The 47,740-nt window shown below is 39.5% G+C and carries 64 protein-coding genes; 53 read left to right on the top strand and 11 right to left on the bottom strand.

What is annotated here, in order from left to right; all coding sequences use genetic code 11:
* Positions 1–109: 109 nt before the first annotated feature.
* From HMPREF9075_RS06215 to HMPREF9075_RS06200, 4 genes are all read right to left on the bottom strand, one after another.
* The gene (locus tag HMPREF9075_RS06215; protein ID WP_009415643.1) at positions 110–1,189 is read right to left on the bottom strand and encodes a type I restriction endonuclease; all 1,080 of its coding nucleotides are present in this window, start codon (positions 1,187–1,189) and stop codon (positions 110–112) included.
* A gap of 91 nt (positions 1,190–1,280) precedes the next feature.
* Positions 1,281–2,765: a hypothetical protein gene (locus HMPREF9075_RS06210; RefSeq protein ID WP_009415642.1), complete on the bottom strand. Its 1,485-nt coding sequence runs from the start codon at positions 2,763–2,765 to the stop codon at positions 1,281–1,283.
* Between the two features lie 18 nt (positions 2,766–2,783).
* Entirely contained in the window at positions 2,784–3,704 is a 921-nt protein-coding gene (locus tag HMPREF9075_RS06205; RefSeq protein WP_009415641.1) for an XRE family transcriptional regulator, read from the bottom strand.
* A 253-nt stretch (positions 3,705–3,957) separates the two neighbouring features.
* A complete protein-coding gene (locus tag HMPREF9075_RS06200) occupies positions 3,958–4,344 on the bottom strand; it encodes a hypothetical protein (RefSeq protein ID WP_009415640.1) in 387 nt (128 codons plus the stop codon).
* 151 nt (positions 4,345–4,495) lie between these two features.
* On the opposite strand from HMPREF9075_RS06200, the gene HMPREF9075_RS13195 reads away from it, so the two are divergent.
* The 25 genes from HMPREF9075_RS13195 (at position 4,496) to HMPREF9075_RS13845 (ending at position 19,754) form a co-directional block, all read left to right on the top strand.
* The gene (locus HMPREF9075_RS13195; protein ID WP_009415639.1) at positions 4,496–4,768 is read left to right on the top strand and encodes a hypothetical protein; all 273 of its coding nucleotides are present in this window, start codon (positions 4,496–4,498) and stop codon (positions 4,766–4,768) included.
* Positions 4,740–4,982, top strand: coding sequence for a hypothetical protein (locus HMPREF9075_RS13190; protein ID WP_009415638.1), 243 nt, complete (start codon positions 4,740–4,742; stop codon positions 4,980–4,982). The genes HMPREF9075_RS13195 and HMPREF9075_RS13190 overlap by 29 nt, the downstream gene beginning before the upstream one ends.
* A gap of 80 nt (positions 4,983–5,062) precedes the next feature.
* Complete coding sequence (locus HMPREF9075_RS06190) at positions 5,063–5,656, top strand: hypothetical protein (protein ID WP_009415637.1); 594 nt, start codon at positions 5,063–5,065, stop codon at positions 5,654–5,656.
* Between the two features lie 17 nt (positions 5,657–5,673).
* Positions 5,674–5,961, top strand: a complete 288-nt coding sequence (locus HMPREF9075_RS06185; protein WP_009415636.1) for a hypothetical protein — start codon at positions 5,674–5,676, stop codon at positions 5,959–5,961.
* A 194-nt stretch (positions 5,962–6,155) separates the two neighbouring features.
* Positions 6,156–7,055: a DUF1351 domain-containing protein gene (locus tag HMPREF9075_RS06180; RefSeq protein WP_009415635.1), complete on the top strand. Its 900-nt coding sequence runs from the start codon at positions 6,156–6,158 to the stop codon at positions 7,053–7,055.
* Complete coding sequence (locus tag HMPREF9075_RS06175; RefSeq protein ID WP_009415634.1) at positions 7,052–7,912, top strand: recombinase RecT; 861 nt, start codon at positions 7,052–7,054, stop codon at positions 7,910–7,912. The genes HMPREF9075_RS06180 and HMPREF9075_RS06175 overlap by 4 nt, the downstream gene beginning before the upstream one ends.
* A 2-nt stretch (positions 7,913–7,914) precedes the next feature.
* The gene (locus HMPREF9075_RS06170; RefSeq protein ID WP_009415633.1) at positions 7,915–8,139 is read left to right on the top strand and encodes a hypothetical protein; all 225 of its coding nucleotides are present in this window, start codon (positions 7,915–7,917) and stop codon (positions 8,137–8,139) included.
* A complete protein-coding gene (locus HMPREF9075_RS06165; RefSeq protein ID WP_009415632.1) occupies positions 8,136–8,351 on the top strand; it encodes a hypothetical protein in 216 nt (71 codons plus the stop codon). The genes HMPREF9075_RS06170 and HMPREF9075_RS06165 overlap by 4 nt, the downstream gene beginning before the upstream one ends.
* Entirely contained in the window at positions 8,329–8,964 is a 636-nt protein-coding gene (locus HMPREF9075_RS06160; RefSeq protein WP_009415631.1) for an MBL fold metallo-hydrolase, read from the top strand. Before HMPREF9075_RS06165 ends, HMPREF9075_RS06160 begins: the two co-directional genes overlap by 23 nt.
* 11 nt (positions 8,965–8,975) lie before the next feature.
* The gene (locus tag HMPREF9075_RS06155) at positions 8,976–9,572 is read left to right on the top strand and encodes a hypothetical protein (protein WP_009415630.1); all 597 of its coding nucleotides are present in this window, start codon (positions 8,976–8,978) and stop codon (positions 9,570–9,572) included.
* 2 nt (positions 9,573–9,574) lie between these two features.
* On the top strand, positions 9,575–9,799 hold the full coding sequence (locus HMPREF9075_RS06150; protein ID WP_009415629.1) for a hypothetical protein: 225 nt from the start codon (positions 9,575–9,577) through the stop codon (positions 9,797–9,799).
* Between the two features lie 9 nt (positions 9,800–9,808).
* Positions 9,809–10,273 (top strand): DUF3127 domain-containing protein, encoded by a 465-nt coding sequence (locus tag HMPREF9075_RS06145; RefSeq protein WP_009415628.1) that lies wholly within the window; start codon positions 9,809–9,811, stop codon positions 10,271–10,273.
* 72 nt (positions 10,274–10,345) lie between these two features.
* Positions 10,346–10,771: a hypothetical protein gene (locus HMPREF9075_RS06140; protein ID WP_009415627.1), complete on the top strand. Its 426-nt coding sequence runs from the start codon at positions 10,346–10,348 to the stop codon at positions 10,769–10,771.
* Between the two features lie 100 nt (positions 10,772–10,871).
* Positions 10,872–11,633, top strand: a complete 762-nt coding sequence (locus HMPREF9075_RS06135) for a hypothetical protein (protein ID WP_009415626.1) — start codon at positions 10,872–10,874, stop codon at positions 11,631–11,633.
* 79 nt (positions 11,634–11,712) lie between these two features.
* Entirely contained in the window at positions 11,713–12,330 is a 618-nt protein-coding gene (locus HMPREF9075_RS06130) for a master DNA invertase Mpi family serine-type recombinase (RefSeq protein WP_009415625.1), read from the top strand.
* The gene (locus tag HMPREF9075_RS06125; protein ID WP_009415624.1) at positions 12,314–12,649 is read left to right on the top strand and encodes a hypothetical protein; all 336 of its coding nucleotides are present in this window, start codon (positions 12,314–12,316) and stop codon (positions 12,647–12,649) included. The genes HMPREF9075_RS06130 and HMPREF9075_RS06125 overlap by 17 nt, the downstream gene beginning before the upstream one ends.
* 63 nt (positions 12,650–12,712) lie before the next feature.
* A complete protein-coding gene (locus tag HMPREF9075_RS06120) occupies positions 12,713–14,974 on the top strand; it encodes a DNA methyltransferase (RefSeq protein WP_009415623.1) in 2,262 nt (753 codons plus the stop codon).
* A gap of 108 nt (positions 14,975–15,082) precedes the next feature.
* Complete coding sequence (locus tag HMPREF9075_RS06115) at positions 15,083–15,964, top strand: DUF6291 domain-containing protein (RefSeq protein WP_034557050.1); 882 nt, start codon at positions 15,083–15,085, stop codon at positions 15,962–15,964.
* Complete coding sequence (locus HMPREF9075_RS06110) at positions 15,885–16,754, top strand: hypothetical protein (protein WP_232305072.1); 870 nt, start codon at positions 15,885–15,887, stop codon at positions 16,752–16,754. Before HMPREF9075_RS06115 ends, HMPREF9075_RS06110 begins: the two co-directional genes overlap by 80 nt.
* 119 nt (positions 16,755–16,873) lie before the next feature.
* Positions 16,874–17,185: a hypothetical protein gene (locus HMPREF9075_RS06105; RefSeq protein ID WP_034557060.1), complete on the top strand. Its 312-nt coding sequence runs from the start codon at positions 16,874–16,876 to the stop codon at positions 17,183–17,185.
* The gene (locus HMPREF9075_RS06100) at positions 17,182–17,475 is read left to right on the top strand and encodes an ASCH domain-containing protein (protein WP_009415619.1); all 294 of its coding nucleotides are present in this window, start codon (positions 17,182–17,184) and stop codon (positions 17,473–17,475) included. Before HMPREF9075_RS06105 ends, HMPREF9075_RS06100 begins: the two co-directional genes overlap by 4 nt.
* Positions 17,472–17,996, top strand: a complete 525-nt coding sequence (locus tag HMPREF9075_RS06095; RefSeq protein WP_009415618.1) for a MazG-like family protein — start codon at positions 17,472–17,474, stop codon at positions 17,994–17,996. The genes HMPREF9075_RS06100 and HMPREF9075_RS06095 overlap by 4 nt, the downstream gene beginning before the upstream one ends.
* A gap of 206 nt (positions 17,997–18,202) precedes the next feature.
* Entirely contained in the window at positions 18,203–18,643 is a 441-nt protein-coding gene (locus HMPREF9075_RS06085; protein ID WP_009415616.1) for a hypothetical protein, read from the top strand.
* The gene (locus HMPREF9075_RS06080; protein ID WP_009415615.1) at positions 18,640–18,957 is read left to right on the top strand and encodes a DUF4406 domain-containing protein; all 318 of its coding nucleotides are present in this window, start codon (positions 18,640–18,642) and stop codon (positions 18,955–18,957) included. Before HMPREF9075_RS06085 ends, HMPREF9075_RS06080 begins: the two co-directional genes overlap by 4 nt.
* Before the next feature lie 188 nt (positions 18,958–19,145).
* On the top strand, positions 19,146–19,754 hold the full coding sequence (locus tag HMPREF9075_RS13845) for a VRR-NUC domain-containing protein (protein WP_009415613.1): 609 nt from the start codon (positions 19,146–19,148) through the stop codon (positions 19,752–19,754).
* A 163-nt stretch (positions 19,755–19,917) separates the two neighbouring features.
* On the opposite strand, the gene HMPREF9075_RS06070 is transcribed toward HMPREF9075_RS13845, so the two are convergent.
* Positions 19,918–20,241 carry a helix-turn-helix transcriptional regulator gene (locus tag HMPREF9075_RS06070; RefSeq protein WP_009415612.1) on the bottom strand — a complete coding sequence of 108 codons (324 nt, stop codon included), beginning with the start codon at positions 20,239–20,241 and terminating at the stop codon, positions 19,918–19,920.
* 229 nt (positions 20,242–20,470) lie between these two features.
* On the opposite strand from HMPREF9075_RS06070, the gene HMPREF9075_RS06065 reads away from it, so the two are divergent.
* From HMPREF9075_RS06065 to HMPREF9075_RS05990, 17 genes are all read left to right on the top strand, one after another.
* Positions 20,471–20,746 carry a hypothetical protein gene (locus HMPREF9075_RS06065; RefSeq protein WP_009415611.1) on the top strand — a complete coding sequence of 92 codons (276 nt, stop codon included), beginning with the start codon at positions 20,471–20,473 and terminating at the stop codon, positions 20,744–20,746.
* A 13-nt stretch (positions 20,747–20,759) separates the two neighbouring features.
* Positions 20,760–20,942 carry a hypothetical protein gene (locus HMPREF9075_RS06060; RefSeq protein ID WP_009415610.1) on the top strand — a complete coding sequence of 61 codons (183 nt, stop codon included), beginning with the start codon at positions 20,760–20,762 and terminating at the stop codon, positions 20,940–20,942.
* 73 nt (positions 20,943–21,015) lie between these two features.
* Positions 21,016–21,228 carry a hypothetical protein gene (locus HMPREF9075_RS06055; RefSeq protein WP_009415609.1) on the top strand — a complete coding sequence of 71 codons (213 nt, stop codon included), beginning with the start codon at positions 21,016–21,018 and terminating at the stop codon, positions 21,226–21,228.
* Positions 21,229–21,298: 70 nt separating this feature from the next.
* Entirely contained in the window at positions 21,299–21,610 is a 312-nt protein-coding gene (locus tag HMPREF9075_RS06050) for a hypothetical protein (protein ID WP_009415608.1), read from the top strand.
* Positions 21,611–21,679: 69 nt separating this feature from the next.
* On the top strand, positions 21,680–21,901 hold the full coding sequence (locus tag HMPREF9075_RS06045) for a hypothetical protein (RefSeq protein ID WP_009415607.1): 222 nt from the start codon (positions 21,680–21,682) through the stop codon (positions 21,899–21,901).
* A 15-nt stretch (positions 21,902–21,916) separates the two neighbouring features.
* Positions 21,917–22,234, top strand: a complete 318-nt coding sequence (locus tag HMPREF9075_RS06040; RefSeq protein WP_009415606.1) for an SH3 beta-barrel fold-containing protein — start codon at positions 21,917–21,919, stop codon at positions 22,232–22,234.
* 152 nt (positions 22,235–22,386) lie between these two features.
* Positions 22,387–22,824, top strand: coding sequence for a hypothetical protein (locus HMPREF9075_RS06035; RefSeq protein WP_009415605.1), 438 nt, complete (start codon positions 22,387–22,389; stop codon positions 22,822–22,824).
* Between the two features lie 87 nt (positions 22,825–22,911).
* A complete protein-coding gene (locus HMPREF9075_RS13185; protein ID WP_009415604.1) occupies positions 22,912–23,079 on the top strand; it encodes a hypothetical protein in 168 nt (55 codons plus the stop codon).
* Positions 23,080–23,090: 11 nt separating this feature from the next.
* Positions 23,091–23,768 (top strand): phosphoadenosine phosphosulfate reductase family protein, encoded by a 678-nt coding sequence (locus HMPREF9075_RS06030; protein WP_009415603.1) that lies wholly within the window; start codon positions 23,091–23,093, stop codon positions 23,766–23,768.
* 3 nt (positions 23,769–23,771) lie between these two features.
* Positions 23,772–24,512, top strand: coding sequence for a hypothetical protein (locus HMPREF9075_RS06025; protein ID WP_009415602.1), 741 nt, complete (start codon positions 23,772–23,774; stop codon positions 24,510–24,512).
* 21 nt (positions 24,513–24,533) lie between these two features.
* Positions 24,534–24,974, top strand: coding sequence for a hypothetical protein (locus tag HMPREF9075_RS06020; protein ID WP_009415601.1), 441 nt, complete (start codon positions 24,534–24,536; stop codon positions 24,972–24,974).
* Positions 24,967–26,265, top strand: a complete 1,299-nt coding sequence (locus HMPREF9075_RS06015) for a PBSX family phage terminase large subunit (RefSeq protein WP_009415600.1) — start codon at positions 24,967–24,969, stop codon at positions 26,263–26,265. Before HMPREF9075_RS06020 ends, HMPREF9075_RS06015 begins: the two co-directional genes overlap by 8 nt.
* 44 nt (positions 26,266–26,309) lie before the next feature.
* A complete protein-coding gene (locus tag HMPREF9075_RS06010) occupies positions 26,310–27,668 on the top strand; it encodes a phage portal protein (protein WP_009415599.1) in 1,359 nt (452 codons plus the stop codon).
* Complete coding sequence (locus tag HMPREF9075_RS06005; protein ID WP_009415598.1) at positions 27,668–28,663, top strand: hypothetical protein; 996 nt, start codon at positions 27,668–27,670, stop codon at positions 28,661–28,663. Before HMPREF9075_RS06010 ends, HMPREF9075_RS06005 begins: the two co-directional genes overlap by 1 nt.
* Entirely contained in the window at positions 28,660–29,472 is an 813-nt protein-coding gene (locus HMPREF9075_RS06000) for a hypothetical protein (protein ID WP_009415597.1), read from the top strand. Before HMPREF9075_RS06005 ends, HMPREF9075_RS06000 begins: the two co-directional genes overlap by 4 nt.
* Positions 29,473–29,553: 81 nt before the next feature.
* Positions 29,554–33,672 (top strand): hypothetical protein, encoded by a 4,119-nt coding sequence (locus tag HMPREF9075_RS13840; RefSeq protein WP_232305070.1) that lies wholly within the window; start codon positions 29,554–29,556, stop codon positions 33,670–33,672.
* A gap of 30 nt (positions 33,673–33,702) precedes the next feature.
* Positions 33,703–34,005 (top strand): hypothetical protein, encoded by a 303-nt coding sequence (locus tag HMPREF9075_RS05990; protein WP_009415595.1) that lies wholly within the window; start codon positions 33,703–33,705, stop codon positions 34,003–34,005.
* Positions 34,006–34,076: 71 nt separating this feature from the next.
* Here HMPREF9075_RS05990 and HMPREF9075_RS05985 read toward each other — a convergent pair whose 3' ends face one another.
* Genes HMPREF9075_RS05985 through HMPREF9075_RS05975 form a run of 4 tightly spaced genes read right to left on the bottom strand, consistent with a single transcriptional unit; the run spans position 34,077 to position 35,746 of the window.
* Positions 34,077–34,598, bottom strand: coding sequence for a hypothetical protein (locus HMPREF9075_RS05985; RefSeq protein WP_009415594.1), 522 nt, complete (start codon positions 34,596–34,598; stop codon positions 34,077–34,079).
* A gap of 2 nt (positions 34,599–34,600) precedes the next feature.
* Positions 34,601–34,756 (bottom strand): hypothetical protein, encoded by a 156-nt coding sequence (locus HMPREF9075_RS13500; protein WP_009415593.1) that lies wholly within the window; start codon positions 34,754–34,756, stop codon positions 34,601–34,603.
* Positions 34,740–35,252, bottom strand: coding sequence for a glycoside hydrolase family 73 protein (locus HMPREF9075_RS05980; RefSeq protein WP_009415592.1), 513 nt, complete (start codon positions 35,250–35,252; stop codon positions 34,740–34,742). The genes HMPREF9075_RS13500 and HMPREF9075_RS05980 overlap by 17 nt, the downstream gene beginning before the upstream one ends.
* Entirely contained in the window at positions 35,249–35,746 is a 498-nt protein-coding gene (locus HMPREF9075_RS05975; protein ID WP_009415591.1) for a phage holin family protein, read from the bottom strand. Before HMPREF9075_RS05975 ends, HMPREF9075_RS05980 begins: the two co-directional genes overlap by 4 nt.
* Positions 35,747–35,897: 151 nt before the next feature.
* Between HMPREF9075_RS05975 and HMPREF9075_RS05970 the strand changes: the two genes are divergently transcribed.
* From HMPREF9075_RS05970 to HMPREF9075_RS05925, 11 genes are read left to right on the top strand one after another with little or no spacing between them, the layout of a single operon-like run.
* Entirely contained in the window at positions 35,898–36,569 is a 672-nt protein-coding gene (locus HMPREF9075_RS05970) for a hypothetical protein (RefSeq protein WP_009415590.1), read from the top strand.
* Between the two features lie 6 nt (positions 36,570–36,575).
* Complete coding sequence (locus HMPREF9075_RS05965) at positions 36,576–36,947, top strand: hypothetical protein (protein WP_009415589.1); 372 nt, start codon at positions 36,576–36,578, stop codon at positions 36,945–36,947.
* 21 nt (positions 36,948–36,968) lie between these two features.
* Complete coding sequence (locus tag HMPREF9075_RS05960; protein WP_009415588.1) at positions 36,969–38,048, top strand: major capsid protein; 1,080 nt, start codon at positions 36,969–36,971, stop codon at positions 38,046–38,048.
* A gap of 1 nt (position 38,049) precedes the next feature.
* Positions 38,050–38,376, top strand: a complete 327-nt coding sequence (locus HMPREF9075_RS05955) for a DUF6706 family protein (protein WP_009415587.1) — start codon at positions 38,050–38,052, stop codon at positions 38,374–38,376.
* Between the two features lie 14 nt (positions 38,377–38,390).
* Positions 38,391–38,717, top strand: a complete 327-nt coding sequence (locus tag HMPREF9075_RS05950; RefSeq protein WP_009415586.1) for a hypothetical protein — start codon at positions 38,391–38,393, stop codon at positions 38,715–38,717.
* Positions 38,714–39,148, top strand: coding sequence for a hypothetical protein (locus tag HMPREF9075_RS05945; RefSeq protein WP_009415585.1), 435 nt, complete (start codon positions 38,714–38,716; stop codon positions 39,146–39,148). Before HMPREF9075_RS05950 ends, HMPREF9075_RS05945 begins: the two co-directional genes overlap by 4 nt.
* Positions 39,145–39,561 carry a hypothetical protein gene (locus HMPREF9075_RS05940; protein ID WP_009415584.1) on the top strand — a complete coding sequence of 139 codons (417 nt, stop codon included), beginning with the start codon at positions 39,145–39,147 and terminating at the stop codon, positions 39,559–39,561. The genes HMPREF9075_RS05945 and HMPREF9075_RS05940 overlap by 4 nt, the downstream gene beginning before the upstream one ends.
* A gap of 41 nt (positions 39,562–39,602) precedes the next feature.
* On the top strand, positions 39,603–40,097 hold the full coding sequence (locus HMPREF9075_RS05935) for a hypothetical protein (protein ID WP_009415583.1): 495 nt from the start codon (positions 39,603–39,605) through the stop codon (positions 40,095–40,097).
* A 3-nt stretch (positions 40,098–40,100) separates the two neighbouring features.
* A complete protein-coding gene (locus tag HMPREF9075_RS05930; RefSeq protein WP_009415582.1) occupies positions 40,101–40,586 on the top strand; it encodes a hypothetical protein in 486 nt (161 codons plus the stop codon).
* Between the two features lie 38 nt (positions 40,587–40,624).
* Complete coding sequence (locus HMPREF9075_RS13175) at positions 40,625–40,780, top strand: hypothetical protein (protein WP_009415581.1); 156 nt, start codon at positions 40,625–40,627, stop codon at positions 40,778–40,780.
* A gap of 10 nt (positions 40,781–40,790) precedes the next feature.
* Entirely contained in the window at positions 40,791–45,128 is a 4,338-nt protein-coding gene (locus tag HMPREF9075_RS05925) for a tape measure protein (RefSeq protein WP_009415580.1), read from the top strand.
* A 29-nt stretch (positions 45,129–45,157) separates the two neighbouring features.
* On the opposite strand, the gene HMPREF9075_RS05920 is transcribed toward HMPREF9075_RS05925, so the two are convergent.
* Complete coding sequence (locus tag HMPREF9075_RS05920) at positions 45,158–46,366, bottom strand: Ig-like domain-containing protein (protein WP_009415579.1); 1,209 nt, start codon at positions 46,364–46,366, stop codon at positions 45,158–45,160.
* Between the two features lie 20 nt (positions 46,367–46,386).
* A complete protein-coding gene (locus HMPREF9075_RS05915) occupies positions 46,387–47,577 on the bottom strand; it encodes a site-specific integrase (RefSeq protein ID WP_009415578.1) in 1,191 nt (396 codons plus the stop codon).
* Positions 47,578–47,740: the final 163 nt, after the last annotated feature.

Below are 47,740 nucleotides of genomic sequence, written 5' to 3'. Positions count from 1 at the left end.
TGACAAACTAGCAGAACATCATTTAAAGTTCGGAAGTGTTTGTATTTCAATATTTTACAATTGAAATCAATGCTTTTTGGCTCATTATTGGTTCATTTTTAGTATTCTCCTAATAATTATCAAGTGTGCTTAGTAGCCGTTCTTTATAGGTGTAGATGTTGTCTAAATCATCTATCTGAACGCGCTCGGAACTGTCTTTGCCTTTATCAAAAAACTCTATGTATTTTTTGTTGCCATTGAAATGTAGGCGACAAATAGGCTTGCGATTATTATCGTCTAACAATATACCAAAATAGGATATGGTATCACGATAGGCTATTCGGTGGGCGGGTAGCCTTTCACGCAATATGGCTTTTACTATTTGATAGGCTTCAATCTCTTCTTCGGTGGTTACTATCTTGATTTCTTCGGTTTCTTCTTCTGGACCTTGTGGAGCGGTTTCGGCTGTTGCTGGTTGCTTAGTTTCTTCTATGTTTAAGGCTGTTTTCAAGCGGGCATTGATTGTGTCATTGAAATAGGAGGTCATCGCTCGTTTTAGATAGCCTGTGAATGTTTCGAGGCGATTGGCATTGATTTGCTTTTCAAAGAAACGGCGTGCCAGCAGCTTGATGAAGTCATCGGAGGGCTCTTGTATTTCTTTTTCAAATTCATTGCGAAAGGCGCGCACGTATTTGAGGGCTTCGGCACTTTCTAAGATGTTATCGAGGCTGAATGTGGCTTTGGTGAATTTTACGAGCTCTTTAATGGTGCTGTCTTTTAGGTTGGCTAAATTGACGGTTAGGAATGGATTGTTATCCATTACGTTTGGCTTTTCAAGGTCGGTAAAGAAATTGTATACTATGCCGTTGGTGATGATAGCGAAACGGGTGTCGGTTACGTGGTAGTAGCGGTGGAGTTGTGAGGTGTAGGCTTCTACGTTCTCTTTCCAATGTTTGCATTCTACGATTAGGATAACTTGATCGTCTTTCTTGATTACGTAATCTACTTTTTCGCCTTTTTTGGTCCCGATGTCGGCGACAAATTCGGGTATTACTTCGGTGGGATTGAATACATCGTAACCGAGTATTTGCAGAAATGGCATTATGAAGGCGTTTTTGGTTGCCTCCTCTGTTTTTATCTGGTCTTTAAGACTTTCCACTCGGCTGTAAAGTTGTTCGAGTTTGGTTTTTAGTTCTACTTCTATTTCCATTGTTTTTCTATATTATTGGTTAAACTTGGTCTTCGGTTTGTCTTCGCTTAGTGTTCGCTTAGTGTTCGGTGTAGGTGTATTTTTCCTGTTTTTACTCTTTTAGTATTTCGACTAATTTATTATATACATCAGGGTTTTGTAAGTCGTTCCAATATATTTTTTCGTACTTATATCTATCAAAGGCGTCTTTCTTTTGGTATATGATAAGTCCGTATTTATCGCAAATGATGATGGTTTGGCTTTCTAACAGGTTTGCGTAGGAACGGGCTTGTTTGAATGCTTCTTCTATTTCTTTATTGGTTTTTAGATAGTATTTTGCTTCTATGAGTATTTTCGCTTTTTCGTATCCTTTTTTGTTGTCGTAATGTAGGGCGTAATCGGGATATATTTTGCTTCCTCGTCCTGCTCTTATGGGTAGTTGTCGGATATAGTTTTTGTGCTCGGTGTAGCCGATTTGGTTTAGATAATACTCTAATAGTTTCACTTCTACATCTCGCTCGTTGTGTAATTCAACTCCTTTTGGTGGTTCGGGTGCGTGTGGGGTGGGTAGGTTGGTGGTATCGAAGCCTTTGTTTTGCATTAGGTATAGGAGGCGTGTGTAATCGTCATTTGAGATCGCCCAGCCGTTTACGCCTTGAAATTTTTTGCGTATTAGTGGGTGTTTTGCGAAGTACTCATCGGCTTCTAATTCTTTTAGGGTGATGTGGGGTACTTCTATTTCGTTCCCTATATAGGAATTAGCATAATAATAGAAAAATGGGTCGATAACTCCGTCTGTTTGGGCTCTCCAAATGTGTGTAATGGCACTAATGGGTGAGGTTTCATAATGTACTAAAATGTCGCCTCGTTTAGTTTCGGGGTTTGCTTGCCAAAATTTTTCTTCTTCTATACGTTCTTCTTCGGCGATTAATCCGCCTATAAACCACGCTTGGGTGGGTTGGGGCATTGGTGGGAGTGTTTTATCGATATAGTTGGGGGCAAAGTCGTATAGGAATGCGCACAGCTCGTTGGGTGTTAGGTTATTTTCTACTCTGAATTTATAAAACACTTCGCACAGCTCAATATAATACATACAGCGGGCACGATAGTCGCTCTTTTTAGGCATTTTGGGTAGCTCTATAGAAAAAGTATCTGCTATTTTATTGAGGTCGAAAAATCGGTATGTAAATAGGTATGGGAATGTATAATCATAGGCTATGGCATAGAAATAAAAGGATATTACTATATGAAAGATCAGAAAATACTTATAGTCTTTAGGGTCTATAATATAGCCTTTTTCGTTATTATCAAATATGAAATAAATGCCTTCGTCTAAGCAGGTTTCAAACTCTTTTCTTACTTCTGCAAACGTTTTAAAATCAAAGTTATTAGGATTTCTATCCAGTGAGCTGTCGCCTATTTGTTGCATTATGCTTTCATAGGCTCTTTTTTCAATCCATTTGCCGCAATTGGGGTTATATTTTTTGATTACTTCAACATCGTTCCAAAAAACGCTATAATATTCAAAGAAATCTATAGTATTTTTGCCGTTTTCGGATTGTTTGTATAAATCCCATACGTATTTTGATAGTTTCATATTGTTTTAGTTTTTGGGTTACATTCGTTCTTTATTGAAACTTCCTTTGACGGTAAAGAAGCATCGGATAATACTAAGGGGGTATTCACGGGGTTCGTATTTAGGGTTTTCACTTGCTAATATTACGTGATGTTCATCAGAGCCTTTTTGTACGTACTTAATGTTTGTATCCCCATTATCAAATACAACCACGTAAGGGTGTCCAAATACTATATATGGAAATTCTACGGGCTTTATACCTATCATATCTCCTGATTTGTATTTTGGATACATACTATCACCATAAACGTTTATGAATATTACGTTGCTACCAAAATTGGGGATGAATATAGGAACACGTGTTTCTTCATTGTTGAATGTAGTGAGGTCAAATCCTGCGGAGGCATTGACTTCGGGGTAATAATATCCTGTTATTCTTCCTTTGGGTATTCCGATAGCGTTTTCTTGGAAATATTCTCTTGCTTCTTCTACATACTGGGTAAGGGTATATCTTTGTCTATCGGTTAATTGAGCATCTCCCCATTGAAATTCTTTGAGTACCTTTTGAGGAATACCTGTTTTTTCGTGTATATCAGTAAGGGTAAGGTCGTAGTTTTTACGTTCTTCCCTTAGAAATAGTGCTAATTCATCTTCTTCTTCCTCTTCTTCGTATTCGTCTTCTTCGGGGACTTTTTGTTCCTGCTGAGTGAGCATTGAGCCGTTGTTATTTTTTAACCATTCAGGATTTAAACCAAACTCATAAGCAAACTTTTCAAGGAAGCTATCTGTTAGATATTTTTCAAGTCCTTTTAAAGCTCGTGAAATAGTTTCCTCAGATATTCCCATTTTTTTAGAAATATCCTTTTGTGTCTTTATTATTTGTTCCCCTTTTAAATAAGCAACGGCTCTATCAAGTCTGTTTTTTTTATCAATAATATTGATATTTGGATTATTTTCCATACCTTTGCACTTTAAAATTAAACATTTGTTGTTATGAATTGTAATAAAGAAAAGCAAGCGTTTATACCTATGTCTGATGAATTATGGTCGGAGTTAAATAGTTATCCTCCTATTACCTACAATCCTCCTATTGCATATAGACCTCCTGTTATATATGTAACAAACAATGATGTAAATAACAACAAACAATCTAAAAAAGAAAAAGCGGTATATAGCCATTACAATAAAGGAAACGAACAAAAAAGCTACTGTTCTATATTATTGTTGCCTTCCTTATGCGTTCTTCTATGTATTGCAATTCTTTATTTTTTAAATCTTTTATAGGTTCAGATGATTTTATATTGTAAAAAATATCAAGCAATATAGATTGATTTATTAATTCCTGATATACAACTTTTTGCAAAGTTTCTTCCACCTCCTTTTGTTCCGCTTTAATTTCCGATTTAAATCTACTTGTGTCAATAACAGCCCAAATTTGAAAACCTACCAAAAAGGTAACAATTACCCCCATAACAGCGGTGGTAGCCCCAAAGCTATCCCACGTAAAAGGCTCTAATCTGCACCAAAATAACAGTAATGTAGCTATACTTATCAGTAGTGATAGCAGTGGTAATATATTTTTCTTCAAAAAATCTTTCATTATAATGATTTATTAATCAGTTAATTACAAAAATATAACAAATTAAATATCAAAATAATTGATATAAAACTTGCAATATCAAAAAAGTTGATATATCTTTGCGGCGTGAAAATGAAACGTTACTATTAACGTTGCAAAGATAATAAATAATATGAAATTAACAAGCACAGCAAGAAGTATTATTGTAAGTTGTATAACTGACTTCTCAATAGAGGTGAATAAGAAGCCTATAACTATTAGCCACTGGCTATATATGCGACCTTATATGTTTTTGAAGATAGAAAATTACACCCCTTTAAAAAAATTCGCTAAAACTGACAATATAGATGATTTGTTTGAGTTTGAGAGCGAAAATGAAAAAGAAACACTACTTAATAAGTATAGAACGTTGAATTATGAAGACAAGACAAGTTATACCGCTTAATGTTACTGCCGAAGAGTTTTGCAACGCTCTGGGGCTACCTCGTAGGGCTGACCTTATGATGCAACTTAGAGACTTACAACTTGTGAAGTTCTTTAAGGTGGGTAATAAGCACTTATACCCTCGTACTTATATAGATAAAGTACAAAATATGTTATTAGAGGGTAAGATACAGATACGAACCGATAAAGGCGAATATTACGTAATTATGAAGTAAAAAAGCGGCACTATCCCAGCACCGCTTAATCTAAAAAAAATTAATGTTAAACATGTAATATTACAAATACGTAAATTACAATGGCAAATTTACAACAAATGAATGAAACTGCAAAACAAAGTAGCCAATTTTTTCTTCAAGACGGCTACGTAACGATGAATGGCAAACGCTATGATGAGTGTGTGCCTTTTGAGCAAGAGGCGTTTAACGTGGCTTTGCAGCACTGCAAGGCTGATGAAACGGCTGATGATGAGCTATCGCCTGAATGGGCTGATATGCTGAAACGTGCTACTGCACCGCTAATGGCTGTGTGCAAAAAACCTCAGACTGATATTAGTGATAGCTTGTTTGAGTTGTTGCTGTCAAAACTTCCTGATATGGCTGAGGGCGACCCTGATGGGTGGGTGAGTTTGGCGGTTACTTATGGGGTATATACGCTACAATTATGGTATTGTTATGCTACTGATGTGGTAGAATATGCGTGTTTTTACGAAAGTGCAATTGATGATTATAAAACGCATCATCTTACCCTTACGGCGCATCAGGTTGAGCGTTGTCATACTGTGATTACTGATGCTTACGATAAGCTGCGAAGTGAGTATGCTTATGAAGAGCGTTTGCATCGTGAAGACTTAAAACACTTAGAATATACATATTACAGGCAGGTGCTTTAACTTTAAATCTTACGACTATGAAAGAACAAGTAACAACCTTAGAGGTAGGCAAATGTTATCAGATACACCACGATAACGATGTATTGCACCTTATCAGGGTGAATAAAGAGTTTATACCCTTAGTACCTGATATACCAGTTTATTATGCGGTGGCTGAGGTGTGGGGCAGCAATACGATAAATACGAGCGTATGTCACTCAATAATTGAGGGTAATACTTATACTGAAATAACACAAGAGCAGTTTAAGAACGTATTGAACACTATGATATATAGAATATCTACTTATATCAATGAAATGAATTAAATCCGCTCATTTGTTGAGTGTAGGCTTCGGCTAACTGAAGTAAGAATGTTAGGTGGTTAGCCGAATGTCCTACAAAAACAAGGATAAAGAGCCTCTACCAATCATAAGTGCCGTGCTACCCTTTTAAATCTGGACATATCTAAAACACAATAACGCACGGCACTTTTCTAATTTAGAATTAATAATTAACACAAATGAATGAACAATTAATTACGCTGAAACAAGCCCCTATCATTATCTATGAGAGGATAAAAGCGGTAGGGCAACAAGTTGAGACTAAAATCGCTGAATTGAACCTCGACAACCAGTTGGTAACTGATGAGACTTTGAAGAGTGCGAAAAACACTCGCGCAACGCTTCGCAAAGAACTTGCGGTATTTGAAGAGCAGCGCAAATTCATCAAAGAGCAGGTAAATGCCCCTTATGAAGCGTTTGAAAAGGCGTATAAAGAGCATATCAAGGTGCATTACGATAAGGCTGATAGTACGCTGAAAGCGAAAATTGACGAGGTGCAAAATCGCTTATTAGACGATAAGCGGGGGCGTATCAAAGGCTATTTTACTGAATTATGCCAGTCGCAAGGTATTGACTTCCTCATCTTTGAACGTTTACCGCTGAATATTACGCTTAGTGATAGCGATAAGAAATTTAAAAATGAGGTGGCAAACTTTGTAAGCGAGGTATTAAATGGACTGCAAATTATTGAGAGCCTAAAAGAGCCTGATGAGTTTAAGGCTGAAATACTAACCGACTACAAGCAGACGCTTGATATTACAAGGGCGATACAGGGTGCTCAATACCGTAGGCAACAACGTGAGGCTGAATTGCAGCGTATCGAGGCGCAACGATTAGCAGCCGAGCAAGCAAGGGCAGCAGCAGCGGCGAGGGCGAGAGAAATAGCACCGCTACAAGCACCTGAAGAAGTACCACCTCCAGCAATTCAAGAAGCACCCGCCCCGCATCAAGAAGTACCTGCTCCTGCTCCTCAAGAAGAAATACTACATTACACCCTTGGGGTGAGCGGTACAAGGGCGCAACTTAGAGCATTACGCCAATTCTTAGAAACAAATAACATTAATTACAATATACAATGAGTACAGCAGTAACCACCACAGAAAAGGGCTTAACATTAGGTAATTTCCTTAATCAAAAAGCCACAGCCGATTTCCTAACAAAGACATTAGGTTCAAGAAAATCAGAGTTTGTATCTAACCTCTTAGCCCTTTCAGATAGCAATAAAGAACTGTTACAATGCGATAACACCGAGCTGATGAAGTGTGCATTGAATGCCACCGCTCTAAACCTACCACTTAACAAGAATTTAGGGTATGCGTATGTTATCGCTTACAAGGATTGGAAGACCCAAGAAGTACACCCACAATTTCAAATGGGATATAAGGGTTTTATTCAGTTGGCTATCCGAAGCGGTCAATACAGAACCATTAACACCTGCGAGGTGCGAGAAGGCGAGATTAAGCGTAACAAGTTCACAGGACATACTGAGTTTTTGGGTGAAAACCCAGAGGGCAAAGTCATAGGTTATTTGGCTTATATAGAACTACAAAATGGCTTTCAGCAATCACTATATATGAGCCTTGAGCAGGTGCAGACACACGTAAGTAAGTATTCACAAAGTGGAATGGATAAAAAGACGGGTGAGCTTAGGGGTGTATGGAGAAATGAATTTGACGCCATGGCAAAAAAGACAGTACTTAAGCTCCTACTTAATCGCTACGGGGTGTTATCAGTAGAAATGCAGAACGCTATAGAGAAAGACCAAGCAGATAGCGAAGGGCGTTATATAGATAACCCGCAAGCAGGTAGGTATGTGCAAGACGCTGTTATCATCGAGCAAAGCGAACCTACCGAGATTGTTGCTCAAGAAGAGCCAGTAGCCCCTGCACCTGCCCCTTCAGAAAACCCCAAACAAGTAGATTTTAAAAGCCTATAAGCATGAGAACAAGTTATTTTACCCTTGGACAATCGCACGTATATCGCTTTAATGGACAAACCTTAGACCACGATTGTGTGATTAAGATAACAGCAGAAAATCCAAGAGATGTAATGGTTGAGTATTTTGGATTAGAGTGGGCTTTTGAATATGATGAATGCCCTGAAATGGTTTTCTTTCCACGTGGTGTATATAACCTAACAGAAAGCAAATGGGAGACATTATGAAACACCAGATTATACTTAGAAAGCACTATTCTAAAGACTTTATAATAGAAATAGAAGCTGTAACAGAAGACGAGGCTATATATATATTTAAAAAAAATATAGAAGAGTATAAAGCAAAATCAAAAAAGCAAACAGTACTCTATGGTGAAACCTTATTTGTCAATGGAATAGCTGTAGTAGAATTTGAAAATGATACAAACACAAGTAATTAATTCAGGTAGTGAGGGTAACGCCGTGATATACGACAAGGCAATAATGGTAGATTGCGGCGTTACACTCAAAGCCTTAGAAGCAGTAAAACGTTCTTTGAAAATTGTGCTCCTTACACACCAGCACGGCGACCACCTAAAATTGCGAACCTTGCAGCGATTACAAGCCGAGCGACCTACCTTGCGTATTGCTTGTGCTGACTTCCTCTTGGAGCGGTTGGAGGGGCTAACGAATATTGATGTACTGCAAGTGGGTAAATTGTACGATTATGGGGCGTTTAAAGTGTCGCCTGTGAAGCTGTACCACGATGTACCAAATGTAGGTTGGCGGATATTCCTCAATAATGGGCAAAAGATATTCCACGCTACCGATACAGCACACTTGGAGGGTATCAGTGCCAAAGGTTATGATTTGTACGCTATTGAGCATAATTACTGCGAGGAGTACATACAGCAGGCGATAGAAGAAGCGCACGCAAAGGGCGAATATACGCACGCTTACGGCAATATCAATACACACCTTAGCATACAGCAAGCAAGGGCGTTTATTGAGGCAAACAGAAAGGAAAGCAGTGAAGTATTAGAACTGCATAAAAGTAGAAGTTTTTATAAGTAAAATTGAAGAAAATGGAAACAATATTTAAAGTTGGAATGGAGGTCTATGACTATGTTTTTTTTGGTAAAACACCTCTGAAAATAACAGAAGTTAAAGAAGATATGACTTTGCGTGTTCTATGTGAAGAAGTAATTTATTGTTATACGGGAGATGGCAGATTTATAGGTGAATATATTCCCTCAAATAGAAATAGATGTTTATCGCAAACATCTACACTTTCAACTTCTCCTTACACCTTGCAAGGTTTTGAACAAAAAGCACCTACTCCAACGTATGAGGAAGCCCTCAAAGAAGCACACAGAAAGGACGAATATTACTATTTACCTAACGATTTAGAAGCACCAAGTAAAGAACTTGCTGATGCAACAATGGCACTTTTGAAACTCCTATTTCTTAGAGACTATTACAATGAGGGTTGGCAGCCTGATTTAAAAAACAAAGAGCAAAGGGGTATTTCTGTCATTTTAGATAGTGAAGGGAATTTTTTTGTGTGGGGAGTATTAAAAGAAACAGAAACTCACGCGTTAGTATTTAAAGATGAAAAAGTTGCTAAACGTTTCATCGAAGAACAAAAAGAACTATTAGAAATTGCAAAACCTTTATTATAACTATGGAAAACAAAAACAAAATAATGAGTGCTTTACAAGTAATCAAAATAGCACTTGAAGCAACAAAAGAGAAGGTTCTTATAACAAAAGGATTGTTAATTGAACTGAAAGAAAAATATCAGTGTTTGGATAATTTGGAAGATATAAGAAAAGACCCTGATGTTATTCATTTATCAAATGAAGTTGAACAATTAGCTGAAGAAATCGGATTTATAGTTGAAAATTAAAAAAAAACTATGGAAATACAAGGACGAATTAAAACAATATTCGCTACTGAAACAGTAGGGCAAAATGGTTTTCAGAAGCGTGATTTAGTTATCACCACCGATGGGCAATATCCACAAGATATTATCATTCAATTTGCACAAGGCAATTGCGCTGTATTAGATAGGTTTCAAGTGGGGCAAATGGTTAAGATACACTTTAACCTGCAAGGGCGTGAATGGACAAGTCCGCAAGGTGAGGTTAAGTACTTCAATACGGTTGTAGGTTGGAAGATAGAACTCATTCAAACCACGAATGTAGCGCAACCTCAATACCAGCAGCCTATGCAATATCAGCAAGCCCCACAAGGGTACGTACAGCAGCCGCAATATGCGCAACCTGCCTACCCACCACAAGGGCAACCGCAATATCAGCAGGCGCAAATGTTTAACCAGTACGGGCAAGCACCTTCGCAAGGGGACGGCATACCGTATTAAGGTAAATAAAAGCAAGTATCGATTGGGATAGTAGCAGGTTCGAGTCCTGCCTTGCTTTCAAAGACGATAACAATGAAAAAGATAACCATTCCGAGTAACGTTAAGAACGGCAAATTGGTGCAAAATCGCAATCTGATACAAAAGGCTATAACCTCCTTTGAGGATACAAATATCAATATCACCATTGAGAGGCGAAGCAAGAAACGAAGCGTACAGCAAAATGCTTTCTATTGGGGCGTTTGGATACCTATCATTCAGCAGGCTATGAATGACACTTGGGGCGAGTTTTACCCTCCTAATGAGGTGCATAATGTACTGAAAGCCTTGTGTAATTATGAGGAGCGTCCTAATCCTGCCACAGGTGAGATACAGCGAGTACCTATGAGCAGCACCAAGCTGACCACCTACGAATGGGAGAAGGAGTTTAAACAGCAAGTAAGGCAGATGTGTATGGATAATTTCAATCTTGATTTGCCTGAACCTGATAATGAGGAATAAGCAATTTTCACCCCTCGTTAAGCAAGGATAAAAACAAGTTATAAAGCACTGAATATCAAAGTGAAGATATAAATAAGCAAGTTTTAAAGTAAAATAAGCAATGAAAAAAGAAACCGTAAGCCGATTTAATGAGGAGACATTCACTACCTCAGACCTTACCGCCTTAAAAGGCAAATACCTAACTGAAAATCTTTATCGCCGTTGGGAAGAAAAATTTATTGATGAGGATACAGGCGAGTTAGTCTCTATTGAGCGCAGGGAGATTATCCTTTATCAAGGTGAAGAACTAACTGATGACAACCTGCAAACTATCAAATTCTTTATGGATAGCGGCGAACTAAAAGAAGTATCAGTTAGCAACCTACAACGCTCAGCACGATTGGTAGGAGGTAGTGCTACCATTTGGACGGCTGTGGTAGATGACAATGACAAAAAGCGCACGTTTTATCTATATGCCAATAGTGCTGCCGTAGCACAGCAAATCATTACCGACTATGTGGAGCAGCATTATAAGGGAACGTTTGAAATAAAATCACTCAAAGAGCAGCAGTATTTTACCCTTGTATCATTGGCAAAGAAAAACAGCAATGAGGAGCAAAATAAGTTCTATCAGATAGAGGTAGAGATAACAGTAAATAAAGAGTCTTACCCAATGCGCTTTTTGGTGAAAGCACCTAATGCAGAAGAAGCAAAAGTACTAAGCGAGGCGTTTTATGAAACTTATATGCGTGTGGCTGATAAGGATAAAGAATTACCTCCTTATACAATGACCTTGCTATCGGCAAAAACGCTGAATGTAGAGGCAGTTATAGATCACCAATTTTGCAAGGAATATATAGATAAAAGCAAAGAAACGTTGTAATGTGACCATTGTGCACCCCGATAGGCAAGCACTCACGTTCGAGCCGTGAGCGGGGGCTAAAACAAATGAATTGATTATTATGGTATACGGATATATTAGGGTAAGTTCCGATAAACAAACAGTGGAAAACCAACGCTATGAAATAAAGAACTTCTGTAAAAAGAATAATATGAAAATAGACGGGTGGATTTCAGACGAGGGTATATCAGGCACAAAAGCTCCTGAAAAACGAGAGTTAGGAAAACTATTAGAGAAAGCAAAAGAAGGTGATTATATTCTTTGTTCAGAACTATCACGATTAGGAAGAAGCTTAATGATGATTATGTCTATCTTAAACGAATGCACGAAGAAAAAAGTAAATGTTTGGACAATCAAGGATAACTACCGATTGGATAATGATATAAGTAGTGCTGTAATAGCTTTTGCTTATGGCATTTCTGCTCAAATAGAACGCCAACTTATATCTCAACGAACCAAAGAAGCATTAGCCCGCAAAAAAGCTGAGGGGATGATATTGGGTCGCCCCAAAGGGAGTAAACCTTCCAAAACGAAACTTACGGGGATGGAAAAACAAATTAAGGAGCTTTTAGACAAGAATGTGTCTCATTCGGCTATTGGGCGTATTTTAGGAGTTCATCGTATTACCGTGAGTAGTTTTATTAAGAATAGAATGTGTAACAATGAAAACATTTTATAAATCATTACTAAGTACTGCAGAGGAAGCAGGAATTAAGATGCTTTCTGATGAGCGTTGTTGTCAGCTACTGGCGTGGGTGTTGGAGATAGGAGGTTATACAGAGGAAAGTACTCATAATTTCAAACTTAATCAAGATATTCATATAGCGCAAAAACGCCTGAATATATTAGGAGGAGAAACACCTAATACTGAACTGGTAACTATATTGAAAAAGTATCATTCAGAACTGCTAAACTTTTTAAACAAAAAAACAAAAAAGCCTCAATGGCTAATAGACTTTGAAAATTACTATAAACTGAAACCTTACAAAAATAATTAATAACCGATTTGAAGGAGATTGAGTGCGCATAAATCTTTATCAAATCTCTAATTTCAAATCAAAATGAATGAGTATCAAGAGTTTTTAAAATCAAAAGAACGAAAAGTAGCCGAAGCGGGTTTTGAACTTCCTAACGAAGAGTTAAACCCTAACCTATTCGACTTTCAGCGTTACATCGTGAGCAAGGCACTAAGAATGGGGCGGTATGCCATCTTTGCCGACTGCGGACTTGGAAAGACCCTAATGCAATTGGAATGGGCACACCAAGTAAGCAAGCACACACAGAAGCCTGTAATAATACTTTGCCCGCTGGCAGTAGCAGGACAAACCATACAAGAGGGGCAAAAGTTCGGTATCAAGGTCCAAAAGTATGACAATAGCGAACCATTACAAGGCGTGTATATCAGCAATTACGAGCAGCTGGATAATATCAATACCGCTCATTTCGTAGGGGTAGTGCTTGATGAAAGTTCAATACTGAAGAACTTCACTGGTAAGTACAAAAACGCTCTTATCAAAGAGTTTAAAAACACCCCTTACAAGTTGTGTTGTACAGCTACCCCAAGTCCTAATGACTTGAACGAAATAGGCAACCACTCAGAATTCCTTAACGTATTAGATGCTCAGGATATGCGTGCTAAGTGGTTCGTGCGTGATGAAGGTATGAATAACTACCGATTAAAAGGGCACGCTAAAAACGACTTTTACGGCTGGATTAGTTCGTGGGCTACTATGCTTACCAAACCTTCGGATATAGGCTTTAAGGCTGAAGGCTATGAGCTGCCTAAACTCAATTATATTGAAAAGGAAATACAGACAAAAAAGCGTGATAATGGTATGCTTTTCAACCCTTACTCGGTGAGTGCTACCGAATTCCAAAAGGAATTGCGTAACACGCTTGACCAGCGATTGGAAGCAGTAGCCGAGATTGTAAATAATTCAGAGGAAGCGTTTATCATTTGGGTAAATCAGAATGAGGAGGAAAAGAAAGCCCTTGCGCTTATCCCCGATGCAGTAGCAGTGAATGGTAGCGAAAAAACAGAAGTCAAAGAAAAGAAACTACTCGGATTTGCTAATGGTGAATTTAGGGTGCTGGTAACGAAAAAGAAAATAGCCCAATTCGGTATGAACTTTCAGAATTGCCACAATCAAATATTCGCAAGCCTCGACTTCTCATTCGAGGGTACATACCAAGCAGTTAGGAGGTCTTATCGCTTTGGACAAACAAAAGAAGTAAATATCTATTTCATAACTACAGACACAATGGAAAACGTAAAACAAACTCGTGAGCGCAAAGAACAACAATTTAAGGAAATGCAGTCCCAAATGAATAAATTCATCAATGGCAACGCCTTCGGACTACTCAACTCGTACGAGTTTAAAGAAGTAAAAACGCCTAACTATTGGCTGATGAAAGGTGACAGCTGCATAGAGATAAAGCGCATTCCTGATGACTCTGTCGATTTAATCATCTTCAGCCCCCCATTTAGTTCCTTATTTACCTACTCAAACTATATTCACGATATGGGTAACAACGAAAGCCACGAGGACTTTTTTAAGCAATACACATTCCTTTTGTACGATTTGTACCGTATCCTTAAACCAGGTCGATTAATGGTTTGCCATACCAAAGATTTGGCTGTATATAAGAACTCAAGCGGCTACACAGGGCTGTATGACTTCACAGGCGACCACCATAGAGTTGTAGAGTCCGTAGGATTTAAATACCACTCAAAGGTGAATATATGGACAGACCCAGTATTAGAAATGCAGCGCACCAAAACACAACGCCTGCTATATAAACAGCTTCGCAAGGATAGTAGTTATACAGGCGTGGGGCTGCCCGAATATTGTACCATATTCCGCAAATGGGAGGGTAATGAAGAAGATTGGACACCGATAAACAACAAGAATAAAAACAACTTCCCCTTAGAGGTTTGGCAACATTGGGCGTCCCCTACTTGGAATGTAGAGAAGGGCGATATAGAACACCTTCACAAAATAATGGAAGATTACAAGGTAAATACGTGGTTTGATATTAAGCGTACCGATGTACTCAATGGCAAAAAAGAGGCTACCGATTTAGGCGATGAGAAGCATATTGCCCCGCTACAATTGTCAGTCATTAAGCGTTGTGTGCAGATGTGGAGCAACAAGGGTGAAACTGTATTTACCCCCTTCTTAGGGATAGGCAGCGAAATATACGAAGCCGTTAGTTTAGAACGCTATGGTATAGGGATAGAGCTTAAAGACAAGTACTTTGAAACCGCTGTTAAGAATGTGAATACAATAACCGAAAAACAACGACAATTAACGTTATTCTAAATACATCATTCATTTGTCTCCCCTTGTCTTTGGCGAGCGTTATTATTTGGCGTGCCATTGTCCAGAGAGCAAGTTAAGGGCAAGGGGAGTTTTTTTAACACCTACACTATGGAAAGAGAAACATTTGTTTTTTACAAAGATTGGTTGAATGTTATTCGGGATTTGCCAAGTGAGGTTCAGTTGGAAGTTTATCAGGCTATTACGGAATATGCCATATATGGTAACTTGATTGAACTAAAACCACTTGCAAAAGTAGCATTCGGATTTGTAAAACAAACGATTGATAGGGATACACAAAAGTATATATCAATCAAAGAAAAGAGAAAAGAAGCAGGAGCAAAAGGAGGCAGACCGCTGAAAACCAACGAATTAGAAGAAAGCAAAGATAAGCAAAAAAACCAATTGGTTTTTGAAAAAAGCAAAAAAAGCAAAAGCCCCCTTAATGTAAATGTAAATGATAATGTAAATGATATTTCTTTTTTAGAAAAAAAGAAACAAAAAAGCACGAGTGTAGATTTTGGCGAGGGCGAAAAAAACAATCAGCCCTTAAACGCCCAAAAAGAAACCTCCCCCCCAGTTGCGCCCGCCCCCCCTCCTTTCAATTTCAGAAAGGCAATGCTATCAGAAGGCTTTGCTCCTGAACTTGTAGATGAGTGGCTCAAAATACGCAAAGCCAAAAAAGCCGTCAATACCGAGCGCGCTTTTAAAGCATTCGTAAATCAGGTGCAACAAACAAATCAGGATATGAACAGCGTGCTTGAAATAGTAGTGCAAAAACAATGGAAAGGCTTTGAAGCCGAGTGGCTACACAGCACACAAGCCCCCCTGCACGCCCCTAAAACAATAGACGAAAATGGAAACACAATCACAGAATGGCAACAACAGCCTGCCGCTGGTGAGCCACAACAATATGTCGTTGGCAGACAAACAATCGATAACCTTAAACACAATTCAACAGGTTGGGGAGCTCACACCATTGGCAGTAGCTAAACAACGATACCAATACCCCCGACTTAAAGATTTACCCCCCAAGCAAGTAAGCAGCCTCTTTGGCGTAGTATTCACCCGCATAGTATCGCTGGTAGGAATTAAAGGCGATATAGACCCCTTGCAGAAGGAAGAAATATGGAACGTTGTTTTTAGCCGTTTTTCGTGGCTTTCTTTTCAGGACATATACAAAGCCTTTCAAATGGATAGAAGCAGGGTATTTGGGGCTAAAACCGACCATTATCAGTTCTTTGATGTATCCTACGTGAGTGAAGTATTAGATAGATACCAACAATGGCTGCAAAGCACCCAGCAGGAACATCACATCAAATCGCAGCAATGCCAAGCAAAACAAATCACAATGAGCAAGGAAGACGAAGAAAAAATCATCAAAGAGTGGTTAATCAATCACTTCAAAGAATATCAACAGACCCAGCAAATGCCTATCATATCAGTACCCGTATACGATGCGCTACACAAGCAAGGCGTTCTAAAACCCTATTTTAGTGCCATAACCGAAGAAGATAGAGAAGTAATGAGGATTGAAACCAAAAAACGCCTGCAAATAGAGCAAACACAAGCAAAAGACAGGCAAGGACATACAGCTATAAAAACCATTTTAGAGCAGTTTGTCAAGGGCGAAAGCGACCCTACGGGCAAACTATTGCGTTTGAAGAAAGAAATCACCCTGCAATTCTTCTACGATTGGCTTATAGCACAAGGCAAGGAACTTTCCGAAATGCTATCGCCACAACACACACCGAACACAAGGCGAACACAAGGCGAACACTAACCGAAGACTAATTGCCCCCACATACCCAGCTCCAAGCATTCGCTGGCTTTGGCTCGCACCGAAGACTAATCGCCCGTGCGGCTCGCACCGAAGATAAAACGATTAAAATTTACAACCCTATGAAGAAACAAACATTAAAAGAACAAGAAGTAGTCGAGTTATTCGAGTACGCAGCGCGCAACCTCATCAAGGAGTTTTGCCGCAAGCAAGACCTACAATTTGAATTTGACAATTACGATGTAGGTATGGGCATTATATGCTTATCGGATTACTTCTTCAATATTGAAGATATATACTTCGATATGAAGCACAATCTGCCCAAAGACAAAATACTGCAATGGTATGACTACCGACTAATGCACGACACCAACATCAATTACCGCTCCTACTGTAAGGGGCTTAGAGAAGAATTAAAAAAGAAAGACAAATGAGCACTTTACATTTAACACTAAAAAAGCAATGGTTTGATATGATACTATCGGGCGTAAAGACAGAAGAGTACCGCGACATCAAACCGTATTACAACCTTCGCCTTATCGGAAAAGAGTACGATAGCGTCATATTTCGCAATGGCTATGCTCGTGATGCTCCACGCCTCACCATAGAATTAAAATCTATACGCTTTGGCACAGGCAAACCTGAATGGGGTGCAGAAGCCAATAAAAAGTACTTCGTGCTATACTTAGGGAAGATTATTAACACTAAAAATATCGACAAATGAGAACAATCCAAGAACTCGTGCCCCTTATTCAAGAATGGGCAAAAGAAAGAAAAATCTATGAGCAACTAACGCCTTTTGATGAACTCCTCAAAACCCACGAGGAAGTCGGCGAACTTATCAAAGCGTGTTATGATAACGACAAACCCGCTATTCAGGACGCCATAGGCGATGTAATGGTAACCCTTATTAATTACTGTTATTTCAGAGATGAAAATGTAGAAGCCATTATCAAAAAAGCCTTATCCGAGCCTTTTAGGGCTGATACACATCATGTTCTATCAGCTATTTACGCCAATAAATCAATAATAAACCTATTCTTTGACGAGGCTCTTAATAAGTATTCTACTGTTAAACCATCTCCTTTTTTGAGTGGTTTTAATATACTTAAGCATCTGAATAGTATAGCTCATTCGGCAAACACCACCCTTGAGGAGTGTCTCAATATCGCCTACAACGAAATCAAAAACAGAACAGGAAGAATTATAAACCGTAAATTTGTGAAAGATGAAAAACACAAATAAAACTTATATGTATAGTGCATATACACCTCGCCCTACATTTATTAGAAGAAACAATAATAACAAGTTGCACACAGAAAAAGGCGATTCACAAGGAATATACAACCCTAATGATACTTTACAGGATTATATAACAGTAGGATTAGTAATGTTTAGTGTACCCTTACTAATAATTATATTAGGTGCTATATATAATTTTTTTGTACAAAATGAAAAATAACGACTACCCCACTTGGCTTGTCCCTTTGGATATAGCCCAACAGCTCAAAGCAATAGGCTTTGATGAACCTTGCCATTTCCACTTTCTATACTATCACGGCTGGGAAATGTTAAAGAAAAGAGGCGATGAATACGGATTTATCACCTCCAATAATTGCAGAGCATATGTGGTAGAAAACCACAATGGAATAGGAAAACTTTCTGTACCCACTTGGGAACAAGTATTTCAGTGGTTCAGGAGCAAAGGTTATCACGGCGTTATAGCCGTAGGTGATGAAAGCGGAGAACTAAATGAATATTCCTATTGCATTAACTACCTCAATGAGTTACGATGCGACTTTGAACAGGACAGCCACTTTACCTACGAAGATGCCCGTGAGTACCTCGTAAAAGCCCTTATACGAACCTATAAACAAGAGCAATTAAAATGAAAATCTATATCTCAGGAAAAATTAGCGGTACAGACCTAACCGAAACCCGCAAACGATTTGCAGCCGTAGCAAAAGTAATGAAAAGATTAGGCGTTGAACCCGTGAACCCCTTAGAAAACGGACTATCAGAGCATGACAGCTGGGAAGCGCATATGCTTAAAGATATTGCCGACCTGCTGCAATGCAAGGCTATCTATATGCTACAAGGCTGGCAAGAAAGCAAGGGCGCACGTATAGAGTATTACATCGCTACCAAAAAAAGAATGCCTATAATGTATGAGGTAGAGCAAGCTATGATATCCGAAAATGAGTAATCACAAAAGCAAACATCAAGACGGGTATAAAGCCCGTCTTTTTTATGGCAATATTTACAGTAAAACCTACTGCAATGTAACGTTGCAAAATGATGATAAACAAATAATTATATCAAAAAAGTGTAGGAATACTTCAAAGTTTTTTGTACCTTTGCACCCGAAAACGTAATGTAATAAATCACAACCCTATGAAACACCAAGAAAGCACCCTACAAACCACTTGCGTACGCTGGTTTAGATACCAATACCCGCAGCTCGTTATATACGCCGTCCCTAACGGAGGCAGTCGCAACGTTCGTGAAGCACAACGCCTCAAAGCAGAAGGCGTACTGGCAGGAGTAGCCGACTTGGTAGTGCTACTTCCACAAGGCAAAAGCCTCTATATCGAAATGAAAGTAAAAGGCAATCGCCAAACGCAAAACCAAAAAGACTTTCAGAATAAAGCCATCGCACTGGGGCATACCTACGCCGTATGCTACACCTTCGAGGAGTTTCAGAAAGTAATAGAAAAATCCACTGCCAAGCCCGCAAGAAACATCACCTTAGAACACATAAGGCAATCCGTAGAAATATCCACAGGCGAGCCGCTAAAATCAAGCCCCCAATACCTCAAAGTCTTTTGTGGAATAGCTAAAAAACACTACAATGCCACCAATAAAGAAATAGCCAAATACCTACAAAAGTCATTATCCAGCATCTCCTATTACGTAAAACAAAACAGCCAGCTTACCGATAGCAAAGGCTACAAACTCTTGTTTAAAGATATAGAAAACTCCTTCTTAGAACGTTGCAAATAAGTCTCTTTCTTTTTCATTCTTATTGTTTATTTAGTGTTAGCTGCCGTCCTATAAACTATGTAGGACGGCAGTTTTTTTGTGCAGAAAATTTTCCTCACATTATTCTTTGCCCTATTTGTTTATAGGGTGCAGTTTTTTATAGTGCAGAAAATTTTCCTCACAATTATTCCTCACCATCTTTTGTCTGCTCCTGCTCAAAACGTTCTTTCAGCTGCATACTATCAGCCTCCTGCGAGTATGGGTACTTTCTTACAATCCCCAGCCAGCGGTCCTGTTCATCGTAAAAATGAGTAAACCCCTCAGGAGGCAATAACAATTCAAAAAATGAAACCCCTATAACCTCAGATACTTTTTGAATAGTATCAAGGGAATTGTTTTTAAGGTTCTTGTTTAGCGTCTGATATTGTACCCCCAGCGTGTTTGCTACATCAGCAAGTTTAAACCCTTTGCTTTTAATCTTTTTAGTGATATAGTTATAATCTATCATATATAAGAATAATTACATTAACGCCGCAAAAGTATATAAAATAATTGATATAGCAAAACAATTAAAAAAAAGTATTATTTGCATAAGTGCTTACTATCAATTACTTACAAAATAAATTGCAAAAACATATAAAAAAAAGTATATAAAAATTTGCATATATGTAAAAATAGTTATACCTTTGCACCGTCAAAATGATAGAACAAGTAATAACATTAAATACATTAATAGTATGAAAGCATTAGAATTAAAATACCTCAAAGCAGGTAACATTTACAAAGAAAGTTCTGAAACCACAACAGTTTATGTAGAAGTGCTATCAGAAGGTAGAAAGGGGTATTGCAATTATATAACTATAACTTATGAAGAAGGCGAGGTATCAACCTTTTCAGTGAAAAAAAACCAACTTATATTCACAATTGAACGATACAATGAAAAATACACCCCCTGTACTCAAAAAGAGTTCAAAGCAGCACTAAAAACGATAAAAGACAGTTTAACATTCTAAAAAATAAAGCACAATGGCAACAAAATTACAACAATGGTCTAACAGCCTCAAACGCAAAGCACGCAAAGAGCTAACAGAGATTTACAACTGTTACGAGCCTAAAAAAGTAAAATACGTTAAAAACGTTATTTTCTACCCTGATGGCAGGGCATCAAAAATAGGTTTTGCACACGATTATTCTTTTTGGGCGTGGTAAAACAATCAGACCTAAGCAAGTCTTTAAACTGCTTTTAAACTCAATTTAATAACATTTTAAAATCAATATCAAAATGAAAGCATTAAACAAACAACAAGAGATACAAGTATATTACGAATGGTGCTATAATAATTATGAAGTACGTACCCAGTTAGAACTCAAAGGGCGTGGTATAAAAAAATCAGAATATACTGAAGGCATCTACTTTGTAACCCCAAAAGCACTTGAAAAACTTGAAGAAAAATACATTTGCGCTCGTTACGATGTTCATTCGTTAAACAACTAATCACAACGCCCTGAGCAAGGCTTTAAACTGCTTTCTAAATCTAAAAAAACAACTTAAAAACAATATCAAAATGACAGTAATAAAAAAATCACACCACGAACTTTCAGATACTGAAAAGATTGCACGACTTAAAAACATAGCTAACTACACTAATGAGAGGCTTCATAATTGGTACTTTGCAGCAAAAAGAGATTACAATGTAAATGGCATCGCAAAAGCCTCTTATAAGTTAGAAAATGAGACGATCATCATAACCTACACAGAAGAGGGCATTACAAGAGTTTTTGAGGTTAATTATGTACTTGAGAACTCTACTGAATTAGATTACGCCTTCTATGTATGGGCGGGGTCAGCAAGTGAAGAAGATACAATTTTAGATTAACATCAAAGCCCTGAGCAAGGCGCAAAAAGGCTCAAAATATCAGTAATAACCTTTTAAAACACTATCAAAATGAAAGTAGAAACAAAGTACAATGCAAAGCAAACCGTCTATTTTATGCACGAAAATAAAATTAAGAGCGGTGAAATCGCAGTAATAAACATTGAAGTAGTTGCTAATGATAATAGCATTAACATTACTTACAAAATCTTTAATTATCAGAATGATACGTTTGCTGAAAGTGAAATTTTCAGCAGCAAAAAAGAACTATTAGACTATTTAGCTAACAATTAAAAAACACATACTAAAATGAAAAATACCGACAAAAAGAACGTTTTTACCCTTGCTTGGCAGTTTGCACGCCAAACAGGGTTATCATTTAGCGAATGCCTCAAAAAAGCGTGGGCAAATATCAAACTCAAAAGCAAAATGAGCACCCAGATAGTACGCTTTTACTTTCAGAAAGTAGACGGCTCAACCCGTGAAGCGTGGGGTACATTACGCCCCGATTTGCTACCTCCTACCCAGCATAACCGCAAAAGCAATGACACCGTACAAGTATACTTCGATACCGAATGCCACGAGTATCGCTGTTTTAAGAAGTTCAACCTTGTGAATATCGCATAAAATCACTATATTTGCACCACGCGCAAAAATGTCAAAAAATTGTCAAACTATCAGCATACACCACCCTTGCAAATACCTTATCTTTGCACAAAAGATTTGCAAGGCGGGTAGTATCACAAAAAAGAATAACAACCATTAAAATATTAATCAATATGGCAAAAAAAATACAATACACCCCCGAAATGAAAAAAGTAATTGACGAGTTAGGGCTTAAAGACGAAAATATAATGTACATTAACATTATTCGTGAACCGCTCGAACGTATCCTAAGTGGTGAAAAAACAGTTGAGTTTAGAGACCTTTCAGACTTTTGGCTCAAAAAAGTTGCCAACTTCAATAGCAAAGGCGAGTATGTAAGCGATAAACCTATCACACACATACTATTTCAAAACGGTATGGACAAACCTCCTCACGCCAAACGAGCCCTTGTTGAAATGAAGTACAATATTGACAAAGAAGAAAAGATTGAGAACCCCGACAGCCCTAAAACTCAATACATACTCAAAGAAGCCGAAAAAGAAGGCTTCGCCCCTGATGATACCTATTTAGCTATCGTACTCGGCAAAGTAGTTTTCAGAGAAAATATATAACTTTTTTCATCTCATACCATAAGCACCGCAAGTCTTCAGTAAGGTTTGCGGTGCTTTTTATTTAGTAACCCATAAAATAATTATATTATGCCAAGAGGTAACATTGTACAACGAAGTGCCGTTTCAACAGCTATCAAAGCTGAAAATAAAGCTATAGCCAATCGCCCCGCTAATTGGACGGCAAGAGAAGCGCAGCGAGCCCACAGACGAGGCAACGCCAAAGCATTAGGGCGTGCAGGTCGTTCAAAAGTTTAAATCATTTGCTTATGTACTACGCCCTGCAGTCCATAAAAGAGCTCGCAACACATACTAACGAGGTGATACTATTCCACTCCGCTACTGGTAAAGATAGCATCGCCTTGTTAGATTTGTGTTACCCACACTTTGCACACATCACCTGCGTATATATGTATATGGTCAAAGACCTCGAACATATCAATAAATACATTCTATACGCAAAGCACAAGTACCCAAACATCACATTCCTGCAAGTACCACATTACGCCCTTTCTCAATATCGCCGAGATGGCATACTCGGTTGTCGCAAAGACCCCACCCAGCGGGTATATCAGCTTTCCAACATTACCGAAATGGTCAAAAAGAATACAGGCATACAATGGGCAATATTTGGCTTTAAGCAGTCTGATAGCCTCAATCGCCGCCTTATGCTCCGCACCTATCGTGATGAAATGTTTGCCGATAGCACTCACAACCTATATCCACTATCAAAGTACAAGAATGCCGATGTAGAAAAGTATATCAAACTCAAAAAACTCATACCGCCCATAAAATATGGCGAAGGGCAAAGTCAAGGTACAAGTGTAGGTAATCTACCTTTCCTACTCTACTGCAAACGCTTTCACCCTGCCGACTATCAGAAAGTAATAAAAGAGTTCCCACAAGCCGAACGAATAGTATTTGAATACGAAACCTATAACCTATAAACAATGAAAGTTAAACAAGCACAATCAATCACCATACAAAGAAGCCAAATCAATTTCGCTTCCTACAATCCCCGCCGCTTATCCGACACCGCAAAAAAGAAACTCAAAGCCAATCTTAAACGTATCGGATTAGCAGGAGGAATTGTTTGGAACGAAACCACTGGCAACCTCGTATCAGGACACCAACGACTTTCTATTATAGACGAAATAGAAAAATACAATCCTGATACCCACGAAAACGATTACCCTATACGTGTGGAAGTCCTACAATTATCAGACAAAGAAGAAAAAGAACAAAACATATTCTTCAACTCTACCACCGCACAAGGTGAATTTGATAACGACCTATTAGCCGCACTAATCCCTGAAATAGATTATGATCTCGCAGGACTTGATGAAGCTGATATAAACGTACTCATTGCCGATGTACCAGTATTTGATATAGCCGACTATAACCAAGCAGTAAAAGACGACTTCCGCAACCTCGAACAAATCACTGATGAAGAACGCCTCGCACGAAAAGAAGCCGTAAAACAAGCCAAACAAGAAACCAAAGACAGATTAGCACAAGAAGTAGCAGGAGACCCATATATCACCCTTTCATTCTATGACTATGAAAGTAAGCTCTATTTTATGGAAGTACTCAAAAACAAAATAGAAGAAGCAAAAATAATCTATTCTGTACACCCCGATGATAAGTATATCAAAGGCGAAATCGTTCAACAAATTATAGAAAATAGTTAGGAATATAACAATATTAACAATATGAAAAAAAAAGTAGGTAGAAAGCAAGAAATAACCGATGAAATGATAAAAAAAGCACTCATCGAAACATCAGGGCAACCCGTAAAAGCCGCTGAAATGTTAGGAGCCGACTATTCCTACATTTACAGAAGGATACGACAAAACCCCGAACTATACGAAATACAAAAAGCCTATCGTTCCCGCACCTTTCAAACAGTAGCCAATATGAGTGTCAATGCCCTTATATACGGCGTAATGCAAGAGCCCGAAACCGATGAAGAAGGCAATATCATTGACGGCAAATTCAAAAAGGTAAAAGTGCCAATGGCTAACCGCTTATCACTTATCCCTACCATTATGCAAACCTTCAAAACCGATGACGGTATAAAAGAGGAAGTATCTGTACAAGGAAGCATCGACATCGCTCAGTGGCTCAAAAGCAATAGCAAAAGTAATGATTAAAACACAGCCCGTATATAACCCCCTATACCTCAATAAAGATAAGTTCATCACTATCCTTTCAGGAGGTCGAGGCAGCGGCAAGTCGTATAATGCCTCTACCTTTTTAGAACGCTTATCTTTTGAGGGCGGGCATAAAATCCTTTTCAGCCGTTATACTATGGTATCAGCCCATAGTTCTATTATCCCAGAGTTTGAGGAAAAGATAGAAGCAGAGGGTACACAAGCGTATTTTAATATTACTAAAACAGCTATCAAAAACACCTTTTCAGGCTCTGAAATACTCTTTAAGGGTATCAAAACATCATCAGGAAACCAAACCGCTAACCTTAAATCATTACACGGCATTACTACCTTCGTAGGTGACGAAATGGAAGAATGGCTATCAGAAGAGGACTATGAGAAACTAATACTATCAATCCGTCAGAAAGGCAAGCAATTACGGGTTATCCTTATTCTGAACCCCTCCAATGCCGAGCATTTCATTTATAAGAAGTACATTGAAAAAACGCACAAGGTGGTAAAGATTGACGGCGTTGAGGTGCAAATATCCACCCACCCCGATGTATTGCATATCCACACCACCTACTTTGATAATGCAGAAAACCTCAATGAGCAGTTTTTTAAACAGATTGACGAAATCAAAGCCCAAAGCCTCGCACAAGCTACCGATGAACAAGGCAATTTCTCTCAATCTATGTTCAACAAAACCAAATACGCTCAAAAAATCATAGGTCGCTGGGCTGATGTATCCGAAGGGGTAATATTCACCGATTGGGAAGAAGGCGAGTTTGACACCTCATTACCTTATGGCTACGGACAAGATTACGGCTTTTCTATTGACCCTGATACCCTCATCAAAGTAGCCGTAGATAATCGCAGAAAAATCATCTATATAGACGAAAAATACTATAACAACAAGCAATTATCCTCTGACGGACTTTACCAGCTCAATAGCACCCTGATAGACAACCCTGACGACCTTATCGTTGCTGATAGTGCCGAACCTCGCCTGATTGCCGACCTAAGAGATAAAGGGCTAAATATAGAACCTTGCGAAAAGGGAGCAGGAAGCGTATCAGCAGGTATAACTACAATGCTCAATTATAAATTAGTGGTAACGCCTCACAGCTTCAACGTGAAGAAAGAGCTGAAAAATTACGCTTGGAACGATAAAAAAGCAGGTATCCCCATAGATAACTACAACCACGCCATAGATGCCATTCGCTATATCACTATGAAGCTGCTAAGCGGTACGAATAACAACTTATATCAACTCGCCTCAATGATTTAGCGGAGATCCTCCGCAGGCAACTCAAAATTAAAAATTTAGATACAATGACACAAGAAGATTTTAAAAAAGGCATTACCACCATAGACATCGCCCCATACCAACGGCAATATGAGGTAAAAAAGCACGATATACTCATCAATAAGCACCGCTACCCCGACCCTGAAATAATGATACAACTTACTGACGAAGTGGGTAATCCTCTTTTAGATAGTCAGAACAAACCACGATTTGAAAAACGTATTCGTTCCCTTAATCGTGTAGCCCTATCCTACCAAAAGCGTATCGTTAGAATTGCCACGATGTTCCAAACCGCTATCCCCTACAAGTACACCGCAGAGGATAGCCCACTTTTTGCTGCCTTTCAGAAGGTCATCAAGGCAAATAAAATGAACTTTTCCGACAGCAAAATATGTACAGAGGTGAAGCGTTACACCCAAGTAGCCGAGTTGTGGTATACGGAAGAAGAGCAGAACGAGAAATATGGTGTGCCTTCTCAATTCCTATTGCGACACAAAATCCTATCCCCTGAAAAATACACCCTATACCCACGCTTTGACGATAATAACAACCTCATATCCTTTGCCGTAGAAAGTACCACCAAAGAAGGCAAAACTGTATTCCAAGCCTTCACCACTGAATTTATATACACCTTCATTACCGAAAATGGGGTTACCACTACCGAAGTGAAAGAAAATATCATCGGCAAAATACCAGTGGTATTGTACCAGCAAGACAATCCCGAATGGGACGATGTACAGCACCTCATCGAAATAGCCGAAGAGCAGCGTACTTATTTTTCTGAAAGTAATAAGAAGTTCGGAGAGCCTATACTAATGATTTCTGGTAAGATAGAAGGTAAAATGTATGGCAATAATATGGGAGGCAAAGTATTCGAGGTAAAAGATGGAGGTAATGTACAATTCGTAGTGCCTCCTAATGCTAATGATAATTTTGATAGAGAAATGACAATGAACCGCCGTGATATTCACGAGTTTACCCATACTCCTGACCTTTCCGATGAGTTCTACGCCGGCAAAGGCAATATGCTCTCAGGTGTAGGGCGCAAACTCGCTTGGCTGCCCGCACACCTCAAAGTAAAAGACAATGAGGCTATATTTATACCAGCCCTACAAAGGCGTATCAATATCATTTTAGCCTTCCTTTCAAAAATGTATCTGCCCTTTGAAAAAGAACTGAAAGATATAGATATTACCCCTATCATCACCCCGTTTGATATTGACGATGATACCGAAATGATACGTACCCTTACAGAAGCCAATGGTGGCAAGCCCCTTATATCACAACGTGAAGCAATGCAGCGTTTCGGCATCACCGACCCCGAAGCCCAATTACAGCAAATCAAAGACGAGGAAAACAGCAACCTCAATGAAGCCGCTATCTAATGAACTACGATGAGCAACATAGAAAGCACCTAATGGCATACCTACAACAAGTAGAACGATTGTTTTACCAGCTTGTAGGTACAGCCGTATTTATAGCCCTCAAAACGGACTATAAGGAACTCATCGCAAGTACACTATTTGCCTTTGCAGCCACCAAGAAAGGAAAATCCTTTGATAAGGAATTAGCCAATTTCAGCAAACAATTAAACCAAATTATAAAGCAAGGTATCACCAACGAATGGGCATTTGCAAACCTTAAACAGGACCACCTACTAAGAGAAGGATTAACCAAGTATCAGAACTTAGAAGCCCTCGAAGCCTTCAAAGTACGAAAGATTAAAGATTTCACAGTCTCTGATAGGGTATGGGACATTGCCAAAAAAGCCCAAACCGAAATAGAACTCGCCTTATCTGTTTCCTTAGAAGAAGGTAAAAGCGCGGCACAGCTAAGTCGTGAAGTACGCAACCTATTGAACAACCCTACCGCCCTATTCCGAAGGGTCAGAGACCAATACGGCAACCTCGTACTAAGCAAGAACGCCCAAAACTATCACCCTGGGCAAGGAGTGTACCGAAGCGCCTACAAAAACGCCTTGCGCCTTACCAGCAACGAAATCAATGTAGCCTATAAGTCCGCCGATTGGTTGCGCATACAGCAAAACCCTGATATTGTAGGCTTCGAGGTACGCCTATCCCCACAGCACAAAGTCTATGATATGTGCGATGAGCTCAAAGGCAAATACCCCAAAACATTCCACTTTCACGGCTGGCACGTAGGCTGCAAGTGCCATATCATCACCCTGCTAAAAACCGATGAAGAGCTTATCAAGGAACTCAAAGCCGATGAAACCCTACCCCCCGAAAGCTCCTCTAATTACGTAGCCGAAGTACCCAACAACTATAAGCAATGGGTAGCTGATAACAAAGACCGCTTCAAGAATTGGAAAACAAAACCCTATTTTATTGAGGAAAATAAAAAATTAATAAAGAAATGAAAATAAATAACATCGACATACAAACTACCTACCAAACCCACTTATTAGACACCAACTACAAGGACCTTCTTTGCTACCCCTCGCTTAAAAAACTACCCTCAAATGAATGGGCAGAGTATTACGGCAAAGAGTACGACACTACCACCCCCGTACTTGATACCCAGCAATACACCCTCACCTTCATCAGCAAGGCAACCCATTACGCCCCCTTCATCACCTTCCTAACGGCACAAACCTACAACGATTTTCATTTTGAAGAGTTAGGCAAAACCTTTCGTTTGCGCTTCGTATCCGCTCAAAAAGCCAAAACCGAAGAAGGCTACATCACTACCGATATTACCCTCGCCAACGACACCCCCCTACAAGGCTACACCTACACCACCCCCAATGCATCGCTACCCCTTTCTGGCTTCACCATAGACGGTACAGACCTGTCCAAATATGGTATATACATTCTTGAAGAAACCCAAAACACCCTCCTGCCCACCTACGAGGTAAAAGAGCACCTCACCACCACCAGCAATACCTTGTCAGGCGTACAATACGCCCAGCACGCTAACACATTCAAAGAGCGCACCCTTACCCTGAATTGCTATATCAGTCAGCCTCTTACTTCCTTTTGGCAACTCTACGAGGCACTGCTATACCAACTCACCAAGCAAGGCGAACGAACCATTAACATTCCCCCCTCTTTCGCAAGGGTAGGGGGAGGACTTAAAGCTATCTACCAAAAAGCAAGCGTAAAGAATGCGCTGCTTGTAGGCAATACCCTCAAAGTAGAATTTACCCTCACCCTTACCCTTGTATAAAAATGTCAAATAATTGTCAAACCTCCTTGCTAATATACTATCAATACTAACGTACCTTTGCCTCACTTGTAATTCAGAGTTATGCAAATCAATTTTAATACAAACCGCCTTGATATACTTCCTACTGATGAAAGTTACCGCTATCGCTCCATTATGGGCGAGCATACCCTCACCCTATACTTTTCATTACCCACTTATACCGAAATCCCCACAGGAGCGTGGTGCGAGTTTCAGGGCGAACGCTACACCCTCAATCAGCCCGCTAAAATCGTAAAACATAACAGCAAGCACTTCGAGTACACCCTCACTATGGACAGCGAGGGCGCAAATCTACGTAATTACAAGTTCCGTAACCCCAACGATAAGACCCTCAAATTCCCTTTCACCGCTTCACCACGCTACCACGTGCAAATCCTTGTCGATTGTCTTAATATGATAGATAGCGGCTGGACGCTCGGAACTACTATCGAAGCCCCCGAAAAACTCATCTCCTACAACCATAACAACTGCCTCGAAGCGTTGGATATGATAGCCAAAGCCTTTGAGACCGAATACGAAATCATAGGCAAAACCATACACCTTCACAAGGTAGAATACTTTAAGGACAATCCCCTACCACTACAATATGGCAAAGGCAAAGGCTTCAAAACAGGCGTAAGTCGCACTACCGAGCAAAGCCGTATCACTCGCCTCTATGTACAAGGGGGCGACCGTAATATCGACCGCTCCAAGTACGGCAATAAAGAACTATTACTGCCCAAATCACAAGAGTACGTATATGAAGGTGTAACCTTCGTTTCAGACGACAAAGGGCTATCTATAAGCATCAAGAACCCCCAACCCCCCTCCTTTGGAGGGGCTGGGGGAGGAGCAGGGGGAGGAATCAACGAACAAAGCCTCGACCTTTCCCATATATACCCCAGTCGCAAAGGCACTATATCCGCCGTTTTTGAAGTCGATAAAGCCAAACACTTCTACGACTTCACCGATACTACCATACCACAAGCCCTCAACTTTTGGGATATGCGCATCAATGGCGAAAAGATGCTTATCTATTTTGAAAGCGGTATGCTTTCAGGGCGCGAGTTTGAAGTACAGAAATACGACCATACCCAAAAACGATTTCAGCTTGTCCCCAAGGAAGAAGACGGCACAACAATGCCCAACGATATATTCAAGCCAGCCGTAGGCGATAAATATTCCGTCTATAATATGCAAATGCCAGCTGCCTATATTTGCGACAATGCCACAAAGTCAGGTGCCAGTTGGGAAATGATGAAAGAAGCCTGCAAATACCTATACGAAAACCGCGCCGACCACTTCACCTTCACCGGCGATTTAGACGGCATTTGGGCAAAAAAACATTGGGTAAATGTAGGCGGACGGCTTAAAATGGGCGCATATATCCACTTCTCCGATACCGAGTTTCAGCGCACCCCCGTAGCCATTCGCATCGTAGGGCTTAAAGAGTATGTCAATAACCCATACAGCCCCCAAATAGAGCTATCCAACAAAGTACAAGGGCAGTCCTTCGCCACCGAAATACGCAAACTCCAAAACCAAGAAGTATATTTCGGCGAACTCAACAAGCGCACCTTATCCGAAACCAAACGCAGCTGGCGCAACGCCTTAGAGACCATTAAGCAGGTAGAAGAAGCCTTTCCTGAATACACCAAGAGCATCATTCCTGTCACCATTCAGACGATGATGGCATTAGTAGGCAACAAGTCAGGGCAATTTGTCTTTGTCAGCAGCAAAGCAACCCCTATCACCGTACCACACAGCCTCTATTTTGATAAAGCAACCAAGCAACTCAACGCAGGCAGCGGTTGGATAAAGCACTACGCATTAGGTACAACCGATATTAAGCCCAATTATTCAGCAGCGGACTATAAATATTGGTACGCACCAGCTTTTGTATCAGGCAGGTTAGACGATAAGGCAAAAACCTATTATCTATATATCAAAGCAAGCAAAGTCGTAGAGACAGCCCAGTTTGTCCTATCCGAAACCAAGATAGATATAGAGCAAGAAGCAGGCTATTACCATTTCCTATATGCCACCGTCAATTCCGAGTACAATGGCGAGCGAGGTATAGCCCAGCTCAACGGCTTTACCGAAATCACCGGCGGACAAATCAAAACAGACAAAATCACATCAGGCAACGGCGAGCAGTTTATCCAGCTATTAGATAAAGAAATCATCATCAAAGCTAACCTACACATCACAGACGGCAACAAAACCGAAATAAAGCAACTCGTTAATCCTGATTTGCTATCATTGGAGAACAGATTAAAACAGTATTCTAACGACCAAACAAGCAATATCCAAGTAGGCGGAAGAAATTTAATCTTGAAAAGTAATAATAAAATTACTAATAATAATTATGCTATTACAAGTTTTCTTTTGTCAGAAGAACCTAAAGAAAATGAACAGGTTACTTTTACTTTAAAAGGAGAATTAGGAGCTGGGAAAAGTGGTTTTAGGTTATATAATAAGAGAGGGTATCAAGAGTTATGTATTTTACAAGATAAAGGGAATGGTATATATCAGCAAACATTTAATTGGAAAAAAGACCCTACAACCCCTTTCTTGGCTGTTATATATGTTTTTCACCAAAATGTAATTGTAAATAGCACCATAGAATGGATAAAACTTGAAAAAGGCAACAAACCCACTGACTGGTCTCCCGCTCCTGAAGATTTAGAAACTCAAATACAAACCGAAAAACAAGCACGTGAACAAGCTATCGCTACCGCAAAAACCGCTACCGAAAATTATGCACGTACCCAGTCCGAACTCACCAAAGCACAAGCCATAGCCGAAGCCAATAAGCAAGCAGGTATAGCCCTAACAGCCGAACAACAAGCACGTATCTTACAACTCCAACAAAACCTACAGCAAGCTAAAACCTTTGCCGAGCAAAAGGTAAATGAATTGCAGGTGGGAGGAAGGAACTATATTGTTGGTTCTAATGTGATGATAAACCACGCATATAATACAACTATGAGTATATCTAATGAACTTATAGCGGCACTTAATGTAAGTAGACTGGTTACTGTATCTGTGTATATTGAATATTCTAAGCTGATAGCATTGGGTAATAGAAGGTTAGGATACGAGTTTGTTATTACTTATACAGATAATTCTAAACAATATGTACACGCTTGGAAATACTTATCAGAAGCAGACTTAGGAGGGAGCTATAAAGGACGTTTTTCATTAATACACGCTCTACATAATGGTAAGACAATTCAGAGCATTGCAAGTACAGGTTTACATATACAATGTACAGCGGAGAATGTTAAATTAGGATTGCCAAAGGTAGAGATAGGCAACAAAGCCACTGATTGGTCACCCGCGCCTGAAGATATTGAAAACAAAGTTGCAGACATTCAAACAGACCTACAAAACGCTATCAACAACGCCAATGCACTCATTGCAGCCGAAAAAAGAAATATTGAAAACTCAAACACACGTATCCAAAACCTTGAAAACAAAACACAAATATTCAGCAACACACAAATAGACGGTAATGTGGTAGCTACTGGTACGCTTATAGTAGGAAATACACAAGGTACAAAGGCAGGTATTACTGGTACGGGAATGACTAATGATAGCATACGCATTTGGGCAGGAGAACCCGATAAAACAAAACCTATAGAAACCCCCAAAGAAGCTGAAGATAGACGCCGTCAATCTGCTTTTTTAGTACTCCAAGACGGCACCCTACACGCTACCAATGCCAATATATCAGGACACGTAGAGGCTACCAGCGGACAAATAGGAAATTTTCATATAAAAAGTGCAAGTGAAACAAAATTAGAAGCCGACGGACTCAAAATAGCATCTGATGGAATAATAAAAGCATTAGGATTTGGAGAAAATAGTCGCACAACACAAGTGCTAATAAATGACCCCGATGTGTTTAAAACATTTGATAAGTCTGCTGTAGATGTATTTTCGTCAGGGTTTGGTATCACTACCCATTCAGCTATGAAATTAGAGAGTAGAGGAGGCGAAAAAAGTACAGCTCTTATACTAAAATCTATGAACGGAGAAGAAAATATAGCCCTCAATATTGAAGAAGGTGATATAATGGTTAAAGGGCAAAAAGGATATACCAACACACACGAAATTAGTAACCACAGAATAACCATAATCAATGGTATAATAACCAATATAGAATATATAGGATAATAATTCAAAACTCAAAAACAATTCAATATTATGCAAATCATTCAAAAAACAACCCACATTACATCACAAGAAGAAGTACAAGGCGTAATCGTGATGTACTCTTACGAATTTGAGAAAGACCAAAACCCTCAATCAATATCTTTCTCTGTACAAAAGAAAGTAGAAGAACAAGGTTACTACCCCTACCTACACGGAAATGTTACTAACCATAGCTTCGATGTTCAAAACAACAGTTTCCAACCCTCAGATATTGAACTCTACAAGCACATTCACGAGACTTGCGCTGCTATTATCAATGGTCAAACCACGAATGATAAAAGCATATCAGAGTAGTAAATTGCTAACTAATCACCAATCAAAAAGGCTATCAGCACCACGCTAATAGCCTTTTTTCTTTCACTTTCTTAAAACCGAAATAACTTATACCGCCAACCTATCCACACCACCAATAGCACAACCACCACCCACCACCATCTTATTACTATTCCTTTCACTTCTTTTGTCTTATAAGCCATCGTTATCGACTCGTTTATCCTTCGCTCTTCCTTAGAGCTTTGTATAACCGTATTAGTAAGAGTAGCCTTCGCCTCTATTAGGCTATTAGAAAGGCTGCTTTTGCCACTTATCCTCACCTTTCCACCTGTTACCCTTATCATCTCACTATCACCGTCCCTAATGCGGTAATACACCAACTCCTTACTATTCCCCTCGCTATCCTTATCACTTTCAAGGGTTACTTCATATTCTTGTAAGGCGTGCGTATCAAGCTGTAAGGTTTGCGCATTGTGCTGAAAAAGAGCCATACTATCCTTGTACTTTATAATACGCTCCTTTTGCACCTGCTTTTGTTCGGTAATGGTTGCCTTGCGAGTTCTACACCCTATGAGGGTAAGAAATGCTAATAATGCAATGATTATTCTATTCATAACTACTTTTCTTGTTTTCTAATTTCTTTTTCGAGCCACATTGTGCCCTCTTCTAATTTTGTAATTACAAGTGATAACTCTCTTGTACGTGGCAACTGCTCTACTTTTGTAAGTAAGCTGTCCAATTCCTTTTTTAATTCTTTAAATTCTGCTGTCATATTCTTCTATTGTTTTGATTAACTTCTTTAAACTATCGGCATAGTTAGGCGCGGTTGCATAGCCCGCTTTGGCTACCTCCTCAGCAAACTTATACGGGTCCGCTTTCACCTCCAACGCCTTAGCGTATCTTTTGTTTTTGAAAAAGAATTGAGCGTGGTCGGTAAAGCATTCCTCAGGCGTGTCATACTTCCTAAACCAGTCCTTCACCCTGTACAACCACTTCCCATTGGTGAGCATCTTCACTGATACCACCAGCGGAAACAAATGCTTCATATTAGGGCTATTCAGCACCTCCGTAGTCAGCAGCAATTGCCGCTTATTCTCAGGCGTGTCAGCCGTAGCCTTCACTCCAAAAAACATATTCCCTGGCACACTCTTAGCCCAGCCCGTTTCCAACGCCGCTTGTGCCAAAATAAAGAGGTGCGAAATCCCCGTTTTGAGCTCCGTTTCCAGCGCAAAACGCTTGTATTGCTTTATAAATTCCTTCGGTGTCATTGTTGTTCGTTGTTAGAGGTTTGAGATGTTTCGGACTGTTCAGCTTGTTCAGATTTTTCATTCATATAATTAGAGATGGTTTTAGCGACTTCCTCTAAATTCTCACGATTGATAAACACTTGCTGAACGACTTGTCCCGCTCGGTCTAACCGCACTTTGTCTTCGGCTTTTTCGCGTATCGATTTGATTTCAATTAGACATAGCACTATTGCCATAAAGAAAGTGATAAAAGGAAATAGCCACAATGAAGTTTGGTAATAGATTTCTAAGTACCAAGAGAGCAAGCCGTACATACTATCCACAATAGTACAAGCTATAAGTATGTTGTAGTATTGCGCCATCTTGCTAATGGTACGCCTATATCCGTATGAGTTACGCGCAATACCCAAACGTTTAGCTTTGCGCACACCACTCCAAAGGTCGGCGAATATCATAAGGAGTACAAGAATGTAGATACCGAGTAGTATCCATAGAATTACAAAAATCTTTTCCATTTACAATAAAATTAAAGGTTTACAACGCAAAATTACCACATTATGCCCCCCCTTTTACGCTCCCCTTCAAAATGTCAAAAAATTGTCAAACCACCCTTACATTACTTAACATTTTACCACCTACTTTTGCAAAAACAAATATTGTACATCTATGTTCTTAGAAAAATTATTACAAGCACTCAAAACCAAGTATGCGCACTTGGGGTTGGACGAAGCTATTTTAAAAGCAATCGCTACCCGATTGGCGAATGCGGTTAAAGAAGAAAGCGAAATTGAAAACGCCGTTAAAGGAGTTGAGGAAGAAGTTAAGCTATTGCAATCAGTAGCCGATAAAGGGCGTACCAGCCTTACAAAGGCAGAGGAGGCTCGCAAAAAATTAGAGAAAGAACTTGAAGAAGAAAGGGCTAAATCTAATCCAAAACCTCAAAACCCACCTACTCCCCCAAAAGAGCCTAAACCTGATGAAATACCAGAGTGGGCAAAAAGCCTCTTGGAAGCTGTTAACAATCAAGGTAAGGCTATTCAAGCCTTTCAAGAAGAGAAGCAACAACAAAGCGCCAAGGAACGTTTCCTAAACCAACTCAAAACGCAGGGGGTATCGGAAACATTCTACAAACACCACTTAGGGCGTACTTTCAAAGACGATGAAGAAATGAATGCCTTTGTCAGCGAACTAAAAGCCGATGAACAAGCGTTTTTGCAAGCACAAACCAATACGCAACTATCATCGCTATCAGGTTCGGTATTAGGAGCAGGAAAAGACAACAATGGCGTTTCTGCCGATGTACAAGCGTATATTAACGATAAATTCAATAAACAGTAAACACTTATGAACGAAGTTAAAATTTCAGACAAAGCAGGTCGCCAAATAGTCGTGTTTGACCAGTTGGATGTTACCTACCCTGGTGGGGTGTATATAGACCCTACTACTGCTAAGGAACGCTTTACCGATGGAGTTATCCCCGCAGGCACGCTCGTAATGCCCGACACTAATGGTACATTCAAGGTTGTAAAAGAAGACCTTTCACAAGCCAATACCGCAGGAGCATTGGGGCTTACCGCTCACGATGTAGTCATTGACGATATGCCACTTGTAGCAGTCGTAATGGCAGGAACAGCACGCAAAGACGCGCTACCCGACAAAGAAAAAGCAGGCGTGGCATTCCTACGCACCGCTTTGCCTCGTATCTCATTCGTTTAATAACTTAAAAATTAAAAGCAGATGAATATCAACGCAAATAACATTATTACCGAGTTCTCTCAGGCTAATATGAATGCTATTATCCAAGCCTACCCATTAGGAGAATTGCGCTACCGCGAATATTTCCCATTGGTGTTCAACCCTTATCTTAGATATTCTAATATCGAAGGGGCTGACGGTGCTAAAATAATGGCGGACATCGTGGCTATTGGCTCAAAAGCACCACGCAAAGGGCGCGAGTTCGTGGAAAACATCAAAGGCGAAATACCAAAAGTAGAAATAGCCCGTGATTTGAACGAAAAAGACCTCCTAACCATTCAGCAACTCCGTTATGCGGTAAATGCGAACCCTACTAATGCGGGTATCAAAAACCAGCTTATTGAAAAGATATACGAAGACCCTCGTTTTTGTATTGACGGTATCAATGCTCGTATGGAGTGGATGGCTAAACAACTTGTATCTACTGGTAAATACAAAACTACCACTACCAATAATGGTGGAGTGGTGAATGTATCGGTAGACTTCAAGGTGAAAACACAAAACGCCCTCAAAAAATGGGCAGATGCGGATGCGAACCCTATGGAGGAAATCGAAAAATACCAAGAGGAAGCCAAAGGCAAAGGGTATAGTTATACCACTATCACTATGAGCCGTGCCACTCTCAATCAGGTATTGAAGAACAAAAACACACGTGCATTTGTGTTAGGTGTTCCTATCAACAACACTACCATTTTGCCTGATGTACGTTTGGAGCAACTCAACGCTGAACTTGCTGAACGTGGATTGCCTATTATCAAAGTATGGGAGTCTTTCATCAGCTTTGAGGGCAAAGACGGAGAAGTAATAGTGGCTAATGGTTGGGAAGAAGGAAATATCCTATTCTCTACATCAGCTCAACTGGGTACTACCCAATATACCACGACTACCGAGTTCACAATGGACTTTGCCGATGTGATGAGCAAATCTATTAAGGATAACTTCATTTTGGTAAATACTTTTGGGCATCAAGACCCTATTTCAGTATCTACCAAAGCCACAGCGTTCGCTACTCCGGTATTGAACGACTCTAAGCGCAAACTCATCATCAAAACGAAGTACTAAGATGACTGCACAAGCGTACATAGATGAAAAACTCAAACTTTGGAACGTAGAATACCCCACAACCCTACTCATTGCAGAAATGCAGCGAGTAGGATTGGGACTTTCTGATGAGTTCAACGAGGAGAACGAACGAAAGACAAAATTGTTTTTCTACAACCTTATTCCTGAACTCTTATTGCGCCCAGTGTCCTTTTCTGAGGGTGGTTTATCTTTCTCTTATGACAAATCGGCTATTACTGCCTTTTACAATTTGCTTTGTAAGCAGCTCGGTAGGGTGAATTTGTTGGAGGAAAAAGCCACCGTAAGAGATATTACCCATTTATTCTGAAATACTGCAAGGAAATGAAAATATACCCGTACCTATTGAAGGTGAAAGCATCGCAAGCCCCTACTATTGATGAAAATGGCATACCTATCTATCCAAGCGACCCTATCGAGTGGCAAGAAATAGGTGTATGTCGTGATGAAATAGCAGGAGCGGGGCAAAAGATAAGCAAAGTAGACGGACAAATATTTGAATGTACTGCTACTGTCTATGCCCCTAAAAATACACCAAAAATAGAAGCGGGTACAACCTTGCAAGTAGTAGATACAGAGGGGAATATTCGCCTTGAAAAGCAAGTAATACGATTTTCAAAAGACCTTTTTCACTGCCGTATATTCGTATGATAACACCACAATTCACCCCAGCAGATATAGAACGTATGCTTCAAGAAAAGATAGCCAAATACGAAGAGAAAATAGTACGTATCCTTCGTATTGTAGGTGAAAAGTGTATCAATGAAGCTCGTGAGCACGGAAGCTATCAGGACCAAACGGGCAATCTCCGTTCGTCTATTGGGTATATTGTCTTAAAAGACGGCAAACCCATTGAAAAAGGAGGTTTTAAACTTACTAAGTCAGGTGGCAACGGACAAAAAGAGGGTGAAGCATTCATCAATAAAGTAATATCTCAATACCCAAAAGGTTTTGTACTGGTAGTAGTAGCAGGAATGAAGTACGCCGCTTATGTAGAAGCACGCAATTACAATGTACTCTCATCAGCTGAATTATTAGCCGAAAAAGAAGTGCCAAAACTCCTAAACGCATTATCGCAATGAAAAAAACAGCCTCGCAAATAGAAGCCGATATTTACAAGTACTTTAAGGATAAGATAAATCCCCTTATCAATGGGCAAACCTATCGTAGTGGTGTGCGTCCGTTGAACTCACAAAAAGAGGATTGTGTAATAGCATTCCTTACTGGTTTAGATGGTCAATATCAAACGGGGGTGATTAACATCAATATTTTTGTCCCTACGGTCAAAAATAACGATAATCAGTATAGTAAAAACTTTGTACGTTGTGAAGCTATCGAGGGTGCTTTAATGCCTATCATTGAAGAAGCTAAAACTGCCTTGCATAATTACAAGTTACAACTTCATCAGCTTATACAAACCTTTGAGGACACGGATATTAAGCAGTTTTTCATCAACGCAAAAGTAAAATTCAGATATAACACATTTAACGGGTAGCACCCGTAGGCAATTAATCATTAACATTTAATCATTGTATTATGGCATTCGTAGATAATAACGCCACCGCTTGGGGCGAAATAGAATTTAAATTTGGAGCACCAGGAGCAGGAGGTGCAATGGGTACTGTACTAAAAACGTTAGGTATCGTCAAAGAAGATAGTTTTTCTTTTGAGACGGAGGACGGCAAAGAACTCAAATGGACAGCCATTGGTGGTAAAATCATCGACCAAATGAAAAGCGAACCTACCCTGAAAGCAAAATGTACCGTTAAAAACCTTAACAAGGCATTGCTTTCTGAAATTTGGGATGTAGAAGAGTCAGGCGACAAACTCATCATCAAGTCTTTTGTTTCTACCAAGAAGTTCTCTTTTTCTATTGTTCCAAAAGTGTCAGGAGCAGAAAAAGTTGATATGTTCTACTGCTCAATAAGTGGTAAGCTCAACTATACAGCAGATAGTGGCTACAATGTAGATGTAGAAATCACTATCCTCAATGGTGGTAAAGGATTTTTATCAATCGAAAAAGTAGCATAACCTATGGAAGAACAAGTAGCACAAACCCTACTTGAAGAACCTACAACGGTAACCATTGGGGGCGAAGCGTACCAAGTCGCTCCGCCCTCTATTTTTACCCTCGTAAGGGCTTCAAAGTACATCAGCAAAATACCTACCGACACTATTAGTGAGGGGAATATATTAGGCTCAATCATACACAATGCCGAAGAATATGAGAATATAGCGTGGGCTATATCAGTAATCCTATTAGGCAAAGATTTTACTCAAATAGTTACCTATCCTAAATGGCAGTTTTGGCGCAAAAAGAAGAATGTAACCAAAGGCGAATTGCTGGCAAAAAAACTCATTAATACCCCCATTACCGAAGTATCAGCCGCCTTCTTTAAAGTGTTAGGACAAATAGATATACGCGCTTTTTTCGTCATTACCACTTCCCTCAAAGGAATGATGATAACCAAACCAACGAAGGAAGTGGAGAACCAAACGACAGCATCTGGGGACTTGTAGGCTCATTCGCCAAACAGTACGGGCTCACCTTCAACTACGTGCTAAAAGAAATAAGCTATGCCAATGTAATGCTTTACAGTGCCGTTATCCCCTCTTATGACTATGACAAGGATACTAAAAAAGCCCCACAGAAATCAGAAAAACGCACCTCCTATGCCGATTTTCTCAAAGGAATAAAACAATTCACCCAATAACCTATCTAATATGCAACCACAAGACGGAGCCCTATTATTCCAAGTAAGAGCCGACCAATCACAGATACAAAAAGATGTAGAGGCTATCAAAAAACAATTCGAGCAAATGACACGCAAAGCCGTTGAAGAGGGCAAAAAGCAAGCCGATGTATGGCAAACCCTCCTCAAAGGTGCAACCGCCTATTTCACCCTGCAAGGCGCGCAATCCTTCATTAGCCAAATGATAGCCGTACGCTCCGAATTTCAGCAGCTCGAAATATCTTTTGGGACGATGCTCAAAAGCAAGGAAAAAGCCAACGAACTAATGGCACAACTCACCGACCTTGCTGCTAAAACCCCCTTCGGATTGCAAGAAGTATCCGAAGGAGCAAAACGATTGCTCGCCTTCCAAGTACCTGCACAAGAGGTAACCGAAACCCTTCGCCGTATGGGTGATGTCGCCGCAGGGCTCGGTGTCCCTATGGGGCAACTCATTCACGTATACGGGCAAGTCAAAGCACAAGGAAAGCTAATGACCAACGACCTATACCAGTTTATGAATGCCGGTATTCCTATCATTGCCGAACTAAGCAAAGTCGTAGGCAAGAGCGAAACCGAAATCAAAGATATGGTATCAGCGGGCAAAATAGGTTTCCCTGAAATACAAGCCGTTATCAAGAATATGACCAACGAAGGCGGCTTGTTCTATAACCTAATGGCAGAGCAAAGCAAATCATTAGGCGGACAAATATCCAACCTGCAAGACAATTTCGACCAAATGCTCAACGAAATAGGCAAAGCCAGCGAGGGGGTCGTATCAGGAGCCATTAGCGGAGTAGCCTATTTAGTAGAAAACTACCAAACACTCGGCAAAATCATCGCAGGGCTCATCACCACCTACGGAGCATACAGAGCCGCCGTTATCGTCAATAATACCCTCGTAGCCCTCAGCACCCAGCTTACTAATGGCTGGACAGTAGCACAACTCGCCCAATACAGAGGGCTTTTGCTGTTAGAGAAAGCCCAAAAACTCCTCAATGCCACTATGCTCTCCAACCCCTACGTATTTATGGCAACAGCAGTAGCCGCATTAGCCGCAGCAATGTTCGTCCTTACCGATAGAACTTCATCTGCCGAAAAAGCCCAAAAACGCCTCAACGAAGAAAGAGAAATCGCTATGGCTAAGGAGCAAGAACACAAACAGCATATCGAAGAACTTATCGATACCGCTACCAACCAATACCTCGCCGATACCGATAGGCGCAAAGCCCTTACAGAACTTGCGGGTGCTTATCCCCAAATATTCGCAAAATACGATATAGAAAGCATCAAACTTGCCGATATACTCAAACTCAAAAAAGAAATAGCCGAGTTTGACGCCAACAAAGCACGCGGGCAACGCCAAACCGACTATTCCAAGAATAAAGAATACGCCAAAATACTGTACGATATAGGCACAAAACAAGGCAGCAAAGGCTTTGACGAAATAGCCAAAGGTTCAGACCTCGACAGAGTAATTACAGAGAAATTCGGCAACCACTGGCGCACCTTTGGGAATTATAGCGAAATATACGCCTACTTCAATGAAAAGCAAAAAAACGCCAAAAAAGAACTAAAAAGCGATGCCCTTAGCGATTGGACAGCCAACCTTAAAAACCAATCTGAAACCGAACTCCAAAAACAATTAGAGCAGCGCAAACGCCTCATTGCCGACCTGCAAAAACAAGAAAAAGAAGGCAAAAAATGGGCTTCACACGGTGTAAAGTTTGGCGAGGAGTGGTACGCCTTCAATAAAGAAGAACTACAATCACAAGCACAAGCCCTACAAGCACAATTAGACCACCTTCACGAAAAAACATATAGCTATACCGACCTTTCAAAGAAGTATGCAGCAGCCGTAAAAAACGCTGAAAAAGCCCTCGCTGATATTACCAACAACAAGGCAGGATACAAAACCGAAACAGACTATCAGAAAGCCGTTTCCGAAGCAAAGGAAAATCTCAAACAAGCCAAAAAGGTGTATGACGACTTCACCGTAAAGCCGTCTAAAACCAAAAAGGAGAAAACAAAAACAGAGTTCGACACCGAAAAAGCCAACAGAGACCACCAGCGACAAATCCAAGACGACCTTTTTAGGCAAGAAGAAGCCCGCATCAAGATAATGCAAGATGGGGCTGAAAAACGCCTTGCTATCATACAATTAGAGTACGACAAGCAAGAAGAAGAGATAAGGAGGCGTTCGCAAGACCAGTTAGCCGCTTTCATTGAGAACGAAAAGCAAAAAGCCGCAGCAGCGGGCAAATGGAAAAAAGGGCAGGACTTCGACACCAATACCGAAGCCATCAATGCCGAAAAAGACCGCCTTGCCGAAAACGAAAAGACACTTTTAGCCTCCAATGCCGATTACCAACGCTTTCAACAGGAACAAGTCTATAAAGAGCTGTTAGAAAAGTACCAGACTTACACCGACCAGCGCAAAGCCATTGAAGAAAAATACAATGCCGATATAGCAGCCCTACAAGCCAAATTAGGGGCAGACGCTCCACAAGTGAAGAAAGCACAAGACGAAAAGGCACGTGAGCTTAAAAAGTTGGATATACTCTACAAAAAAGAAGGCACAGCCATTGCAAAACTCTTTGAGAACCTACGCAAAAAGACCGTCAAGGAAATACGCCAAACCATTACAGACGCCGAAGCCGAGATTGATGCCTTAGCAAGCAACCTCGATATGAGCGACAATGCCAATGTAGAGTTTATTAAAAACCTCCGTCAGCAGTTAGAACAAACAAAAGACACCGCCGACCGTAGCGACACTACCTTTGGCAAGCTCGGCACAAATATTAAGAAGCTATTCCACGCCAAACCCAATACAGCCGAGTGGCAAGAAGCCTTCAATGGTATGCTATCATCAGCTCAATCTATTACAGGCGAGTTTGCCCAATTAGGACAAGAATTTGAAAAACTCGGACAAAGCTCAGGCAACGAAAGCCTGAAGCGTATAGGGCAAACAATGCAAAATGTAGGTAATGTGCTTAATCGTACATTGTCTATGGCGCAAATAGGAGGGTCTGTAGGAGGAGGCTGGGGAGCGGCAATTGGAGCAGTTGTAGGGTTAGTTACATCAGGGTTTGAAAATGCAGCCAAAGCACGTATGGAGCACGAAAAGAAGTTGCAAGAAATAGCCAACTCTAAGATAAATCAGCAAAGCGAGTACAATCGACTTTTGTACGAAGAGCGAATGCTACACAAGGAGAATACTTCTGTATTTGGAACAAAAGAAGTGGCTACCGCTCTTGGCTATCTAAAAGAGTATAAAACCCAGTGGGACTCCTTACAAAAAGACATCACAAGCGGTCTTACCAAAGAAAGAAGAGACTATCTAAAGAAAAATTCTAATATTTTTGCCAATGGGTATTTAAATTTTTTAGAATTAGCATCAAAACAAAGCAAACTTGAAAAGATAAGGATAGCAGACGGCAGCTATACCACTGGGGCTTTGTGGTGGAAAGAATCGCATACTGTTTGGAAAAGTGTTGTAGATGTTTATCCTGAATTGATAAAAGCCAATGGTGAATTTAATGCCGAATTAGCTAAAAGTATTGTAAATAATAGGGAATTTGGAGACAGCGGGAAACAAGCCTTACAAGATATTATTGACAGTTACGAACGAGCGCAAGAAGCTCAAAAGAAGTTTGAGGATTACCTACAGAGTACCTTTGGAGAACTCGGCAAGGACATTACTAATAGCGTATATACAGCATTACAGAAGGGAGAAGACGCCTTTGAAAGTTTTGCCAAATCAGTAGGAAATATAATAGGCAAATTAGGGAAGCAGATGGTGTATGAGCTATATGTAGCAGATGCTTTCAAAGATTTGCAAGCGAAGCTACTTCAGGCAGGTAAAGATAGCAAGGGTAATAGCGAAGGTTTTGCGCGCCAATCATCTCAACTTGTAGGCGATTTTGGCAATGCGATGAAAGGCAAAATAGGTGAAATGCAAGAGTTTTTGAAGAAGTGGAATGCTATGAGCAGCGGTTTAGGTTTTGACTTCCTTAATGAGCAACGCAAGGCTACAGAAAAAGGATATATGCGAATGAGCCAAGACACAGGAGACGAATTGTTAGGGCAAGACAGATTGCAAACAGAGTTACTGAAACAGACCAAAGACGGCATACTACAAGCTATTGAGTACTATAAAGGGTTTACAAATTCATTTGAAACGCTCAAAAGCAACTTAGCCCAGCAGTTACAGCACCTTGCAGGAATTGAGACAAATACCTACCAATTACACGAAATGAAAAAGGATATAGCAGGAATGAAACGTGGTATAGATGAACTTACTACTAAAGGTATTAAACTGAAGTCATAAAAAAAGCCCTCACAACGAGGGCTTTTTTACTATCTCCTATCGCTTCTGGCTTCTTTAAAATAAATTTTATCATTATAGGAAAACTTCCATTTATATATAAATGTATATTCTCTACCTATAGGAATTGGATTAGTGAAATATTCCACTTTTTCTTCAAAAGTATTGTAATCAATGGTAGTTAAAGATGTGTTGGTAATAGCTTCTATTATTTCTACAGAATGAACTTTTATTTTTAATCCTGTTTCGTTATGAAAATAACAATACATTGTTTTTGTGGGTGTATTACTACCTAATGAGTATCCTGTAGAAGTTTCAAGTCTTACATTGTCTATTAAGTAGTCATCTAATATTTTTACTGATTTTACTTTTAGTTCTAAGTATTTACCATTAGCAAGAGTTCCTTTTATTGTAACTTCACTTTCAATAGGTTTTTTAGCAATAAGAACCCCGTCTTTTACTTCTGCATATTCAGCATTAGAAGATGTCCATATAACATTTTTATCTTTGGCATTTTGAGGCTCAAAAACAACATTTAAAGAAACTCTTTGATTTTCGTATAGTTTAATATTAGAATATTCTATATGATTGTCTCCTCCTAAATTTTTACTATATTGAAATTCTAACCACCCTTTTGGATAATCCTTTAACTTTATAACATCTACTTCTATATCTTTTACTATAACACGGCAAGAAGATTTTAACTTTCCAATAGTAGCTGTAATCGTACAAATTCCTGATTTTAAACCTGTCAGTTCGCCTCTTTCAACAATAGCTATATTTTTATCACTTGTTGTCCATTCTATATTTTCAGTGGCGTTTGTAGGTGTAATACTATATTGTATGAGTTTAACATTTCCTACAGTAATAGACAACTCATTAGGTAGTGATATGCTTTGAGCCTCTACATCACTAACAATGATAGGAATTTTTTTAGTTATATCTTTTTGAGAATTTGAAGCTATAATTAGTAGATTTGTAGTACCTTTTATTACTCCAAATACACGATATTTGTTATATTTATCTGTAACACGAGCTATTCTATCATCTTCAATTTCAACTCTTTTTATATACCATTTAGGCTCATTTGACTTGATAGTAATATCCTCAGGAACTCCAATTTTGACAGATATTGGGTTATTAGATACAATAATTTCAGGTAATCTTTCTTCGTCTTTGTCGTTCTTTGAACAACTTGCAATAGCAAGCACCGCTATTAGTAATAATACAATTCTTTTCATTGGTTATTGGTGTTTTTAAATTATTTTCCAAATAGTTTATTCATTACATCGGCTTGTTCCTTTTGGAAAAAGTCCCTCAGATAATGTTCAGTAGTTGATAGCTTAGTATGTCCCAGCAGTTTAGAGATGTGAAACAAATCTACTTCGTTTTTTACTGCATAACTCGCAAAGGAGTGTTTGGCTATATGCATTGAAACGTGCTTAGTGATACCTATATGCTCGGCAAGTATCTTTATAGCCCTATTTACCTTATTATTGGCTATAAAAATTGTATATTCTATCCCCTCAATGTCTTTATCCTTACACTTATCAAGAACAGGAAATACATACTTTTTATTAGTTTTGTATTTCTGTAATATGGCAGACAATTTAGGGGTAATAGGAATGTATCGTGTTGCCCCAGCCCTTTTTTCAGATTTACCCATTGTATAAACGATTTCGGTATCGGTTACATTTTCCCATTTCAGCTTACATACATCACTAAAACGCATTCCTGCGGTATAAAATGAAAAAAGAAACATATCACGAGCTAAAACCATTGATTTGAAGCGTGGGGCTATATCATACTGCTCAAAAAGGGTTATTTCCTCAATAGTTAGGCTTTCCTTTTTGGTATTCACAGTCCTAATTTCATACCCTTTGAGGGGGTTTTTCTCAATAAGTCCCAGTTTTACGGCTTTATTGAGAATTGCGTTTAAGCACTTAAAATTAGAGGCTATGGTATTAGGTTTATTGCCACGTTTCATTAGCCACAGCTCATAGTCTTTTGCCCATAGGGGGGATATATCAGTAAAACTAAGATAAGAGGAAAAAGTACGTAGTTTATCAAGGTAACTCTGATATGTTTTAGCCGTTCTTATAGCTTCTTTCATTCTTGTCTCATCAATTATAGACTGGTAAAAGTCTAACATTGAAGAACTATCGTACTTTTTGCTATTTTTATAGATTTGCAGCAGTCGTTTTGCTGATACACCCTCATTTTTGTAATAGAGCATTTTCACCTCATTAAGGAGTGCATTTAGCGAGGCGTTAAGCTGTTCCTCAAGTGTGTTTTTTTTCACTTGCTGCTTTTTTTCGTCCCATTGAGTTTTGAGTACCGAAACGCCAGTATCTAAATACTGAATATCCTTAGAAGAGGTGAAGAAGCGCAAGCGCACTGCCTGTGTGCCATTTTGCTTTTTATAGTCTCTTAATTGGAATTGAAAGTTCATAGGCTTATATTATCATTGGTTCAATATTGGTTCATAAATCTTCAAAAAATAATCATCAATAACCACCTATGAACATTTTGTAATTCCTTGTAAATCTGATATAGACACCTAATTTACTGATATTTAGGCTTCGCTTTCCTTCATAGTGTGACAAACTAGCAGA

Origin of the sequence: Capnocytophaga sp. oral taxon 332 str. F0381, assembly GCF_000318275.2 — a bacterium.
Classification (GTDB): Bacteria; Bacteroidota; Bacteroidia; order Flavobacteriales; family Flavobacteriaceae; genus Capnocytophaga; species Capnocytophaga bilenii.
Note: the sequence above shows the minus strand (reverse complement) of the source record. Positions and strands in the feature narration are given on the sequence as shown.

Bases quoted from the DNA above. Each gene is read 5' to 3' on its own strand.
- HMPREF9075_RS06030 (WP_009415603.1), top strand. From the start codon at position 23,091: ATGTACTACGCCCTGCAGTCCATAAAAGAGCTCGCAACACATACTAAC.
- HMPREF9075_RS06040 (WP_009415606.1), top strand. From the start codon at position 21,917: ATGAAAAATACCGACAAAAAGAACGTTTTTACCCTTGCTTGGCAGTTT.
- HMPREF9075_RS13185 (WP_009415604.1), top strand. From the start codon at position 22,912: ATGCCAAGAGGTAACATTGTACAACGAAGTGCCGTTTCAACAGCTATC.
- HMPREF9075_RS06055 (WP_009415609.1), top strand. From the start codon at position 21,016: ATGAAAGCATTAAACAAACAACAAGAGATACAAGTATATTACGAATGG.
- HMPREF9075_RS13500 (WP_009415593.1), bottom strand. From the start codon at position 34,756: ATGACAGCAGAATTTAAAGAATTAAAAAAGGAATTGGACAGCTTACTT.
- HMPREF9075_RS13845 (WP_009415613.1), top strand. From the start codon at position 19,146: ATGAAACACCAAGAAAGCACCCTACAAACCACTTGCGTACGCTGGTTT.
- HMPREF9075_RS06120 (WP_009415623.1), top strand. From the start codon at position 12,713: ATGAATGAGTATCAAGAGTTTTTAAAATCAAAAGAACGAAAAGTAGCC.
- HMPREF9075_RS06050 (WP_009415608.1), top strand. From the start codon at position 21,299: ATGACAGTAATAAAAAAATCACACCACGAACTTTCAGATACTGAAAAG.
- HMPREF9075_RS06000 (WP_009415597.1), top strand. From the start codon at position 28,660: ATGAAAATAAATAACATCGACATACAAACTACCTACCAAACCCACTTA.
- HMPREF9075_RS05950 (WP_009415586.1), top strand. From the start codon at position 38,391: ATGAAAATATACCCGTACCTATTGAAGGTGAAAGCATCGCAAGCCCCT.
- HMPREF9075_RS06165 (WP_009415632.1), top strand. From the start codon at position 8,136: ATGAAACACCAGATTATACTTAGAAAGCACTATTCTAAAGACTTTATA.
- HMPREF9075_RS06100 (WP_009415619.1), top strand. From the start codon at position 17,182: ATGAGCACTTTACATTTAACACTAAAAAAGCAATGGTTTGATATGATA.
- HMPREF9075_RS05970 (WP_009415590.1), top strand. From the start codon at position 35,898: ATGTTCTTAGAAAAATTATTACAAGCACTCAAAACCAAGTATGCGCAC.
- HMPREF9075_RS05965 (WP_009415589.1), top strand. From the start codon at position 36,576: ATGAACGAAGTTAAAATTTCAGACAAAGCAGGTCGCCAAATAGTCGTG.
- HMPREF9075_RS06095 (WP_009415618.1), top strand. From the start codon at position 17,472: ATGAGAACAATCCAAGAACTCGTGCCCCTTATTCAAGAATGGGCAAAA.
- HMPREF9075_RS06190 (WP_009415637.1), top strand. From the start codon at position 5,063: ATGGCAAATTTACAACAAATGAATGAAACTGCAAAACAAAGTAGCCAA.
- HMPREF9075_RS06065 (WP_009415611.1), top strand. From the start codon at position 20,471: ATGAAAGCATTAGAATTAAAATACCTCAAAGCAGGTAACATTTACAAA.
- HMPREF9075_RS06155 (WP_009415630.1), top strand. From the start codon at position 8,976: ATGGAAACAATATTTAAAGTTGGAATGGAGGTCTATGACTATGTTTTT.
- HMPREF9075_RS06215 (WP_009415643.1), bottom strand. From the start codon at position 1,189: ATGGAAATAGAAGTAGAACTAAAAACCAAACTCGAACAACTTTACAGC.
- HMPREF9075_RS13195 (WP_009415639.1), top strand. From the start codon at position 4,496: ATGAAATTAACAAGCACAGCAAGAAGTATTATTGTAAGTTGTATAACT.
- HMPREF9075_RS06045 (WP_009415607.1), top strand. From the start codon at position 21,680: ATGAAAGTAGAAACAAAGTACAATGCAAAGCAAACCGTCTATTTTATG.
- HMPREF9075_RS06080 (WP_009415615.1), top strand. From the start codon at position 18,640: ATGAAAATCTATATCTCAGGAAAAATTAGCGGTACAGACCTAACCGAA.
- HMPREF9075_RS05975 (WP_009415591.1), bottom strand. From the start codon at position 35,746: ATGGAAAAGATTTTTGTAATTCTATGGATACTACTCGGTATCTACATT.
- HMPREF9075_RS06005 (WP_009415598.1), top strand. From the start codon at position 27,668: ATGAACTACGATGAGCAACATAGAAAGCACCTAATGGCATACCTACAA.
- HMPREF9075_RS06200 (WP_009415640.1), bottom strand. From the start codon at position 4,344: ATGAAAGATTTTTTGAAGAAAAATATATTACCACTGCTATCACTACTG.
- HMPREF9075_RS06020 (WP_009415601.1), top strand. From the start codon at position 24,534: ATGAAAAAAAAAGTAGGTAGAAAGCAAGAAATAACCGATGAAATGATA.
- HMPREF9075_RS06135 (WP_009415626.1), top strand. From the start codon at position 10,872: ATGAAAAAAGAAACCGTAAGCCGATTTAATGAGGAGACATTCACTACC.
- HMPREF9075_RS06205 (WP_009415641.1), bottom strand. From the start codon at position 3,704: ATGGAAAATAATCCAAATATCAATATTATTGATAAAAAAAACAGACTT.
- HMPREF9075_RS06035 (WP_009415605.1), top strand. From the start codon at position 22,387: ATGGCAAAAAAAATACAATACACCCCCGAAATGAAAAAAGTAATTGAC.
- HMPREF9075_RS06015 (WP_009415600.1), top strand. From the start codon at position 24,967: ATGATTAAAACACAGCCCGTATATAACCCCCTATACCTCAATAAAGAT.
- HMPREF9075_RS06180 (WP_009415635.1), top strand. From the start codon at position 6,156: ATGAATGAACAATTAATTACGCTGAAACAAGCCCCTATCATTATCTAT.
- HMPREF9075_RS05940 (WP_009415584.1), top strand. From the start codon at position 39,145: ATGAAAAAAACAGCCTCGCAAATAGAAGCCGATATTTACAAGTACTTT.
- HMPREF9075_RS06070 (WP_009415612.1), bottom strand. From the start codon at position 20,241: ATGATAGATTATAACTATATCACTAAAAAGATTAAAAGCAAAGGGTTT.
- HMPREF9075_RS06125 (WP_009415624.1), top strand. From the start codon at position 12,314: ATGAAAACATTTTATAAATCATTACTAAGTACTGCAGAGGAAGCAGGA.
- HMPREF9075_RS05925 (WP_009415580.1), top strand. From the start codon at position 40,791: ATGCAACCACAAGACGGAGCCCTATTATTCCAAGTAAGAGCCGACCAA.
- HMPREF9075_RS05915 (WP_009415578.1), bottom strand. From the start codon at position 47,577: ATGAACTTTCAATTCCAATTAAGAGACTATAAAAAGCAAAATGGCACA.
- HMPREF9075_RS05980 (WP_009415592.1), bottom strand. From the start codon at position 35,252: ATGACACCGAAGGAATTTATAAAGCAATACAAGCGTTTTGCGCTGGAA.
- HMPREF9075_RS06110 (WP_232305072.1), top strand. From the start codon at position 15,885: ATGTCGTTGGCAGACAAACAATCGATAACCTTAAACACAATTCAACAG.
- HMPREF9075_RS06140 (WP_009415627.1), top strand. From the start codon at position 10,346: ATGAAAAAGATAACCATTCCGAGTAACGTTAAGAACGGCAAATTGGTG.
- HMPREF9075_RS06210 (WP_009415642.1), bottom strand. From the start codon at position 2,765: ATGAAACTATCAAAATACGTATGGGATTTATACAAACAATCCGAAAAC.
- HMPREF9075_RS06010 (WP_009415599.1), top strand. From the start codon at position 26,310: ATGACACAAGAAGATTTTAAAAAAGGCATTACCACCATAGACATCGCC.
- HMPREF9075_RS06145 (WP_009415628.1), top strand. From the start codon at position 9,809: ATGGAAATACAAGGACGAATTAAAACAATATTCGCTACTGAAACAGTA.
- HMPREF9075_RS06185 (WP_009415636.1), top strand. From the start codon at position 5,674: ATGAAAGAACAAGTAACAACCTTAGAGGTAGGCAAATGTTATCAGATA.
- HMPREF9075_RS06105 (WP_034557060.1), top strand. From the start codon at position 16,874: ATGAAGAAACAAACATTAAAAGAACAAGAAGTAGTCGAGTTATTCGAG.
- HMPREF9075_RS06085 (WP_009415616.1), top strand. From the start codon at position 18,203: ATGAAAAATAACGACTACCCCACTTGGCTTGTCCCTTTGGATATAGCC.
- HMPREF9075_RS13190 (WP_009415638.1), top strand. From the start codon at position 4,740: ATGAAGACAAGACAAGTTATACCGCTTAATGTTACTGCCGAAGAGTTT.
- HMPREF9075_RS13840 (WP_232305070.1), top strand. From the start codon at position 29,554: ATGCAAATCAATTTTAATACAAACCGCCTTGATATACTTCCTACTGAT.
- HMPREF9075_RS05945 (WP_009415585.1), top strand. From the start codon at position 38,714: ATGATAACACCACAATTCACCCCAGCAGATATAGAACGTATGCTTCAA.
- HMPREF9075_RS05990 (WP_009415595.1), top strand. From the start codon at position 33,703: ATGCAAATCATTCAAAAAACAACCCACATTACATCACAAGAAGAAGTA.
- HMPREF9075_RS05930 (WP_009415582.1), top strand. From the start codon at position 40,101: ATGGAAGAACAAGTAGCACAAACCCTACTTGAAGAACCTACAACGGTA.
- HMPREF9075_RS06025 (WP_009415602.1), top strand. From the start codon at position 23,772: ATGAAAGTTAAACAAGCACAATCAATCACCATACAAAGAAGCCAAATC.
- HMPREF9075_RS05985 (WP_009415594.1), bottom strand. From the start codon at position 34,598: ATGAATAGAATAATCATTGCATTATTAGCATTTCTTACCCTCATAGGG.
- HMPREF9075_RS05935 (WP_009415583.1), top strand. From the start codon at position 39,603: ATGGCATTCGTAGATAATAACGCCACCGCTTGGGGCGAAATAGAATTT.
- HMPREF9075_RS06160 (WP_009415631.1), top strand. From the start codon at position 8,329: ATGATACAAACACAAGTAATTAATTCAGGTAGTGAGGGTAACGCCGTG.
- HMPREF9075_RS05920 (WP_009415579.1), bottom strand. From the start codon at position 46,366: ATGAAAAGAATTGTATTATTACTAATAGCGGTGCTTGCTATTGCAAGT.
- HMPREF9075_RS06060 (WP_009415610.1), top strand. From the start codon at position 20,760: ATGGCAACAAAATTACAACAATGGTCTAACAGCCTCAAACGCAAAGCA.
- HMPREF9075_RS06130 (WP_009415625.1), top strand. From the start codon at position 11,713: ATGGTATACGGATATATTAGGGTAAGTTCCGATAAACAAACAGTGGAA.
- HMPREF9075_RS05955 (WP_009415587.1), top strand. From the start codon at position 38,050: ATGACTGCACAAGCGTACATAGATGAAAAACTCAAACTTTGGAACGTA.
- HMPREF9075_RS06150 (WP_009415629.1), top strand. From the start codon at position 9,575: ATGGAAAACAAAAACAAAATAATGAGTGCTTTACAAGTAATCAAAATA.
- HMPREF9075_RS06175 (WP_009415634.1), top strand. From the start codon at position 7,052: ATGAGTACAGCAGTAACCACCACAGAAAAGGGCTTAACATTAGGTAAT.
- HMPREF9075_RS06170 (WP_009415633.1), top strand. From the start codon at position 7,915: ATGAGAACAAGTTATTTTACCCTTGGACAATCGCACGTATATCGCTTT.
- HMPREF9075_RS06115 (WP_034557050.1), top strand. From the start codon at position 15,083: ATGGAAAGAGAAACATTTGTTTTTTACAAAGATTGGTTGAATGTTATT.
- HMPREF9075_RS05960 (WP_009415588.1), top strand. From the start codon at position 36,969: ATGAATATCAACGCAAATAACATTATTACCGAGTTCTCTCAGGCTAAT.